At 51.7% G+C, this 56,570-nt stretch carries 56 protein-coding genes, 2 tRNA genes and 2 pseudogenes (1 of these 60 running past the window's edge); 33 read left to right on the forward strand and 27 right to left on the reverse strand.

The window, feature by feature from the left end:
• Positions 1-99: 99 nt before the first annotated feature.
• Complete coding sequence (gene fbp / locus UC14_RS08250; RefSeq protein ID WP_112197540.1) at positions 100-1,104, reverse strand: class 1 fructose-bisphosphatase; 1,005 nt, start codon at positions 1,102-1,104, stop codon at positions 100-102.
• Positions 1,105-1,271: 167 nt separating this feature from the next.
• Here fbp and mpl point away from each other — a divergent pair, with 167 nt between their 5' ends.
• Positions 1,272-2,657 carry a UDP-N-acetylmuramate:L-alanyl-gamma-D-glutamyl-meso-diaminopimelate ligase gene (gene mpl, locus UC14_RS08255; RefSeq protein ID WP_112152041.1) on the forward strand — a complete coding sequence of 462 codons (1,386 nt, stop codon included), beginning with the start codon at positions 1,272-1,274 and terminating at the stop codon, positions 2,655-2,657.
• Between the two features lie 298 nt (positions 2,658-2,955).
• Here mpl and yhcN (UC14_RS08260) read toward each other — a convergent pair whose 3' ends face one another.
• The 3 genes from yhcN (UC14_RS08260) to argR form a co-directional block, all read right to left on the reverse strand.
• Complete coding sequence (yhcN, locus tag UC14_RS08260) at positions 2,956-3,219, reverse strand: peroxide/acid stress response protein YhcN (protein WP_014411566.1); 264 nt, start codon at positions 3,217-3,219, stop codon at positions 2,956-2,958.
• A gap of 201 nt (positions 3,220-3,420) precedes the next feature.
• Positions 3,421-3,684: a peroxide/acid stress response protein YhcN gene (gene yhcN / locus UC14_RS08265; RefSeq protein WP_013573798.1), complete on the reverse strand. Its 264-nt coding sequence runs from the start codon at positions 3,682-3,684 to the stop codon at positions 3,421-3,423.
• A 450-nt stretch (positions 3,685-4,134) separates the two neighbouring features.
• The gene (gene argR / locus UC14_RS08270) at positions 4,135-4,605 is read right to left on the reverse strand and encodes a transcriptional regulator ArgR (RefSeq protein ID WP_013573799.1); all 471 of its coding nucleotides are present in this window, start codon (positions 4,603-4,605) and stop codon (positions 4,135-4,137) included.
• A 464-nt stretch (positions 4,606-5,069) separates the two neighbouring features.
• On the opposite strand from argR, the gene mdh reads away from it, so the two are divergent.
• Positions 5,070-6,008 carry a malate dehydrogenase gene (mdh, locus tag UC14_RS08275; RefSeq protein ID WP_037034246.1) on the forward strand — a complete coding sequence of 313 codons (939 nt, stop codon included), beginning with the start codon at positions 5,070-5,072 and terminating at the stop codon, positions 6,006-6,008.
• 43 nt (positions 6,009-6,051) lie between these two features.
• Here mdh and UC14_RS08280 read toward each other — a convergent pair.
• Positions 6,052-6,323 (reverse strand): annotated as a pseudogene (locus UC14_RS08280) (helix-turn-helix domain-containing protein).
• Between the two features lie 660 nt (positions 6,324-6,983).
• Here UC14_RS08280 and UC14_RS08285 point away from each other — a divergent pair.
• Positions 6,984-7,343 carry a DNA-binding protein gene (locus UC14_RS08285; protein WP_013573802.1) on the forward strand — a complete coding sequence of 120 codons (360 nt, stop codon included), beginning with the start codon at positions 6,984-6,986 and terminating at the stop codon, positions 7,341-7,343.
• A gap of 53 nt (positions 7,344-7,396) precedes the next feature.
• On the opposite strand, the gene ispB is transcribed toward UC14_RS08285, so the two are convergent.
• On the reverse strand, positions 7,397-8,368 hold the full coding sequence (gene ispB, locus UC14_RS08290) for an octaprenyl diphosphate synthase (RefSeq protein ID WP_112197541.1): 972 nt from the start codon (positions 8,366-8,368) through the stop codon (positions 7,397-7,399).
• A 259-nt stretch (positions 8,369-8,627) separates the two neighbouring features.
• Between ispB and rplU the strand changes: the two genes are divergently transcribed.
• The 4 genes from rplU to cgtA all read left to right on the forward strand — a co-directional run bounded on the left by rplU (position 8,628) and on the right by cgtA (position 11,463).
• Positions 8,628-8,939 (forward strand): 50S ribosomal protein L21, encoded by a 312-nt coding sequence (gene rplU / locus UC14_RS08295; protein WP_013573804.1) that lies wholly within the window; start codon positions 8,628-8,630, stop codon positions 8,937-8,939.
• Between the two features lie 18 nt (positions 8,940-8,957).
• The gene (rpmA, locus tag UC14_RS08300) at positions 8,958-9,215 is read left to right on the forward strand and encodes a 50S ribosomal protein L27 (RefSeq protein WP_013573805.1); all 258 of its coding nucleotides are present in this window, start codon (positions 8,958-8,960) and stop codon (positions 9,213-9,215) included.
• Between the two features lie 85 nt (positions 9,216-9,300).
• Complete coding sequence (locus tag UC14_RS08305; protein WP_037034243.1) at positions 9,301-10,257, forward strand: DMT family transporter; 957 nt, start codon at positions 9,301-9,303, stop codon at positions 10,255-10,257.
• Positions 10,258-10,290: 33 nt separating this feature from the next.
• Positions 10,291-11,463, forward strand: a complete 1,173-nt coding sequence (cgtA, locus tag UC14_RS08310) for an Obg family GTPase CgtA (RefSeq protein WP_112197542.1) — start codon at positions 10,291-10,293, stop codon at positions 11,461-11,463.
• 86 nt (positions 11,464-11,549) lie between these two features.
• Here the strand turns inward: cgtA and pmrB are convergent, their stop codons facing one another.
• Genes pmrB through dacB form a run of 3 tightly spaced genes read right to left on the reverse strand, consistent with a single transcriptional unit; the run spans position 11,550 to position 14,754 of the window.
• The gene (gene pmrB, locus UC14_RS08315) at positions 11,550-12,641 is read right to left on the reverse strand and encodes a two-component system sensor histidine kinase PmrB (RefSeq protein WP_112197543.1); all 1,092 of its coding nucleotides are present in this window, start codon (positions 12,639-12,641) and stop codon (positions 11,550-11,552) included.
• Positions 12,638-13,300 (reverse strand): two-component system response regulator PmrA, encoded by a 663-nt coding sequence (gene pmrA / locus UC14_RS08320; protein ID WP_013573810.1) that lies wholly within the window; start codon positions 13,298-13,300, stop codon positions 12,638-12,640. The genes pmrB and pmrA overlap by 4 nt, the downstream gene beginning before the upstream one ends.
• A 20-nt stretch (positions 13,301-13,320) precedes the next feature.
• Positions 13,321-14,754 (reverse strand): serine-type D-Ala-D-Ala carboxypeptidase, encoded by a 1,434-nt coding sequence (gene dacB, locus UC14_RS08325; RefSeq protein ID WP_112197544.1) that lies wholly within the window; start codon positions 14,752-14,754, stop codon positions 13,321-13,323.
• A gap of 281 nt (positions 14,755-15,035) precedes the next feature.
• Here dacB and greA point away from each other — a divergent pair, with 281 nt between their 5' ends.
• Positions 15,036-15,512, forward strand: a complete 477-nt coding sequence (gene greA / locus UC14_RS08330) for a transcription elongation factor GreA (RefSeq protein WP_013573812.1) — start codon at positions 15,036-15,038, stop codon at positions 15,510-15,512.
• 180 nt (positions 15,513-15,692) lie between these two features.
• Here the strand turns inward: greA and yhbY are convergent, their stop codons facing one another.
• A complete protein-coding gene (gene yhbY, locus UC14_RS08335; protein WP_013573813.1) occupies positions 15,693-15,989 on the reverse strand; it encodes a ribosome assembly RNA-binding protein YhbY in 297 nt (98 codons plus the stop codon).
• Positions 15,990-16,171: 182 nt separating this feature from the next.
• Here yhbY and rlmE point away from each other — a divergent pair, with 182 nt between their 5' ends.
• The 17 genes and pseudogenes from rlmE to UC14_RS08420 all read left to right on the forward strand — a co-directional run bounded on the left by rlmE (position 16,172) and on the right by UC14_RS08420 (position 34,251).
• Entirely contained in the window at positions 16,172-16,801 is a 630-nt protein-coding gene (rlmE, locus tag UC14_RS08340) for a 23S rRNA (uridine(2552)-2'-O)-methyltransferase RlmE (protein WP_013573814.1), read from the forward strand.
• Between the two features lie 56 nt (positions 16,802-16,857).
• Positions 16,858-18,801 carry an ATP-dependent zinc metalloprotease FtsH gene (gene ftsH / locus UC14_RS08345; RefSeq protein ID WP_014411568.1) on the forward strand — a complete coding sequence of 648 codons (1,944 nt, stop codon included), beginning with the start codon at positions 16,858-16,860 and terminating at the stop codon, positions 18,799-18,801.
• Positions 18,802-18,925: 124 nt separating this feature from the next.
• Entirely contained in the window at positions 18,926-19,765 is an 840-nt protein-coding gene (folP, locus tag UC14_RS08350; RefSeq protein ID WP_112197545.1) for a dihydropteroate synthase, read from the forward strand.
• Positions 19,766-19,767: 2 nt separating this feature from the next.
• Positions 19,768-21,108, forward strand: coding sequence for a phosphoglucosamine mutase (gene glmM, locus UC14_RS08355; RefSeq protein WP_013573817.1), 1,341 nt, complete (start codon positions 19,768-19,770; stop codon positions 21,106-21,108).
• A 235-nt stretch (positions 21,109-21,343) separates the two neighbouring features.
• Positions 21,344-21,679, forward strand: a complete 336-nt coding sequence (secG, locus tag UC14_RS08360) for a preprotein translocase subunit SecG (RefSeq protein ID WP_013573818.1) — start codon at positions 21,344-21,346, stop codon at positions 21,677-21,679.
• An 84-nt stretch (positions 21,680-21,763) separates the two neighbouring features.
• Positions 21,764-21,850 (forward strand) — tRNA-Leu (locus UC14_RS08365).
• A 59-nt stretch (positions 21,851-21,909) separates the two neighbouring features.
• Positions 21,910-21,986 (forward strand) — tRNA-Met (locus UC14_RS08370).
• 216 nt (positions 21,987-22,202) lie between these two features.
• On the forward strand, positions 22,203-22,655 hold the full coding sequence (gene rimP, locus UC14_RS08375; protein ID WP_014411570.1) for a ribosome maturation factor RimP: 453 nt from the start codon (positions 22,203-22,205) through the stop codon (positions 22,653-22,655).
• 23 nt (positions 22,656-22,678) lie between these two features.
• On the forward strand, positions 22,679-24,187 hold the full coding sequence (gene nusA, locus UC14_RS08380) for a transcription termination factor NusA (protein ID WP_013573819.1): 1,509 nt from the start codon (positions 22,679-22,681) through the stop codon (positions 24,185-24,187).
• A gap of 24 nt (positions 24,188-24,211) precedes the next feature.
• Positions 24,212-26,905 carry a translation initiation factor IF-2 gene (gene infB / locus UC14_RS08385; RefSeq protein WP_013573820.1) on the forward strand — a complete coding sequence of 898 codons (2,694 nt, stop codon included), beginning with the start codon at positions 24,212-24,214 and terminating at the stop codon, positions 26,903-26,905.
• A gap of 79 nt (positions 26,906-26,984) precedes the next feature.
• Complete coding sequence (rbfA, locus tag UC14_RS08390; RefSeq protein ID WP_014333704.1) at positions 26,985-27,398, forward strand: 30S ribosome-binding factor RbfA; 414 nt, start codon at positions 26,985-26,987, stop codon at positions 27,396-27,398.
• Positions 27,398-28,341, forward strand: a pseudogene (gene truB / locus UC14_RS08395) (tRNA pseudouridine(55) synthase TruB). The gene rbfA and the pseudogene truB overlap by 1 nt, the downstream one beginning before the upstream one ends.
• A 122-nt stretch (positions 28,342-28,463) precedes the next feature.
• Positions 28,464-28,733: a 30S ribosomal protein S15 gene (gene rpsO, locus UC14_RS08400; protein ID WP_013573823.1), complete on the forward strand. Its 270-nt coding sequence runs from the start codon at positions 28,464-28,466 to the stop codon at positions 28,731-28,733.
• Between the two features lie 273 nt (positions 28,734-29,006).
• The gene (gene pnp, locus UC14_RS08405) at positions 29,007-31,130 is read left to right on the forward strand and encodes a polyribonucleotide nucleotidyltransferase (RefSeq protein WP_013573824.1); all 2,124 of its coding nucleotides are present in this window, start codon (positions 29,007-29,009) and stop codon (positions 31,128-31,130) included.
• A gap of 129 nt (positions 31,131-31,259) precedes the next feature.
• Positions 31,260-32,144, forward strand: coding sequence for a lipoprotein NlpI (nlpI, locus tag UC14_RS08410; RefSeq protein ID WP_014333708.1), 885 nt, complete (start codon positions 31,260-31,262; stop codon positions 32,142-32,144).
• 120 nt (positions 32,145-32,264) lie between these two features.
• On the forward strand, positions 32,265-32,339 hold the full coding sequence (yrbN, locus tag UC14_RS27350) for a protein YrbN (protein WP_223499600.1): 75 nt from the start codon (positions 32,265-32,267) through the stop codon (positions 32,337-32,339).
• Positions 32,329-34,251 carry a DEAD/DEAH family ATP-dependent RNA helicase gene (locus UC14_RS08420; protein WP_013573826.1) on the forward strand — a complete coding sequence of 641 codons (1,923 nt, stop codon included), beginning with the start codon at positions 32,329-32,331 and terminating at the stop codon, positions 34,249-34,251. Before yrbN ends, UC14_RS08420 begins: the two co-directional genes overlap by 11 nt.
• A gap of 86 nt (positions 34,252-34,337) precedes the next feature.
• Here the strand turns inward: UC14_RS08420 and UC14_RS08425 are convergent, their stop codons facing one another.
• Positions 34,338-35,363 (reverse strand): luciferase-like monooxygenase, encoded by a 1,026-nt coding sequence (locus tag UC14_RS08425; RefSeq protein WP_013573827.1) that lies wholly within the window; start codon positions 35,361-35,363, stop codon positions 34,338-34,340.
• A gap of 217 nt (positions 35,364-35,580) precedes the next feature.
• Here UC14_RS08425 and UC14_RS08430 point away from each other — a divergent pair, with 217 nt between their 5' ends.
• Genes UC14_RS08430 through UC14_RS08440 form a run of 3 tightly spaced genes read left to right on the forward strand, consistent with a single transcriptional unit; the run spans position 35,581 to position 38,884 of the window.
• Positions 35,581-36,555, forward strand: a complete 975-nt coding sequence (locus UC14_RS08430; RefSeq protein WP_013573828.1) for an HlyD family secretion protein — start codon at positions 35,581-35,583, stop codon at positions 36,553-36,555.
• Complete coding sequence (locus UC14_RS08435; RefSeq protein WP_112152048.1) at positions 36,552-37,724, forward strand: ABC transporter permease; 1,173 nt, start codon at positions 36,552-36,554, stop codon at positions 37,722-37,724. The genes UC14_RS08430 and UC14_RS08435 overlap by 4 nt, the downstream gene beginning before the upstream one ends.
• Entirely contained in the window at positions 37,721-38,884 is a 1,164-nt protein-coding gene (locus UC14_RS08440; protein WP_013573830.1) for an ABC transporter permease, read from the forward strand. Before UC14_RS08435 ends, UC14_RS08440 begins: the two co-directional genes overlap by 4 nt.
• A gap of 52 nt (positions 38,885-38,936) precedes the next feature.
• Here UC14_RS08440 and UC14_RS08445 read toward each other — a convergent pair whose 3' ends face one another.
• Positions 38,937-39,815, reverse strand: coding sequence for a U32 family peptidase (locus UC14_RS08445; protein WP_013573831.1), 879 nt, complete (start codon positions 39,813-39,815; stop codon positions 38,937-38,939).
• 14 nt (positions 39,816-39,829) lie between these two features.
• On the reverse strand, positions 39,830-40,825 hold the full coding sequence (locus UC14_RS08450; protein ID WP_013573832.1) for a peptidase U32 family protein: 996 nt from the start codon (positions 40,823-40,825) through the stop codon (positions 39,830-39,832).
• Positions 40,826-41,140: 315 nt separating this feature from the next.
• Between UC14_RS08450 and UC14_RS08455 the strand changes: the two genes are divergently transcribed.
• Together UC14_RS08455 and UC14_RS08460 are read left to right on the forward strand one after the other, a co-directional pair.
• On the forward strand, positions 41,141-41,662 hold the full coding sequence (locus tag UC14_RS08455; protein ID WP_013573833.1) for an SCP2 domain-containing protein: 522 nt from the start codon (positions 41,141-41,143) through the stop codon (positions 41,660-41,662).
• Complete coding sequence (locus tag UC14_RS08460; RefSeq protein WP_013573834.1) at positions 41,656-42,159, forward strand: GNAT family N-acetyltransferase; 504 nt, start codon at positions 41,656-41,658, stop codon at positions 42,157-42,159. The genes UC14_RS08455 and UC14_RS08460 overlap by 7 nt, the downstream gene beginning before the upstream one ends.
• 40 nt (positions 42,160-42,199) lie before the next feature.
• Here UC14_RS08460 and UC14_RS08465 read toward each other — a convergent pair whose 3' ends face one another.
• Positions 42,200-42,502 (reverse strand): GIY-YIG nuclease family protein, encoded by a 303-nt coding sequence (locus tag UC14_RS08465; RefSeq protein ID WP_013573835.1) that lies wholly within the window; start codon positions 42,500-42,502, stop codon positions 42,200-42,202.
• 115 nt (positions 42,503-42,617) lie between these two features.
• Between UC14_RS08465 and UC14_RS08470 the strand changes: the two genes are divergently transcribed.
• Both UC14_RS08470 and UC14_RS08475 read left to right on the forward strand, forming a co-directional pair.
• Positions 42,618-43,052, forward strand: a complete 435-nt coding sequence (locus tag UC14_RS08470) for a YhbP family protein (RefSeq protein ID WP_013573836.1) — start codon at positions 42,618-42,620, stop codon at positions 43,050-43,052.
• A 105-nt stretch (positions 43,053-43,157) separates the two neighbouring features.
• Positions 43,158-43,799, forward strand: a complete 642-nt coding sequence (locus UC14_RS08475) for a hypothetical protein (protein WP_013573837.1) — start codon at positions 43,158-43,160, stop codon at positions 43,797-43,799.
• Positions 43,800-43,897: 98 nt separating this feature from the next.
• Here UC14_RS08475 and UC14_RS08480 read toward each other — a convergent pair whose 3' ends face one another.
• The 10 genes from UC14_RS08480 to phnF form a co-directional block, all read right to left on the reverse strand.
• Positions 43,898-44,536, reverse strand: a complete 639-nt coding sequence (locus UC14_RS08480) for an acetyltransferase (protein WP_014411573.1) — start codon at positions 44,534-44,536, stop codon at positions 43,898-43,900.
• A gap of 8 nt (positions 44,537-44,544) precedes the next feature.
• Positions 44,545-45,120, reverse strand: coding sequence for a ribose 1,5-bisphosphokinase (gene phnN, locus UC14_RS08485; RefSeq protein ID WP_112152049.1), 576 nt, complete (start codon positions 45,118-45,120; stop codon positions 44,545-44,547).
• A 75-nt stretch (positions 45,121-45,195) separates the two neighbouring features.
• Entirely contained in the window at positions 45,196-46,332 is a 1,137-nt protein-coding gene (gene phnM / locus UC14_RS08490) for an alpha-D-ribose 1-methylphosphonate 5-triphosphate diphosphatase (RefSeq protein WP_112197546.1), read from the reverse strand.
• Positions 46,329-47,036 carry a phosphonate C-P lyase system protein PhnL gene (gene phnL, locus UC14_RS08495; protein ID WP_112197547.1) on the reverse strand — a complete coding sequence of 236 codons (708 nt, stop codon included), beginning with the start codon at positions 47,034-47,036 and terminating at the stop codon, positions 46,329-46,331. The genes phnM and phnL overlap by 4 nt, the downstream gene beginning before the upstream one ends.
• Positions 47,037-47,064: 28 nt before the next feature.
• Complete coding sequence (phnK, locus tag UC14_RS08500; RefSeq protein WP_013573842.1) at positions 47,065-47,856, reverse strand: phosphonate C-P lyase system protein PhnK; 792 nt, start codon at positions 47,854-47,856, stop codon at positions 47,065-47,067.
• A complete protein-coding gene (locus tag UC14_RS08505; RefSeq protein ID WP_013573843.1) occupies positions 47,856-48,731 on the reverse strand; it encodes an alpha-D-ribose 1-methylphosphonate 5-phosphate C-P-lyase PhnJ in 876 nt (291 codons plus the stop codon). The genes phnK and UC14_RS08505 overlap by 1 nt, the downstream gene beginning before the upstream one ends.
• Positions 48,721-49,803, reverse strand: coding sequence for a carbon-phosphorus lyase complex subunit PhnI (locus UC14_RS08510; RefSeq protein WP_013573844.1), 1,083 nt, complete (start codon positions 49,801-49,803; stop codon positions 48,721-48,723). The genes UC14_RS08505 and UC14_RS08510 overlap by 11 nt, the downstream gene beginning before the upstream one ends.
• A complete protein-coding gene (gene phnH / locus UC14_RS08515; protein ID WP_013573845.1) occupies positions 49,803-50,384 on the reverse strand; it encodes a phosphonate C-P lyase system protein PhnH in 582 nt (193 codons plus the stop codon). Before phnH ends, UC14_RS08510 begins: the two co-directional genes overlap by 1 nt.
• A 3-nt stretch (positions 50,385-50,387) precedes the next feature.
• A complete protein-coding gene (gene phnG / locus UC14_RS08520; protein WP_013573846.1) occupies positions 50,388-50,831 on the reverse strand; it encodes a phosphonate C-P lyase system protein PhnG in 444 nt (147 codons plus the stop codon).
• The gene (phnF, locus tag UC14_RS08525; RefSeq protein WP_013573847.1) at positions 50,832-51,557 is read right to left on the reverse strand and encodes a phosphonate metabolism transcriptional regulator PhnF; all 726 of its coding nucleotides are present in this window, start codon (positions 51,555-51,557) and stop codon (positions 50,832-50,834) included. It abuts the gene before it with no gap.
• 267 nt (positions 51,558-51,824) lie between these two features.
• Between phnF and UC14_RS08530 the strand changes: the two genes are divergently transcribed.
• A complete protein-coding gene (locus UC14_RS08530) occupies positions 51,825-51,986 on the forward strand; it encodes a type II toxin-antitoxin system CcdA family antitoxin (RefSeq protein WP_112152055.1) in 162 nt (53 codons plus the stop codon).
• 34 nt (positions 51,987-52,020) lie between these two features.
• Here the strand turns inward: UC14_RS08530 and nrdG are convergent, their stop codons facing one another.
• From nrdG to treC, 3 genes are all read right to left on the reverse strand, one after another.
• Positions 52,021-52,485, reverse strand: a complete 465-nt coding sequence (gene nrdG, locus UC14_RS08535) for an anaerobic ribonucleoside-triphosphate reductase-activating protein (protein WP_037034213.1) — start codon at positions 52,483-52,485, stop codon at positions 52,021-52,023.
• Between the two features lie 4 nt (positions 52,486-52,489).
• Entirely contained in the window at positions 52,490-54,628 is a 2,139-nt protein-coding gene (nrdD, locus tag UC14_RS08540; RefSeq protein ID WP_112197554.1) for an anaerobic ribonucleoside-triphosphate reductase, read from the reverse strand.
• A 343-nt stretch (positions 54,629-54,971) separates the two neighbouring features.
• On the reverse strand, positions 54,972-56,570 hold the 3' portion of the coding sequence (gene treC, locus UC14_RS08545) for an alpha,alpha-phosphotrehalase (protein ID WP_112197548.1). 45 nt of this gene lie beyond the right edge of the window; the window shows 1,599 of its 1,644 coding nt (coding positions 46-1,644); the start codon falls outside the window, past its right edge; the stop codon is at positions 54,972-54,974.

A 56,570-nucleotide genomic window follows, 5' to 3' on the forward strand; every position in this document is an offset into this window, starting at 1 on the left:
CGGCATTAGGCTTTTAAGCCACCTTTTTATGTTTGGGTCAATGCAAAGCTACACAGGTATCACATTCATTCTTTGATGATTTTTTGATGCGTATTTCAGTTATTCATCAGGGAACTGGGCAATGAAGCGCTCCGCGTCTTCCACCATTGAACTGTTGCCCACAAAGAATGGTGCACGTTCATGCAGTTTCTGCGGGATGATATCCAGGATACGGTTTTTACCGTCACTGGCTTTACCGCCAGCCTGCTCGGCCAGGAAAGCCATCGGGTTGCATTCATACAGCAGACGCAGTTTTCCGTTCGGATGGCTGGCGGTGCTTGGATAAATATAAATGCCACCTTTCAGCAGGTTGCGGTGGAAATCTGCCACCAGCGAGCCGATGTAGCGTGAGGTGTAAGGGCGTTGCGTCGCTTCATCCTGTTCCTGGCAATACTTGATGTATTTTTTAACGCCAAGCGGGAATTTAATGTAGTTGCCTTCGTTGATCGAGTACATGTTGCCCTTTTTAGGGAAACAGACTTTTTCGTGAGAGAGGCAGAAAACACCAAGTGAAGGATCGTAGGTAAAGGCATGAACGCCTGCGCCGGTGGTGTAAACCAACATGGTGGAAGAACCATATACCACATAACCTGCGGCGACCTGGCGGTTTCCCGGTTGCAGGAAGTCAGCTTCCGTCACCGGCTGACCCAGCGGAGTCGTACGGCGGTAAATCGAGAAAATTGTCCCGACAGAAACGTTAACGTCGATGTTTGAAGAACCATCCAGCGGATCCATCAAAATGACGTATTTTGCATTTTCAGCGCGTTCACCTTCGAAAATGACAATCTCATCTTCTTCTTCTGACGCGATACCGGCAATCTCACCACGCGCCTTCATCGCGGCTTTTATTTTTTCATTTGCGTACAGATCAAGTTTCATCTGCACTTCACCCTGCACATTCTCTGCACCACTGGTACCCAGAATGTCGACCAGACCCGCTTTGTTGATATCACGGTGAATGATTTTAGCGCCGAGTTTAATTGCTGAAAGTAACGCTGTCAGTTCACCAGTTGCATGTGGAAAATCTTGCTGCTTCTCAACAATAAATTCGCCTAACGTTTTCATGACACTTTCCCTGAATCGAGGATAGATAACGGTACGTTAATAAAAATTTCACAAGAGCGTGAGCAGTTTAGCCCAAATATATGGACGAATCATAGGCAAATCCATTTCTTCTGGAGGATTCTGAGCGGTAGAATAGCGGCTGACTTAAAGGCATTAATGGAAAATATATGCGCATTCATATTCTTGGGATTTGCGGCACGTTTATGGGCGGGCTGGCGATGCTGGCTCGTGCACAGGGGCATCAGGTAACCGGTTCGGACGACAACGTTTATCCACCGATGAGTACGCTGCTGGAAAATCAGGGGATCGACCTGATCCAGGGGTACGATCCTGCCCAGTTAGATCCTCAGCCGGATCTGGTGATCATCGGCAACGCGATGACGCGCGGCAATCCTTGTGTCGAAGCGGTGCTGGAGCTTGGGATCCCTTATGTCTCAGGCCCGCAATGGTTACATGATCATGTTCTGCCAGAGCGCTGGGTTATTGCCGTTGCGGGGACGCACGGTAAAACCACCACTGCCGGCATGGTAACGTGGATCCTCGAAGCCTGCGGTTATGAACCGGGCTACGTCATTGGTGGCGTGCCGGGCAATTTCGAGGTATCTGCGCGTCTGGGCAACAGCCCGTTTATCGTGCTGGAAGCTGATGAATACGACTGTGCGTTCTTCGATAAGCGTTCCAAGTTTGTTCATTACAGCCCGCGTACGCTGATCCTCAACAATCTCGAATTCGATCACGCTGACATCTTTGATGATCTGAAAGCGATTCAGAAACAATTCCACCATCTGGTGCGTCTGGTGCCGGGTAAGGGAAAAATCATTCTGCCGGAGCACGACACACCGCTGAAACAAGTGATGGCGATGGGGTGCTGGAGTGAGCAGGAATTTGTCGGTGATGCCGAAAATTGTGTGTGGGATGCTAAGAAACTGACGCCAGATTCCAGTACTTTCGAGGTTTATTTGCACGGCGAAGCGGTCGGGCAGGTGAAGTGGAATCTGGTTGGCGAGCACAACATGCATAACGGCCTGATGGCGATTGCTGCGGCACGCCATGTGGGCGTGAAGCCGGAAGATGCCTGTAAGGCATTAGGCGATTTCATTAATGCCCGTCGCCGTCTCGAATTGCGCGGCGTAGAAAATGATGTCAGCGTGTACGACGATTTTGCTCACCATCCGACGGCTATTCTGGCAACGCTTTCTGCATTGCGCAGCAAAGTCGGCGGAACTGCACGTATTCTGGCCGTGCTGGAACCCCGTTCAAACACCATGAAAATGGGCATGAGTAAAAATGAACTGGCACCTTCCCTGGGACGTGCTGATGAAGTTTTCCTTTTACAGCCGCAGCATATTCCCTGGCAGGTGGCCGAAGTGGCTGAACACTGTATTCAGCCTGCTCACTGGAGCGCAGACGTCGATTCGCTGGTCGATATGGTCGTTAAGGCCTCGCAGCCTGGCGATCATATTCTGGTGATGAGCAATGGCGGTTTTGGTGGTATACATGGAAAACTGCTTACGGCCCTGGCTGCAAAAGCGAAAGCGTCACAAGATCAGTAAAATCATATTTTTATAGTGAATAAGCACAGCAGTTGCTGTGCTTTTTTTATGCCTGTGATCCGCCGTGTTAAGGTTTTCTCAGGCAAAAAAAAGCCCCCGAAATTTTGAGGGCTAAAGGGTGTCGTCGGACAGGACGACGAGGGTATCGTTAGCAAGAGAGTCGGGCAGTGGCAGTGTCAACGCTCTTCCCAGCCTCAACAGCGCTTATTTTCGCTGGTCTGTGGCTGTTGAAACCCGGTAACGCTAATTTATGAAATAATCAAACAGCGGTTTTATATCAGTGACTTACTCAGGAATGTTATTGATAGATTTCTGCTGTCGCGTGATAAGCACCGTCGTTATGGGCTTCGATCACACGGAAAGATTTTGCGCCCTTGCTCTCAGCTTTATCAGACAGCTGCTGGCGGATATCCATTGGCACGCCGTTGACGCCGCTAACGCTGACCATGCCCATCGGTTGCAGATTTTCTGCCTGCTGGTTTGTCACAAGCTGTGCGGCAGAGGCACCAAAAGAAACAACAGACAACAGGCTAAGTGCGGCAATAGTGGTAATAATTTTCATGATGGTTTCCTGAATTCACAGACGTTGGTGCTTTTCATCAGAGAGCAACGTCGATTGAGATTTGGATTTATCAGGACTGTAATATCGTGTTCTGGAGCGCATAAAGCGTGCGGGAACGTAGATGGTGCAGTGACAAATCCTTCTTAATGCGCATAGCGCGGGCCTGAGTCATTCAGGCCCCTTCGCTTCGTTTACCCGAAATTATTGGTAAATTTCTGCGGTCGCGTGGTAGTTACCTTCTTCACGAACTTCGATAACACGGAATGCTTTAGCACCTTTGGCATCGGCTTTATCTGACAGTGCCTGACGGATATCTGATGGTGCACCGGCTACGCCGCTGACGCTGATCATCCCTGTAGGCTGCATTGTTGCGGCTTGTTCTTGTGTAACAGGTTGTGCTGCAAAAACGCCAAATGACAATGCAGAGAGAATGCTTAATGTTGCGATGGTAGTTTTAACTTTCATGATTTTGACCTCGTCGATTTTATTATGTTTCCAACAACTGGTGCTTCACACCACGGAAATGAGTATACATCTAGTCACGCTATAAATTAATAGCTCGCTAATAGTTATTTGGGTGGTTACATGTCAACTATCTTTGTTTTTAATAACAAAAAGGCATAAAAAGTGGATGAAAAACGTTCGTTTCGTGTTAATTTTTAGTAAAATCAATGGAGTGAGTGAATTTGACTATTTGTGCTTATTCTTGCGGTGAATCACACCCTGGAAATATTTGTGTGACGGAATTTCGTAGGTTGTAGCGAGATTTAACAGAAAGGCGGTGCGTTTGCGGTTTTTTTGAGAAACGGAAGGCAGCAATAAAGGAAGGGAATAGCATTGAATGAGGTCAGAGAAGGTAATCTTCTGACCTCAGGCACAGAATGAAAGCGACAGGAGGTGCAAAATGTTGCAGCCCTAGAGCTCCTGCTCGAACAAACTGAGGATCGCATCGTGCAACTGTTTGACGCTAAATCCGCGGGCCGGTGTCGTGAAGATCGTATCATCACCGGCAATTGTTCCGAGGATCCCTTCGGATTTACCCAGGGAATCGAGTAAACGCGCGATCAGTTGTGCGGCTCCCGGGCTGGTTCGGATCACCACAACGGCATCGTTATGGTCGATATCCAGCACAAGATTCTTCAGAGGACTGGTGGTTGTCGGCACGCCAATTTCAGCGGGCAGGCAGTACACCATTTCCATCTTCGCATTACGAGTTCTGACAGCACCAAATTTTGTCAGCATCCGTGAGACTTTTGACTGATTGATATTTTCGAAACCATCATCCTGAAGTGCGACAACGATTTCGCCCTGAGAGCTGAATTTCTCTTCCTTCAACAGTGCCTTGAAGGCTTTGATCAAATCTTCCTGTTTAGCAGGATTACGCATTTTGCACCCTGGTCTCTGAATCATAGTGGGGCTGATTATGCAGATAATTGAATTTTTATGCAACAGAGGTTAATTGCAAAAATCATGAATTAAGCTTGGAACAAGGAATGTAAGTGCCGCTGTTTTAAGCTCAATTTAATGAATATGCCAAAATTGTGCATTGCGGGTGAACTGTGTTGCACAAGGGATTTAATGTGATGATCTCGATTCAGCTCTCACATTGGACCGAATTTAACCATTTATTAACCTGGCCTATTTTGTGGTGCTATTTTTAATGATGAAGCTTTCCGATAAAAAGTCACTAAAAGCGGAAAAAGGTCATCTTAGAGATGTTTTTTTACTTTCTAAACGACCAACCTCAGATTCTCTGCAGGTGAGCGATTGTTTTTAACAGCGTAAGTGATTAAGGTCACACCAATTAATTACACGACACTTATAAGTTAATGATAAAAAAGGAGTATAGGATGAAAGTTGCAGTTCTAGGTGCTGCGGGTGGTATCGGTCAGGCCCTCGCGCTTCTGCTCAAGACCCAGCTACCTTCCGGTTCCGAACTCTCATTATATGATATCGCACCGGTCACTCCGGGTGTCGCCGTCGATCTCAGCCATATCCCTACCGCGGTCAAAATTAAAGGTTTCTGTGGTGAAGATGCTAAACCGGCTCTGGAAGGGGCTGACATCGTCCTGATTTCTGCGGGGGTGGCACGTAAACCCGGCATGGATCGTTCAGACCTGTTTAATGTGAATGCCGGGATCGTGCGGAATCTGATCCAGCAAGTTGCCAGTACCTGCCCGAAAGCCTGCATTGGTATTATCACTAACCCGGTAAATACCACGGTCGCGATTGCGGCTGAAGTATTGAAAAATGCGGGCGTCTACGACAAAAATAAACTGTTTGGCGTAACGACTCTGGACGCAATCCGCTCCAATACTTTTGTCGCTGAGCTGAAGGGTAAGCAACCTGAAGATATCGAAGTGCCAGTTATCGGCGGGCACTCTGGTGTGACGATTCTGCCTTTATTGTCTCAGATCCCAGGTGTCTCTTTCACTGAAAGCGAAATTGTTGCACTGACTCAGCGCATTCAGAATGCCGGAACGGAAGTGGTAGAGGCCAAAGCCGGTGGCGGTTCTGCCACGCTTTCAATGGGGCAGGCTGCAGCACGCTTCGGGCTTTCATTGATGCGGGCGATGCAGGGTGAAGAGAATGTTGTGGAATGTGCCTATGTTGAAGGTAAAGGCGATTATGCGCGATTTTTCGCACAACCGGTTCTGCTAGGTAAACATGGCATTGCAGAGCTTATCGATATCGGTCAGCTCAGTGCTTTTGAGCAGCAATCGCTGGATTCGATGCTGGATATTCTTCGCAAAGATATCGAGCTTGGTGAGCAGTTTATTAATAAGTGAACATTGAACAAAGCCGCCGGTTAACGGGCGGCTTTTGTTTTTCTTAACGCGGTGTTTCATTGGTCGGGCGGCAACGGCGTTCAATGATTTGCAACGTTTTGGGATCAAAATACCGGCTAGGCCAGATCAGTGAGGGATGGATACCCAAAGCGCCTGCGATAAGCAATTCTCCTTTTGGCCATGGCGTGATAATGCATTTGAAAGTGTCGAAGAGCTCAGGCCTGCTGATCGTGATACTGCTGCGAGTGTGGTGCCCTTCTTTCTCAGTGCTGCAATAATATCAGCCTGGTGCCAGTCTTCATTCCTTGTCATCATGATCTCTTCCTTCTGAAAAATGATTTTCAATAAATACGCTATTAAACATACTTTTAAAAATTGCTCATACTACTCATATAAACCATATCAATGTTTCCTAAAATCCATTATTTTACTTATTTAGAAAATACATTCTTATTTTGATTTAGACAAACAAGTAAATTCCTTTTGCTTTTTGTGATTTGTGTCAGTTTATAATTTTATTATTGTATTTTTTTAAAGTGAAAACGTAACTGGCATGTGTTTTTTTTGAACAAATACATTGATAGGGTTAATTAACCAATTGAATTTTAGTTATTTAAATTATGATTTAAGGCGGTTTTTCTTGCTTTTTTAGATGGCTATCTACTTGTTGTAATTTGCTTTTTTTAATTTTCCTCTTATTTTAGTTTAAGATTTTATTTAAACTGCTTTCCGAAAAAAAATTTAATCAGTTCACCCGGCTGTTGATAAACATAATTCATGGAAGCATTTACATACATCTATAGACTCACTCCAAAAAATTGAATATCTTCTTTCTGTCAAATAGGTGTTTTTCTAAATGACTTATGTTAATACCACCTTTTATATAAACGCTCATTACCAGAAAATATCAGCATTACCCTCATGGATGTATAACAACGATCTTTCTTACTTACTTAATAAGAAACAAGGAATGTTATGAAAAAAGAGTGGTTTGCAGCAAAGGAACTGACCGGAAAAGAAGGACTGCCGACGTCAACCCAAGGTGTGCATGGGATGGCTCGCAGATTGTGCTGGATTAAACGCCGCAGGCTGGGCGTTCAGGGACGTGCAGTGGAATATCACATCGACAGCTTGCCCGGTAATGCCGCCGCCAGTTTATCGATGAATGAGCGTTCTGCTGAATATGTGTATACGTCACATCAGGACCCACTGGCGATCTGGATCGAAAGTTATAAGCAACTGAGAGAACCTGAACGTGAAACGATGATCTCATTCATTGTGAGGGAAGGGATATCTGAGTTGCTCAACAGATTACGTGAGCCTGAAAAAAACTAGCGCAATAATGCCTGTCGCGCCTGCTTTATTCTGGCAGGTACGACAGGCAAATATCAGAAATCGCGTTTTACAGACATATGCGCGAGGCCTTCAAGCGCAGAGCGATATTCGGACTCCGGGAGCACCTGAAGCGCCTGGATGGCTTTATCAGCTTCTTCTTCAGCACGCTGGCGGGTGTAAGCCAGAGAGCCCCACTGATGCATTGCTGCCAGCACGGGTTCCAATAAATGGCGCCCGTTACCCTCTTCGATAGCTTTGCGGATCATAGCGGATTGTTCGGCATCACCGTGCTGCATCGCATGCAGAAGGGGCAACGTCGGTTTTCCTTCATCAAGGTCATCGCCAGTGTTTTTGCCCAGCGTTTCGCCATCAGCATCGTAATCGAGCAAATCATCAATCAGCTGGAAAGCGGTGCCCAGATAACGACCATAATCTTGCAAAGCTGTAATCTGCTCACTGTTTCCGCCCGCCAGCATGGCAGAGGCTTGCGACGCGGCTTCAAAAAGACGCGCAGTTTTGCTGTAAATCACCTGCATGTAACTGGCTTCTGTGATGTCAGGATCATTGCAATTAATCAGTTGCTGCACTTCGCCTTCTGCAATCACATTCACCGCTTTTGCCATCAGAGCCAGAACAGGAAGCGATTCAAGATCTGTCATCATTTGAAATGCGCGGGTGTAGATAAAATCGCCGACCAATACGCTGGCGGCGTTGCCAAATGCGGCGTTCGCAGTGGCCTTTCCCCGACGCATATCTGATTCGTCGACCACATCGTCATGTAACAGTGTGGCGGTATGAATAAACTCAATCAGAGCAGCGACTTTGATGTGTTTATCGCCCTGGTAGGATAGTGCTTTGGCTGCCAGTACTGCTATCATCGGGCGGATACGTTTGCCGCCGCCACTGATGATGTAATATCCCAGTTGATTGATGAGAGAAACCTCTGAATTCAACTGTTCAAGGATGGATGCATTGACTGCAGCCATGTCGTCCTGGGTAAGATCAATAATCTGTTCTAGGTTCATTGTGTTTTTTCAGCTGTTGTTCTCTTCACCGCAATGAGGTCTGGCTCACATTGGCACATGGCGCTAACTGTAAAGGGGATTGTACTTGAAAAACAGTGTAGATAAATGATATCGGAAGAACTGCGCTTTTTTTCTTCTTTTGTCGTCATTGTACTCTTGTCTTATGCTGATTTTTTGCGTAGAATTCGCGCCCTATTGTGAATATTTATAGCGCCCTCTGGACTATACAAAGTTGAGTGCGCGGAAAGCGGAGTTTTATATGTACGCGGTTTTCCAAAGTGGTGGTAAACAACACCGTGTCAGCGAAGGACAGACTATCCGTCTGGAGAAGCTGGACGTTGCAACTGGCGAAGCTATCGAGTTCGATCAGGTTCTGATGATTGCAAACGGTGAAGAAATCAACATCGGTCTGCCTTTAGTGGCTGGCGGTGTAATCAAAGCTGAAGTCGTTGCTCACGGTCGTGGCGAAAAGGTCAAAATCGTTAAGTTTCGTCGTCGTAAACACTATCGTAAGCAGCAGGGCCACCGTCAGTGGTTCACTGACGTTAAAATCACCGGCATCAGCGCTTAAGATTAGGAGAGCGGAACAATGGCACACAAAAAGGCTGGCGGCTCCACACGTAACGGTCGCGATTCAGAAGCTAAACGTCTGGGCGTAAAACGCTTTGGCGGCGAAGCAGTACTGGCAGGCAGCATCATCGTTCGTCAGCGCGGCACCAAATTCCACGCTGGTATCAACGTGGGTTGCGGCAAGGACCACACTCTGTTTGCTTTGGCTGACGGTAAAGTCAAGTTCGAAGTTAAAGGCCCGAAAAACCGTAAGTACATCAGCATCGAAGCTGAATAAGTTTTTCGCGTCTTAGTAAATAGATGTAAGCCCCGCAATTCGTTGCGGGGCTTTTTACATTCTGGTTAGCCCATTCTGGCGGGATATGGATACGAAATCACAGGCACCTGTCGGGATTCTGTTGGCGCTGATTACTGCCATGAGCTGGGGCTCTTTGCCTATCGCCATGAAGCAGGTTCTGGTGGTGATGGATCCCTTTACTGTGGTTTGGTATCGGTTTTCGATGGCGGCCGTTGTGCTGGGTTGCATTTTGGCCATGAGGCGAAGGCTGCCTCCAAGAGCGATTTTCAGGCGACCGCGCTGGCTGGTTTTAGTGCTGATTGCAACTTGTGGATTACTGGGAAACTTTGTTCTTTTTAGTTCTTCTTTGCAATTTCTTAGCCCGACGGCTTCTCAGGTTATCGGACAGCTTTCTCCGGTCGGTATGATGGTGGCCAGCGTAATCATCCTAAAAGAAAGGATGCGCGTTACGCAGGTTATTGGCGCCAGTATGTTAATTTTTGGGCTGATATTGTTTTTCAATACCAGTCTGATTGAGATTTTCACCCGTCTGACGGATTACACTTTGGGTGTGATTTTTGGCGTCGGGGCAGCAACAGTTTGGGTGATATACGGTGTGGCGCAAAAGGTTTTACTGCGTCAACTGGCTTCACCGCAAATCCTTTTTTTGCTGTACACTTTATGTTCTATTGCATTGCTCCCGCTGGCCAGCCCTGCGGTGCTTTCACAGCTCAGCGGCTGGCAGTTTGCCTGCCTGTTGTTTTGCGGCGCGAATACCTTGGTAGGATATGGCGCCTTAGCGGAAGCGATGGCGAGATGGCAGGCAGCTCAGGTGAGTGCATTAGTGACACTCACGCCGCTGTTTACCCTGCTATTTTCAGATTTATTGGCACTTGCCTGGCCTGACTTTTTTGCTGTACCAGTACTTAATTTTATTGGTTATCTGGGAGCATTTGTGGTGGTGGCGGGTGCAATGTTTTCCGCAATTGGCCATCGATGGTGGCCACGTCGGACAGAGCAAAACCTGGTAGCTAAACTTTAGCTGCCAGGCGAATGATTTACGGAGACAGAACAAATGAAGTTTGTTGATGAAGCCACGATTCTGGTTGTGGCCGGTGATGGCGGTAACGGGTGCGTCAGCTTCCGCCGCGAAAAATACATTCCACGTGGCGGCCCTGCCGGTGGCGACGGTGGTGATGGCGGTGATGTGTACCTCGTTGCTGATGAGAACCTCAATACGCTGATCGATTTCCGCTTTGTGAAATCTTATCGTGCTGAGCGCGGTACTAACGGTCAGAGCAGCGACTGTACCGGTAAACGCGGTAAGGACATCACCATTAAAGTGCCTGTGGGAACGCGAGTTCTTGACCAAAGCACTGGCGAAGTCCTGGCGGATATGACCAAAAATGGTCAGGTTAATATGGTCGCTAAAGGCGGCTTCCACGGACTCGGTAACACCCGTTTTAAATCTTCCGTGAACCGTTCACCGCGTCAGAAAACCATGGGCACCAAAGGTGAAGAGCGTGATATCGCACTCGAACTGATGCTGCTTGCCGATGTAGGCATGCTGGGTCTGCCAAACGCAGGTAAATCGACGTTTATCCGCTCCGTCTCTGCAGCGAAGCCGAAAGTGGCTGATTATCCGTTTACCACCCTGGTGCCAAGCCTCGGTGTTGTACGTATGGATCACGAACAAAGCTTCGTGGTTGCAGATATCCCCGGTCTGATCGAAGGGGCTTCTGAAGGCGCTGGTCTGGGTATCCGCTTCCTGAAGCACCTTGAGCGTTGCCGCGTTCTGTTGCACCTGATCGACATTGCGCCGATCGATGAATCTGATCCGATCGAAAATGCCAAAGTCATCATCAATGAACTGAAGCAATACAACGCCAAGCTGGCTGAAAAGCCGCGCTGGTTAGTGTTCAATAAAGTTGATCTGATCGAGAAAGAAGAAGCTGAAGCGCGTGCTAAGGCGATTGCTGATGCATTAGGTTGGGAAGGTAACTATTACCTTATTTCCGCTGCAAACCGCGAAGGTGTGAATGCATTGTGTTGGGACGTGATGAAGTTCATCAACGAAAATCCTAAGCACATGGCGATTGAAGAAGCGGCACCCGAGAAAGTTGAGTTCATGTGGGATGATTATCACCGTGAACAACTGGCTGAAGTGGAATCTGAAGCCGACGACGACTGGGATGATGACTGGGATGAAGATGACGACGAAGGCGTAGAAATCATTTACGAACGTTAATCCCGTGTATTAGCGTTTCATCGCTGAAAGAAAGGCTGCCATTGGCAGCCTTTTTCTTTTTGATCGCGTGTTAATCGGAGGGCGTATTAACGGGTGTCTGGTGAAAGTGTCAGCGAGCTTTGTAATGCAACATCCGGTAGCCAGCATTGTGCGCTGAGGCCAGTGTTGCCGGGGCGATTTCGCAATATCAGCGTACCGCCATGCAGGTGCGCAATCCGCACCACAATATTTAAGCCCAGGCCGCTGCCTCCATAACGTTGGTCGACGCGCTTAAAAGCCTGTGTCAGTTCACTGGCCTTCGTTTCATCAATACCCGGACCGGCATCGTCTATCTTTATCAGGAATCCGTTGTCTTGCGGTGCAATTGTGATGCCGATGTCGCTATTTTCAGGCCCGTAGCGGTAAGCATTTTCGACCAGATTGCGTACCATTAAACGTAGCAGCACAGCATCCCCCTGAATTTCAGCACGAGGCGGCAGGTGTATTTTCAAGTTTTGACCGCGTTCACTGAGCATTTCACACAGCTCTTCTCTGAGCGGCTCAACGACGTTACTGATCAGGTCAACCTGCTGATATTCGCCTTTGGCAAAATTCTGTCCGGCGCGGGCAAGCATAAGTAACTGCTCTATGGTATGCATTAACTGGTCGATGCGGCTTATCAGAGTATCGCTGCCTTCTACGCCTTTTTTATGCATTATTTCCAGATGCAACCGGACGCCTGCCAGTGGAGTGCGCAACTCATGAGCCGCATCCGCAGTGAACAATCGTTCCTGCTGAATGGTGCTGGAGAGACGAGAGAAAAGCTGATTCAATGCATTCGTCACGGCCACAATCTCCCTGGTTTCGCTGTTGAGTGGCAGGGGAGAGAGGTTATCGGCTGAACGGGTCTCCAGTCGTTTTTGTAACTGGTTAAGAGGCCGGATAATCCAGCTGATGGCCCAAAAGGACAGTACCAGAGTAATACTCATCATGAGTAAGGAAGGGGCAATCAGTGAAGCAATGGCTTCTGCAATTTCTTTCTCAACGTGTGCGTTACGGACTTTGGCTGACAGGGTGTCATTGACCAGCAGGTTAATTTGTTCCTGGCTCTCGTGCCAGAGCCAGAAAATACTGATGAGCTGAGTCACGAACAGGATCAGAGCCAGCATAACCAGAAGGCGGCGGCGCATACTGGTCATACGATTATTTCCAGCCTGTAGCCGATACCACGTACAGTTCTGATGACTTCTTTACCCAATTTGCGGCGCAGATTATGAACATGTACCTCAAGCGTATTGGAGCCTAAATCATCCTGCCAGGTATAGAGATCTTGCTGGAGCAACTCGCGGTTTACAGTCTGCCCGGCACGCATCATCAGTCGTGACAAAATCGCGAACTCTTTGGGCGTGACTTCTACCGGCGCATCATTGAGATAAGCCTGCTGAGAGGAGAGATTGATTTTCAGGTTGCCGACGGAAATCTGGTTGTCACTCTGCCCCTGATAACGGCGGATCAGGGCGCGGACACGGGCCTGTAATTCGACTAAGGCAAAGGGTTTAATCAGATAGTCATCGGCACCGGCGTCAAGGCCATCGACGCGGTCTTCAAGTGCATCGCGGGCGGTAAGAATCAACACGGGCAGGGAAATACTTTGACGTCGCCACTGGCGCAGCAGCGTTGCGCCATCTTTGTCTGGCAATCCTAAGTCCAGGATCACCAGACTGTACTGACTGGTTTGGATCAGACTCTGCGCCTCGGCCGCGGTTGACGCGCAGTCGCAGGCATAATTTTCACTGGTAAGTGCCAGCGTTAATCCCTGCCGTAAAAGTTCATCATCTTCAACTATCAGCAGTTTCATCGTCTGGCACTTCTCCGTGGTTAATTATTTTGGTAGATATCCCTGTAGAGACGGCTTTCAAAGCGCACCAGCGGCGCACGCCGTGTACGTTGATCTTCAGGGGGAACAGCATAGCCTGAAAGGAACTGCACAAAGGCCATACGCTGTCCGCTGGCTGTGGTGATGAAACCTGCCAGATTATATACGCCAGACAGTGAACCGGTTTTTGCCGATACTTTGCCGTCGACACCCGCTTCATGCAGACCACCGCGGTACTGTAAGGTTCCGTCATGGCCAGCTAAAGGCAACATCGAAATAAAATCTAATTCTTTATCGTGCTGGGCGATATATTGCAGCACCTGCATCATTGTGGCCGGTGACAATAAATCATGGCGTGAAAGGCCGGAGCCATCAACCTGAATCGAGTTACCCAAATCCACGCCTGCTTTCTGACGCAAAATCTGACGAACCGCGTCTGAGCCCGCCCGCCATGTTCCCGGTACGCCAAAACGCTGATGACCAATCGTACGGAAGACCGTATCAGCGATCATGTTGTCTGATTTCTTAAGCATCTGATGCAGCAAATCATGCAGGGGCGCTGATTGCGTTTGTGCCAGAACCGTACCTGTTGGTGTCGGCTGGGTTTGACGTTTCAGGGTGCCGTCAATCTGGATATCTGCCTGCAACAGCTCATCTTTAAGAATCGCACCGGCATAACTGGCACCATCCTGAATAGCAAAAGCCAGTGGCAGAGGCTCGCTGCGTTGAGTCAGACAACCAGTGAGTGTATATCGGTTGAATTCACCCGGGACGACATCCAGTTCGCAATACTGCGCATCCGGAGAGCCTTTTGCCAGCGTGCGGACTTCACTGAACATATGCACTGGATAATAAGAGGCTACGCGAATAAACGCGTTCTCGTCAGGTTTAGGCGCGCTATAGAGAGATACCGAGAAACAGTTTCTGTCGACAATTGCGGCTGCTGGGGGAGCGCTGAAGCATTGGGTGATATCATTCCATGGCCATCCGGGAGCTTTGTCATGGCTTGCAAACACGGAAGTGTTAATGACCACATCGCCAGTGATTTCTTTGACGCCCTGTTTTTTCAAAACAGCGACCATATTCCGAATATTCTGGCGTTTCAGGGTCGGGTCACCAGAAAACCGAGCGACCAGATCTCCCTTGAGAACTCCGTCAGAAACAGAACCCGATGTTTCGAGTGTAGTGGTGAAACGGAAATCAGGCCCCAACTGCAACAGCGCAGCCAGTGCCGTCAGAATCTTCATAGTACTGGCAGGCAGCGCCATCTGGGTACCGTGATAATCGATCACAGGCGCAGGGGCGCCAATTTTCTGTACCAGCACCGCCAGATTCGTGCCATCAGGCAGATATTCTGTGTAATTTTCGATCTGAGCCGCATTTGTATTCAGAACAAACGCGCATGCTAATCCACTGACAATTCGTAAAAAACGCATTATTTTGAGTAAAGGCTCTGAGTAACGGCAGGATAATGTGGTGCCATACTACGATGCTACGAACCAAGGCGCAACGTGGCTGAAAGTAAACGATGATCCTCAAGGAACTCTACGTTAAAATACGAATCAAAATGCGAAATGATTCCTGGCCTGGTGGCAACGCCGGGTGAGGTTTTTTTTGTTTTTCGCCAGAGAGTCGGTCAGAAGAACTGGCTTAATTTCTTACCTGATTCAATCAGGACGGTGTTTACCGAAAGGACCAAGTTAGAGGTAATAAATATATGAAACCGATTCCGATGACGTTACGTGGCGCAGAAAGATTACGTGAAGAACTGGACCATCTGAAGAGCGTCCGTCGCCCGAAAATCATTTCTGATATCGCGACCGCACGTGAGCATGGTGATTTGAAAGAGAATGCTGAATACCATGCTGCGCGTGAACAGCAGGGTTTTTGTGAAGGCCGTATCCAGGAAATCGAAGCTAAGCTTTCGAATGCTCAGGTTATTGATGTGACCAAAATGCCCGCAACCGGCCGTGTCATTTTTGGTGCGACAGTGACTGTGATGAACCTGGACACTGAAGAAGAACAAAAATACCGCATCGTGGGTGATGACGAAGCAGATTTTAAGCAAAATCTGATTTCTGTGAATTCCCCGATTGCCCGCGGTTTGATTGGCAAAGAGCAGGATGATGTTGTTGTCATCAAAACGCCTGGCGGCGATGTTGAGTTTGAAGTATTGAAGGTCGAATACCTCTAAAATCTGCATTAAAAAGGGCGAAACGTGATGTTTCGCCCGATAATTCTCACATTCATGCAGTGAATTGCTTCACAGTAAATTGAAAACTAAAGTAAAAAGGCCTGCTCAGACCTTCCCCTGAACGTGATTTCGTGGCACCTTTCCGAAAATCTACAGCGCTTTTCGTTAAACCTTAATGGATTAACGCGGTAAGATAATTTTGCGGTCTTCGGTGGAAGGGCGATAAAGTACCAGCATATTGCCGATGACTTGCACATTACACGCCTTGGTTTCACGCACAATCGCGTCTACGATCAAAGACTTCGTTTCGCGTTCTTCTGCCGCGACTTTAACCTTGATCAGTTCGTGATGTTGCAGCGCCTGTTCGATTTCGGCGAGCACACCCTCAGTCAGCCCGTTGTTGCCCAGCATAACAACCGGTTTCAGGGGATGCGCGAGGCCTTTCAGGTACTGTTTTTGTTTATTGTTAAGATTCATCGTCTTTTTTGCTTAAGTTGGGATTGAAAACGGGTCATTCTACCGCCATCTCATGTATATCACCAACCCGGACTGCTTCGGGGAGGGAATAATACTGACTTAGCCATAGACGTCATGATGCTAACAGCTTGTTCCAAAAGCTCTAACTCAGGGTGGTTGGAAAACTATATGGTTACTAAATAATGTCTAATAAAAAGCGTTCTGCAAGTTCCAGTCGCTGGTTGCAGGAACACTTTAGCGATAAATATGTGCTACAGGCACAGAAAAAAGGGCTGCGTTCCCGTGCCTGGTTTAAACTTGATGAAATACAGCAAGGCGATAAGCTGTTTAAACCGGGTATGACGGTGGTTGATTTAGGAGCAGCTCCTGGTGGTTGGTCACAGTATGTGGCGACGCAGATCGGTAACAAAGGGCGAATTATTGCTCTTGACCTTTTACCTATGGATCCTATTGTTGGAGTCGACTTCCTTCAAGGGGATTTTCGTGATGAATTAGTTCTCAAAGCGCTGCTTGAACGCGTGGGAGAAAGCAAGGTTCAGGTGGTCATGTCCGATATGGCCCCTAATATGAGCGGTACTCCGGCAGTCGATATTCCAAAATCGATGTATCTGGTTGAATTAGCATTGGATATGTGTCGGGATGTATTAGCACCAGGCGGAAGTTTCCTGGTGAAGGTGTTTCAGGGAGATGGCTTTGATGAATACCTGCGGGAAATTCGCTCCCTGTTTACGAAGGTGAAGATTCGTAAGCCAGACGCTTCCCGAGCACGTTCGCGAGAAGTGTACATCGTAGCGACAGGGCGGAAACTGTAGTTCCCTAACGCTGTTTGTTAACACAGTTGTAATATGAGGTTAATCCCTTGAGTGACATGGCGAAGAACCTGATCCTCTGGTTAGTCATCGCGGTTGTATTGATGTCTGTATTTCAGAGTTTTGGTCCCAGCGAATCTAATGGTAACAAGGTAGATTACACTACCTTTACAACCGAAGTGGCCCAAGACCAGGTCCGTGAAGTACGTATCAATGGACGTGCGATTGACGTTATCAAAAAAGACAGCAGCAAATACACAACCTATATTCCGGTTAATGATCCTAAATTGCTGGATACGCTGCTGAGCAAAAACGTGAAAGTTGTTGGTGAACCGCCTGAACAGCAGAGTTTCCTGGCGACTATCTTCATTTCATGGTTCCCGATGCTGCTTCTGATTGGCGTCTGGATATTCTTTATGCGACAGATGCAGGGTGGCGGTGGCAAAGGCGCAATGTCCTTTGGTAAAAGCAAAGCCCGCATGCTGACGGAAGACCAAATCAAAACTACGTTTGCTGACGTTGCAGGTTGTGACGAAGCGAAGGAAGAGGTGAGCGAGCTGGTTGATTACCTGCGTGAACCAAGCCGTTTCCAGAAACTGGGCGGTAAAATTCCTAAAGGCGTTCTGATGGTGGGTCCTCCGGGTACGGGTAAGACCTTGCTGGCTAAAGCCATTGCCGGTGAAGCCAAAGTCCCGTTCTTTACGATTTCGGGTTCTGACTTCGTTGAAATGTTCGTCGGTGTGGGTGCATCACGTGTCCGTGACATGTTCGAACAGGCGAAGAAAGCGGCTCCATGTATCATCTTCATCGATGAAATTGACGCCGTTGGCCGTCAGCGTGGTGCAGGTTTAGGCGGTGGTCATGATGAACGTGAGCAAACCCTGAACCAGATGCTGGTTGAGATGGATGGTTTCGAAGGTAACGAAGGTATTATCGTTATTGCCGCGACCAACCGTCCGGATGTTCTGGACCCTGCGTTGCTGCGTCCGGGCCGTTTTGACCGTCAGGTTGTTGTCGGCTTGCCAGATGTCCGTGGCCGTGAACAGATCCTGAAAGTTCACATGCGTCGTGTTCCGCTGGCGACAGATGTTGATGCTTCTGTGATTGCCCGTGGTACACCAGGATTCTCTGGTGCTGACCTGGCTAACCTGGTCAACGAAGCTGCACTGTTCTCTGCTCGTGGTAACAAACGTGTGGTGTCGATGGTCGAGTTCGAAAAAGCCAAAGACAAAATCATGATGGGTGCTGAGCGCCGTTCCATGGTAATGACCGAATCGCAGAAAGAGTCCACTGCATATCACGAAGCGGGACACGCCATCATTGGCCGTCTGGTTCCTGAACATGACCCAGTGCACAAGGTGACCATTATCCCTCGTGGCCGTGCATTAGGTGTGACTTTCTTCCTGCCCGAAGGTGATGCGATCAGCGCCAGCCGTCAGAAACTCGAAAGTCAGATTTCTACCTTATATGGTGGCCGTCTTGCTGAAGAGATTATTTACGGTGTGGAAAAAGTGTCTACCGGTGCGTCTAACGATATCAAAGTAGCCACGTCGATTGCCCGTAACATGGTTACGCAGTGGGGCTTCTCAGATAAATTAGGTCCGTTGCTGTATGCGGAAGAAGAAGGTGAAGTCTTCCTCGGTCGTTCAGTCGCGAAAGCTAAGCATATGTCTGATGAAACCGCCCGTATCATCGATCAGGAAGTTAAGTCTCTGGTTGAACGTAACTACGTTCGTGCGCGTACTTTGCTGATGGAAAACATGGATATCCTTCATTCAATGAAAGATGCCCTGATGAAGTATGAAACCATCGATGCACCGCAAATTGATGACCTGATGAACCGTACTGAAGTTCGCCCGCCAGCTGGCTGGGACGATGCTAACGGCAAAAACGGTAACAGCAGCTCCAATGACGGCGGTACGCCAAAAGCGCCAACGCCTGTCGACGAACCTCGTACGCCGAATCCTGGCAACACGATGTTTGAGCAATTCAGCGGCAAGTAAGAGGCTGATTGGAAAATAATGCTGATGACACTCAACCCCGGGCTTGCCCGGGGTTTTTTATGCGTGCATTCTTTGCCTCGGAATTTGAAAAGCCTTTATTGATTGATCAGAAGGGACGTGATTTATGCACCTCACTGCCAGAGAGTCCAGATTGGATCTCACTTACCCCCAGGTTATGGGGATCCTGAACGTTACCCCCGACTCATTTTCCGATGGCGGGCGACATAACACGCTTGATCTTGCTCTCAGACATGCTCAGGCAATGGTTGATGCAGGCGCGACAATTCTCGACATCGGTGGTGAATCGACCCGCCCTGGTGCAGCAGAAGTCAGCGAAGATGAGGAACTGGCCCGTGTGGTGCCGGTAGTCGAAGCCATTGCGCAGCGTTTTGATGTCTGGGTCTCCGTCGATACCTCAAAAGCCGCCGTGATCCGTGAAGCGGCAAATGCGGGCATGCATCTGATCAACGATATCCGTTCACTTCAGGAGCCCGGTGCGCTACAGGCTGCGGCCGAAACGGGTTTACCTGTTTGTCTGATGCACATGCAGGGTGACCCCAAAACGATGCAGCATGCCCCGCATTACGACAATGTCGTTGCGCAGGTGGATCAGTATTTTTTTGAGCAAATTGCCCGTTGTGTTAACGCCGGCATTGCGAAAGAAAAATTGTTGCTCGATCCGGGCTTCGGTTTCGGTAAAAATTTGGAGCATAACTATCAGTTGCTCGCACGGTTGGCTGAGTTTCATCACTTTGGCATGCCATTGTTAGTGGGGATGTCGAGGAAATCCATGGTGGGGCAACTTCTGCATGTTTCTCCTGAGAAACGGGTTACCGGAAGTGTTGCTTGTGCTGTGATCGCTGCCATGCAAGGTGCTAAGATCGTGCGTGTACATGATGTAAAAGAAACCGTTGAAGCGATGCGTATCGTGGAAGCGACACTTTCTGCAAGGGATAAAAACTAATTATGAGCAACCGTAAATACTTTGGGACAGATGGCATCCGCGGAAAAGTGGGCGATACCCCGATTACCCCTGATTTTGTTCTGAAACTAGGCTGGGCGGCTGGCAAAGTATTAGCACGCCACGGTTCGCGTAAAGTGATCATCGGTAAAGATACCCGCATTTCGGGTTATATGCTGGAATCAGCGTTAGAGGCAGGGCTTGCTGCTGCAGGTTTATCGGCTTCTTTCACCGGCCCGATGCCAACGCCTGCCGTGGCTTACCTGACACGTACTTTCCGTGCAGAAGCGGGCATCGTTATTTCAGCCTCGCATAATCCTTACTACGATAACGGCATTAAGTTTTTCACAATCGACGGGACTAAATTACCTGACGAAGTGGAAGAGGCGATTGAAGCTGAGCTTGAAAAACCACTGACATGTGTTGAATCTGCCGAACTGGGTAAAGCCAGCCGCATCGTGGATGCCGCCGGTCGTTACATCGAATTCTGTAAAGGCACATTCCCGACAGAACTGAGTCTGAACAGTCTGAAAATTGTGGTCGACTGTGCCAACGGCGCTACTTATCACATTGCACCTAGCGTTTTGCGCGAATTGGGGGCAAAAGTCATCGCTATCGGCTGTGAGCCGGATGGGATGAACATCAACGAAGAATGCGGGGCAACGGATGTCCGTCAGTTGCAGCAGCGTGTTCTGGCTGAAAAAGCAGATGTCGGGCTGGCTTTTGACGGCGATGGTGACCGCCTGATCATGGTTGATCATGAAGGTAATAAAGTTGATGGCGACCAAATCCTCTACATCATTGCGCGTGAAGGGCTTCGTCAGGGCCAGTTGAAAGGCGGTGCCGTCGGCACGTTGATGAGCAATATGGGCCTCGAGCTTGCCTTAAAGCAACTGGGCATTCCCTTTACCCGTGCGAAAGTAGGTGATCGCTACGTACTGGAAAAAATGCAGGAAAAAGGTTGGCGGATCGGGGCTGAGAACTCAGGCCATATCATTTTGCTGGATAAAACTACTACAGGTGATGGCATTGTGGCAGGTTTGCAAGTGCTTACCGCGATGGTGCGCAATCATATGAGCTTGCATGACCTGTGCAGCGGCATGAAATTGCTTCCGCAGGTCCTGATCAACGTCCGTTTTGCTGGTGAACATGATCCGCTGGAATCCGATGAGGTTAAGCAGGTCACGGCTGAAGTTGAAAAGCAGTTAGCGGGCCGCGGTCGGGTGCTGTTGCGTAAATCAGGTACCGAACCTCTGCTGCGCGTAATGGTCGAAGGGGAAGATGCCGAACTGGTGGAAAAACTGGCCAACCGTATTGCGGATGCCGTCAAAGCGGTCAAAGCGTAAGCCGATAAAAAACGGTAAATTTTCGGTGAGTTTCTCGCTGCCGGACCTCCTGGCAGCATGTTTTATCCCGATTTGCCGTTTTTTTCCGCAAACGAACAGTTTGATGAAAATTGCCCTTGCACGGTAATACGGCTTTGGTTAGTATTCACACCCGCTTCAGTGGGTCCTTTGATGACCTGCTAAATGGTGAGAAGCAATTGGCATGCGGTGAACCCGCGAGGATACAGGTACTACTATGTACGACGCTCTTCTGGTGATTTTCCTTATCGTAGCAATTGGGCTTATCGCTCTGGTTATGCTGCAACAAGGTAAAGGCGCTGATATGGGAGCCTCTTTCGGGGCAGGTGCTTCTGGCACATTGTTCGGTTCGAGTGGTTCCGGTAACTTCATGACCCGCATGACCGGCGTTTTGGCAGCATTGTTCTTTATCATTAGTTTGATTCTCGGGAACATGAGCACCAATAAAGGCCAAAAAGGCAGTGAGTGGGAAAACCTGAGTCAGCCAGCTAAAACTGAGCAGACGACTGCACCGGCAGCTCCAGCAGCGCCTAACAGTGACGTTCCTCACTAAGCAGTAAACTTCTTATCAAAGAAGCTAAGTTTTCAAACAGTGGCTTATGCTTGGACAGTATAAGCGATTGTGAAAAAAAAGAGTGCCGAGGTGGTGGAATTGGTAGACACGCTACCTTGAGGTGGTAGTGCCCGAATGGGCTTACGGGTTCAAGTCCCGTCCTCGGTACCAATCTTTATGATAATTTGCTTTTTAGCGGTTATCGGCGTAGTATTTGCCACGTTTTCGGACGCGGGGTGGAGCAGCCTGGTAGCTCGTCGGGCTCATAACCCGAAGGTCGTCGGTTCAAATCCGGCCCCCGCAACCACTTTCCCTAAGTGTTTATTTCAAATAGACTTTCAGTATCTTCCTGTGATGTTCTGCAGCTTCAATTTGAAAACAACACTTCGCGAAAGTTGTACCGAAGCCGCTATGCGGCGAATAGGGTCCAGTTGCATAAAGCCCCGATTTATCGGGGTTTTTTGTTATTTGGCAACAGAATCACTGGGCTATTTAGCCCTTTTTTTATGTCTTGGGGGTGGGCTTGTCCACATTAGAACAAAAATTAACAGAGCTGATTACAGCACCAGTCGAGGCACTTGGCTTTGAGCTGGTGGGCATCGAGTTCGTTCGGGCTCGCCAATCGACGTTGCGCATCTATATTGATAGTGACGCCGGGATCAATGTTGATGATTGTGCTGATGTCAGCCACCAGGTGAGCGCTGTGCTGGACGTTGAAGATCCAGTCACTGTCGCCTACAACCTGGAAGTTTCCTCTCCAGGCCTTGATCGTCCTATGTTCACCGCTGAACATTATCAACGTTTTCTTGGCGATGAAGTCAGTGTTGTTTTGCGCATGGCAGTGCAAAACCGCCGCAAATGGCAAGGCATCATTAAAGCTGTCGAAGGCGAGATGATCACGGTGACAGTGGAAGGGAAAGATGAAGTGTTCGCACTGAGCAACATCCAGAAAGCGAACCTGGTACCCCACTTTTAAAGAGTTTGGAAGAGGCAACTAGGATGAACAAAGAGATTCTGGCTGTTGTAGAAGCAGTTTCTAATGAAAAATCCCTCCCGCGCGAGAAGATTTTTGAAGCGCTGGAAATTGCATTATCAACGGCGACCAAGAAAAAATACGAGCAGGAAATCGAAGTCCGCGTCAGCATTGACCGCAAAACAGGCGACTTCGATACTTTCCGTCGCTGGGTAGCAGTCAACGAAGTGACTCAGCCGACCCGTGAAATCACCCTCGAAGCTGCACAATACGAAGATCCGTCAATCGACCTCGGCGGATATATTGAAGATCAAATTGAGTCGGTCACTTTCGACCGCATCACTACGCAGACTGCTAAACAAGTTATCGTACAGAAGGTACGTGAAGCAGAACGCGCGATGGTGGTTGATCAGTTCCGTGAGCAGCAAGGTGAAATTGTTACTGGCGTCGTTAAGAAAGTTAACCGTGACAGTATTGCGCTGGATTTAGGCAGCAACGCTGAAGCTGTTATCCTGCGAGAAGACATGCTTCCTCGTGAAAACTTCCGCTCCGGCGACCGTATTCGTGGGGTGCTGTATGATGTTCGCCCTGAAGCACGTGGTGCTCAGCTGTTCGTCAGCCGTTCACGAAACGAGATGCTAATTGAACTGTTCCGCATCGAAGTGCCGGAAATTGGCGAAGAACTGATCGAAATTAAAGCGGCAGCTCGTGATCCGGGTTCCCGTGCAAAAATCGCTGTAAAAACTAACGACAAACGTATCGACCCGGTCGGTGCTTGTGTCGGCATGCGTGGTGCACGCGTTCAGGCCGTTTCCAGTGAACTGGGCGGTGAACGCATTGATATCATCCTTTGGGATGACAATCCTGCGCAATTTGTTATCAACGCAATGGCACCGGCAGACGTCGCTTCCATCGTAGTTGATGAAGATAAATGCACCATGGATATCGCCGTTGAAGCCAGCAATCTGGCACAGGCGATTGGCCGCAATGGCCAGAACGTGCGTTTGGCCTCCCAATTGTTGAAACAGCATCGTGGTGATGACAAGTGGGAACTGAACGTGATGACAGCAGACGACCTGCAAGCCAAACATCAGGCTGAGGCACACGCTGCGATTGATACCTTTACCAAATATCTGGCCATCGATGAAGATTTTGCCACGGTTCTGGTTGAAGAAGGTTTCTCTACGCTTGAAGAACTGGCTTACGTGCCAGTTAACGAACTACTTGAAATCGACGGCCTGGATGAAGACACCGTGGATGCGCTGCGCGAACGTGCGAAAGAAGCGCTGACCACACTGGCTTTAGCTCAGGAAGAAAGTCTCGGTGACAAAAAGCCTGCTGACGATCTGCTTAATCTGGCGGGTCTGGAACGTAGCATGGCATTTAAACTGGCTGCACAAGGGGTTTGTACGCTGGAAGATCTTGCCGAGCAGGGTGTCGACGATCTGGCTGATATTGAAGGTCTTACTGACGAGCAGGCTGGTGAACTTATCATGGCCGCGCGCAATATCTGCTGGTTTGGCGACAACGCGTAATAAACTGTAGCAGGAAGGAACAGCATGACAGATGTAACTGTAAAATCGCTGGCGGCAGAGATTCAGACTCCGGTAGATCGCCTGGTACAGCAATTTGCTGATGCAGGGATCTCGAAGTCCGAAGCTGACTCTGTGACCCAGCAAGAAAAAGAAACTTTATTGTCGCATCTGAATGGTGGAAATTCAGGTGCGTCAAACAAACTGACGTTACAACGCAAAACGCGTAGTACACTGAATATTCCGAGCACCGGCGGGAAGAGTAAATCGGTGCAAATCGAGGTCCGCAAGAAACGCACTTATGTTAAACGTGATATGACCGAGGCAGAACTTGCCCAGGCCGAAGCGGAAGAGCAGGCGAAGCGTGACGCGGAAGAACAGGCACAGCGTGCAGCAGCGGAGCAAGCCCAGCGCGAAGCTCAGGAAAAAGCCAAACGCGCCGCCGAAGAGCAAGCTAAACGTGAGGCCGCTGATAAAGCTAAGCGTGATGCAGCGGAAAAAGATAAAGTGACCAACCAAAATACCGATGAAGTAACTAAACCAGCTCAGGCAGAGAAAGCACGCCGTGAAGCTGAAGCCGCAGAGCTGAAACGCAAAACGGAAGAAGAAGCCCAGCGTAAGATTGAAGAAAACGCCAAGCGCATCGCAGAAGAGGCCCGTAAAATGGCTGACTCTGGTGTCTGGACTGAAGCTACTGCACCAAGCGAATCAGAATCTGCTGACTATCATGTCACCACTTCTACCCATGCTCGTGCTGCTGAAGACGAAAATGACGCCAAAGTTGAAGGCGAACGTCGTAGCCGTACTCGCGGTGGCAAAGCGACCAAACAGAAAAAAGGCAACAAGCTGTCCGAATCTAAAGCGGATCGCGAAGAAGCCCGTGCTGTTGGCCGTAACGGTAAAGGTAAGCGTAAGCCAAGTACCTTACAGCAGAGCTTTAACAAGCCTGTTGTTGCCGTGAACCGTGATGTTGTTGTGGGTGAAACCATTACTGTTGCTGAGCTGGCAAACAAAATGGCAGTTAAAGGTTCTCAGGTCATCAAAACCATGATGAAACTGGGCGCCATGGCCACCATCAACCAGGTCATTGATCAGGAAACTGCTCAACTGGTTGCAGAAGAAATGGGTCATAAAGTTATCCTGCGTCGTGAGAACGAGCTGGAAGAAGCGCTGATGAGCGATCGTGACACGGGCGCTTCTGCAGCCGCTGAGCCACGCGCTCCGGTTGTGACCATCATGGGCCACGTTGACCACGGTAAAACCTCATTGCTTGACTACATTCGTTCAACGAAAGTGGCAGCAGGCGAGGCCGGTGGTATTACCCAGCATATCGGTGCTTACCACGTAGAAACCGAAAACGGCATGATCACCTTCCTGGATACTCCGGGACACGCCGCGTTTACCTCAATGCGTGCTCGTGGTGCTCAGGCAACGGATATCGTTGTACTGGTTGTTTCTGCAGATGATGGCGTGATGCCACAAACCATCGAGGCCGTACAGCATGCGAAAGCTGCTGGCGTGCCAATCGTGGTTGCAGTGAACAAAATTGATAAGCCAGATGCTGATCCGGACCGTGTTCGTACCGAACTGTCTCAATACGGCGTTATGCCGGAAGAGTGGGGCGGCGAATCTCAGTTCATCCACGTTTCTGCAAAAGTCGGTACCGGTATTGACGATTTGCTGCAAGCTATCTTGCTGCAAGCCGAAGTTCTGGAACTGAAAGCAGTTCGCACCGGTATGGCAAGCGGCGTTGTGATCGAGTCCTTCCTGGACAAAGGTCGTGGCCCGGTTGCTACCGTACTGGTTCAGGAAGGTACGCTGAACAAAGGCGACATCATTCTGTGTGGCTTTGAATACGGCCGTGTCCGTGCGATGCGTGACGAAATGGGGCGTGATATTACGTCTGCGGGTCCTTCTATCCCTGTCGAAGTACTGGGTCTGTCCAGTGTACCGGCTGCGGGGGATGAAGTTACCGTTGTACGTGATGAGAAAAAAGCCCGTGAAGTTGCTCTGTATCGTCAGGGTAAATTCCGCGAAGTTAAACTGGCTCGCCAGCAGAAATCTAAACTGGAAAACATGTTTGCGAACATGACTGAAGGTGAAGTTTCTGAACTGAACATCGTTCTGAAGTCAGACGTTCAGGGTTCTTGTGAAGCGATTTCCGATGCATTGCAAAGCCTTTCTACTGACGAAGTTAAAGTTAAGATCGTCGGTATGGGTGTCGGTGGTATCACTGAAACTGATGCGACACTGGCCGCTGCTTCTAACGCGATCATTCTGGGCTTCAACGTCCGTGCAGATGCTTCCGCCCGCCGCGTCGTAGAAAGCGAAAGCCTGGATCTGCGTTACTACTCTGTCATCTATAACCTGATTGACGAAGTCAAACAGGCGATGAGCGGTATGTTGGCGCCAGAATACAAACAGCAAATCATCGGCCTGGCTGAAGTTCGTGACGTGTTCAAGTCACCTAAATTCGGTGCTATCGCAGGTTGTATGGTGACTGAAGGTATGATCAAGCGTAACAACCCAATCCGTGTACTGCGTGAAAACGTGGTGATCTACGAAGGCGAACTGGAATCCCTGCGTCGCTTCAAAGATGACGTTGCTGAAGTGCGTAACGGCATGGAATGTGGTATTGGCGTTAAGAACTACAACGATGTGCGTACTGGTGATGTGATCGAAGTCTTCGAAATCATCGAGATCAAACGTACTATCGCTTAACGTTTGCGAAGTAGCTGATATCCAGATGGGGGGCCTTGCGCCCCCTTATTTATCTGGAGCAAGTGAGGAGAAAAGCATCATGGCAAAAGAATTTAGCCGTACTCAACGTGTCTCCCAGGAGATGCAAAAAGAAATCGCCATCATCTTACAGCGTGAAGTCAAAGACCCGCGCGTAGGCATGGCGACAGTTTCAGGCGTAGAAGTATCACGCGACCTGGCGTATGCCAAAGTGTTCGTCACCTTCCTGGACGTGCTGACGACTGACAATCACGATCCTGATCGTGTCAAAAATGGCATCAAAGCTTTGCAGGACGCGTCAGGTTTCATCCGTACCCTGATCGGTAAAGCGATGCGTTTACGTGTCGTACCAGAACTGACTTTCGCTTACGACAACTCTTTGGTTGAAGGTATGCGTATGTCCAATCTGGTGACCAATGTCGTGAAGAACGATGCTGAACGCCGTTCAGCTGCAGGCGATGACGAGGAAGCATAATGAGTCGCCCACGTCGCCGCGGCCGTGACATACACGGCGTTCTGCTACTGGACAAATCTTTAGGCTTGTCTTCTAACGATGCACTGCAAAAGGTTAAACGCCTTTATAACGCTAACCGCGCAGGCCATACCGGTGCGCTCGATCCTTTAGCCACCGGTATGCTGCCGCTGTGCCTGGGTGAAGCGACCAAGTTTTCCCGGTTCCTGCTTGATTCTGACAAACGCTATCGCGTGATTGCCCGCATGGGACAACGTACGGATACGTCAGACGCCGAAGGTGCCATCATTCCGAACGTGAAATGACTTTCACTCAGCAGCAACTGGACGACGCACTCGACAGTTTCCGCGGAGAAACTCAGCAAATTCCTTCCATGTATTCAGCATTGAAATATGAAGGGAAAAAACTGTACGAATATGCACGTCAGGGCATCGAAGTCCCGCGAGAATCACGCAGCATTACCGTGTATGAATTGCAGTTTATACGCTGGGAAGGCTTTGATGTTGAGCTGGAGATTCATTGCTCAAAAGGCACTTACATCCGCACGATTGTCGATGATCTTGGTGAGAAACTGGGCTGTGGTGCGCACGTGACTTATCTGCGTCGTTTGCAGGTGGCAACTTATCCTTCAGAGCGAATGGTCACTATGGAAAAACTCCATGAGCTGATCGCTCAGGCAGAAGAGCAGGGCATTGAGCCGCGCTTGCTGCTGGATCCTTTGTTGTTGCCGATGGATAGCGCATGTGAAGATTTCCCGGAAGTGAATCTGTTGCCTGTGGTGGCCGGATATGTCAAACAGGGTCAACCTGTTCAGGCATCTGGTGCGCCCGTCAGCGGTATGGTTCGCATCACTGAAGGCGAAGAACGTAAGTTTATCGGTGTAGGAGAAATTGATGATGATGGCCGCATTGCGCCACGTCGTCTGGTCGTTGAATACACCGACTAAGCGCTTTCTGCCCACCTTGCGATCATATATAGCAAAGGGTAGAATAGCGCAGCTTATGCATTGGGTTGCTGAATTAGAGATCGGCACCCGTTTAATTATCTATAATATTTTGGAGTAAGATTATGTCTCTAAGCGTTGAAGCTAAGGCTCAGATCGTTTCCGACTTCGGTCGCGGCACTAACGACAGTGGTTCTACCGAAGTTCAGGTTGCTCTGCTGACTGCTCAAATTAACCATCTGCAAGGTCACTTTGCAGAACACAAAAAAGATCACCACAGCCGTCGTGGTCTGCTGCGTATGGTTTCTCAGCGTCGTAAACTGCTGGACTACCTGAAGCGTAAAGATGTAGCGCGTTACACCGGCCTGATCGAACGTCTGGGTCTGCGTCGCTAATCAAGCGAGTTTCAGTGTAAAGGGGCCAATAGGCCCCTTTATTCTAGGAAGCTCAGCCAAATCAGGGTACTGTATGGCTGCGGTTTCTACTGTTATTCTAAGAACATGAACTTCCGTTACAGATGTTTTCGCGCGGCTAATGAGAGACTTTATTACCACATTGCCAGGTATATAAGGATTGTCATTAGTCGCGAGAATGTAGTGAGAAGCTCGGATATTTATCGGCGTGAACTGCTGTCATAACAGCTGCGCGTCATACAAAAGGACATTACATTGCTTAATCCGACTATTCGTAAATTCCAATACGGCCAGCACACCGTTACGCTGGAAACTGGCATGATGGCTCGTCAGGCAACTGCCGCTGTTATGGTTAGCATGGACGACACCGCGGTATTCGTTACCGTTGTTGGCCAGAAAAAAGCTAAACCAGGTCAGAGCTTCTTCCCGCTGACTGTTAACTATCAGGAGCGTACTTACGCTGCTGGTCGTATCCCGGGTAGCTTCTTCCGTCGCGAAGGCCGTCCAAGTGAAGGCGAAACACTGACTTCACGTCTGATTGACCGCCCGATTCGCCCGCTATTCCCGGACTCTTTCCTGAATGAAGTTCAGGTTATCGCGACGGTAGTTTCTCTGAACCCACAAGTTAACCCTGACATCGTTGCGATGATCGGTGCGTCTGCTGCCCTGAGCCTGTCTGGTATTCCATTCAATGGCCCGATCGGTGCTGCACGCGTTGGTTACATCAACGATCAGTATGTTCTGAACCCAACCGCAGATGAGCTGAAAACAAGCCGTCTGGACCTGGTTGTTGCCGGTACTCAGGGCGCGGTTCTGATGGTTGAGTCTGAAGCTGAAGTGCTGAGCGAAGATCAGATGCTGGGCGCAGTGGTATTCGGCCACGAACAACAACAAATCGTTATCGACAACATCAACTCACTGGTTGCTGAAGTTGGTAAGCCGAAATGGGACTGGCAGCCAGAAGCGGTTAACGCAGAGCTGCACGCTCGCGTCGCTGCCTTGTCTGAATCCCGTCTGGGTGATGCGTACCTGATCACCGAGAAACAAGAACGTTACAACCAGATTAATGTGATCAAAGCTGACGTTGTTCAGGCTCTGCAGGCTGAAGACGAATCCCTGGACGCTGGTGAAATCTCTGACATTCTGGGCAGCATCGAGAAGAATGTGGTTCGTAGCCGTGTGCTGCGTGGCGAGCCGCGTATTGATGGTCGCGAAAAAGACATGATCCGTGGTCTGGACGTGCGCACTGGCGTTCTGCCACGTACTCACGGTTCTGCTTTGTTCACCCGTGGCGAAACTCAGGCGCTGGTCACTGCCACTCTGGGTACTGCGCGTGATGCACAGAACCTGGATGAGCTGATGGGCGAAAAAACTGACAGCTTCCTGTTCCATTACAACTTCCCTCCGTACTCAGTAGGTGAAACTGGGATGGTGGGTTCGCCAAAACGTCGTGAGATTGGCCATGGCCGTCTTGCTAAGCGTGGCGTGCTGGCGATGATGCCAAAACCAGAAGACTTCCCGTACACCGTACGTGTGGTTTCTGAAATCACTGAATCCAACGGTTCATCTTCAATGGCTTCTGTTTGTGGCGCATCTCTGGCCCTGATGGACGCAGGTGTTCCGATTAAAGCCGCTGTTGCGGGTATCGCAATGGGTCTGGTTAAAGAAGGCGAAAGCTTTATCGTTCTGTCCGACATTCTGGGTGACGAAGATCATCTGGGCGACATGGACTTTAAAGTGGCCGGTAGCCGCGACGGTATCACCGCGCTGCAAATGGACATTAAAATCGAAGGTATCACCCGCGAAATCATGCAGGTGGCTCTGAATCAGGCTAAGGGTGCACGTCTGCACATTCTGGGCGTGATGGAACAAGCTATCAGCATTCCACGTGGCGATATCTCTCAGTTTGCTCCGCGTATCCACACCATCAAGATCAGCCCGGACAAAATCAAGGACGTGATCGGTAAAGGTGGTTCTGTGATTCGTGCGCTGACCGAAGAAACCGGCACCACGATCGAAATCGAAGATGACGGTACTGTGAAAATCGCAGCCACCGACGGCGAGAAAGCGAAATACGCTATTCGTCGTATCGAAGAGATCACTGCTGAAATCGAAGTTGGCCGTATCTATCAGGGTAAAGTGACCCGTATCGTAGACTTTGGCGCATTTGTTGCCATCGGCGGCGGTAAAGAAGGTCTGGTGCATATTTCTCAAATCGCTGACAAGCGTGTAGAGAAAGTGACTGATTACCTGCAGATGGGCCAGGAAGTTCCGGTTAAAGTTCTCGAAGTTGACCGTCAGGGTCGTGTGCGTCTGAGCATCAAAGAAGCTACCGCACCTTCTCAGGACGAAACAACTGAGCAACCTGCAGCAGAATAATCTGTAACAGAAGTTTTACAGCTCCTTTCCATTTGGGAAGGAGCTGTTCGTCTCACGGACGCAGGACGCGTTTGTGTTAAGCAAGCGGATGACAGGATGTTCATCCAATGTTTGTCTCCGGGAGTAGAAATGAAGCCTTTCTTGCGCTGGTGTTATGTTGCGACAGCACTTATGTTGGCAGGATGCAGCAACCATGATTGGCGTAAAAATGAAGTTCTGGCGATTCCGTTGCAGCCAACGTTGCAGCAGGAAGTCATCCTGGCACGCATGGAACAAATACTTGCCAGTCGGTCATTAACCGATGATGAGAGAGCACAGCTATTATATGAGCGCGGTGTGCTGTATGATAGTCTCGGGCTAAGAGCACTGGCGCGAAATGATTTTTCACAAGCGCTGTCTATTCGTCCTGATATGCCAGAAGTTTTTAACTACCTGGGGATTTACCTAACGCAGGCAGGCAATTTCGATGCTGCCTATGAAGCGTTTGATTCTGTACTAGAGCTTGATCCAACTTACAACTACGCGCGTTTGAACCGAGGTATCGCCCTGTATTACGGTGGCCGATTCTCGTTAGCGCAGGATGATCTGCAGGCGTTTTATCGAGACGATCCAAATGATCCCTTCCGTTCGTTATGGCTTTATCTTGCGGAGCGAGAAATCAATCCAAAGAATGCCGACGTAGCGCTTCAACAGCGTTATGACAAAGCGGACAGAGGGCAATGGGGATGGAATATCGTCGAATTCTACCTGGGCAAAATCAGCGAATCTACGCTGATGGAACGCCTCAAGGCAGAAGCAACGGATAACACTTCGCTCGCTGAGCATCTCAGTGAAACTGACTTCTATTTAGGTAAACATTACCTAAGTCTGGGGGACAAGAACAGCGCCGCGGCACTGTTCAAACTGACGGTAGCTAACAATGTCCATAACTTTGTTGAGCACCGCTATGCATTGTTGGAATTGGCGCTTTTGGGCCATGAGCAAGACGACCTATCAGAATCGGACCAGCAATAGCTGACGACACCAATCAGCCTTTTAATCATGGTATTTACCATTTTTAAGCGCCTTAACGGGCGAGGGTTGCTTTGTTCGTTTTATAATCTAATTTGAGCCGGTTCACACTTTTCAATGAAAATGACTGAAAATTTTCTCGACGAGTTATGTAGACTGGCTGCCATTATTAATGAGGCACGTGTACATGACTACTGAGCTTGAAACCTCTTTTGCTGACCTGGGGCTGTCTGCTCCGATCATTTCTGCCCTTACTGATTTGGGCTACGAAAAACCTTCACCAATCCAGGCTGAGTGTATTCCTCACCTGTTAAGTGGCCGCGACGTTCTGGGTATGGCTCAGACAGGTTCCGGTAAAACAGCCGCATTCTCTTTACCGCTGCTGCACAATATTGATGCTTCACTGAAAGCACCACAAATTCTTGTTCTGGCACCTACCCGCGAACTGGCGGTTCAGGTTGCTGAAGCAATGACTGATTTCTCTAAACACATGCATGGCGTGAATGTGGTTGCCCTTTATGGCGGCCAGCGCTATGACGTCCAGTTGCGCGCACTGCGTCAGGGACCACAAGTTGTTGTGGGTACACCGGGCCGCCTGCTGGACCACCTGAAACGCGGCACCCTGAACCTCTCTAACCTGAGTGGCCTGGTGCTGGACGAAGCTGATGAAATGCTGCGTATGGGCTTCATCGAAGACGTCGAAACTATCATGGCGCAGATCCCGGCTGAACATCAGACCGCGTTGTTCTCTGCAACTATGCCAGAAGCTATCCGTCGCATTACCCGTCGCTTCATGAAAGATCCTCAGGAAGTGCGTATCCAGTCAAGCGTAACCACGCGTCCTGACATCAGCCAGAGCTACTGGTCTGTCTACGGTCTGCGCAAAAACGAAGCGCTGGTGCGTTTCCTGGAAGCAGAAGATTTTGATGCGGCGATCATCTTCGTTCGTACCAAAAACGCAACGCTGGAAGTGGCTGAAGCGCTGGAACGCAGTGGCTACAGCAGTGCTGCACTGAACGGTGACATGAATCAGGCACTGCGCGAGCAGACTCTGGAACGTCTGAAAGATGGCCGTCTGGACATTTTGATCGCAACCGACGTGGCAGCACGTGGTCTCGATGTAGAACGTATCAGCCTGGTTGTTAACTACGACATCCCGATGGACTCAGAATCTTACGTTCACCGTATCGGTCGTACCGGTCGTGCTGGCCGTGCGGGTCGCGCACTGCTGTTCGTTGAGAACCGTGAACGTCGTTTGCTGCGTAACATTGAACGCACCATGAAGCTGACCATTCCAGAAGTTGAAATCCCAACTGCAGAAGTTCTGGGCGAACGTCGTCTGGCTAAGTTTGCAGCGAAAGTTCAGCAACAACTGGAAAGCAGCGATCTGGATCAATACCGTGCGCTGCTGGCGAAACTGCAACCTGCAGAAGAGCTGGACGTTGAAACACTGGCGGCGGCACTGTTGAAAATGGCACAGGGCGAACGTCCTTTGATCGTTGCAGCGGATCCGGTCTTCAAAAGCCGTCCACCACGTCGTGAATTCGAAGAACGTGGTGACCGCGGTGATCGTGGCGATCGTCGTGACCGTCCGGTACGTAGCAATGATCGTCCTGCACGTGATGGCGACAGCCCACGTCGTGAGCGTCGTGACGCTGGCGAAATGGAACTGTATCGCATCGAAGTGGGTCGTGACGATGGCGTTGAAGTTCGTCACATCGTTGGCGCTATCGCTAACGAAGGCGACATCAGCAGCCGTTACATCGGTAACATCAAGCTGTTCGGTACGCACTCTACTATCGAATTGCCGAAAGGTATGCCGGGCGAGATCCTGTCTCACTTCACCCGTACACGTATCCTGAATAAACCGATGAACATGCAGTTGATCGGTGATGCGGTGCCACAGGCTCCACGTCGTGATCGTCCGGCCGGTGCTGGCGGTGAGCGTCGTGGTAACGGTGCTCCGCGTCCGTTCAACGGTGAACGTCGTGAAGGTGCCCGTGGTACTGGTGCTCCACGTACTTTCAGTGGTGACCGCCGTGAAGGCGCTTCAGCCGCAGGTGACCGTCGTCCGCCAAGCCGCGCACCACGTCGTACTTCTGACGCATAATCTGATTTCAGTTCGCTGATCCTCAGATAATAAAAAACCAGCCTTCATCAGGCTGGTTTTTTTTCGTCTGCAATTTACGGGGCCGGTTAGCCAATACGCTGCGCTTTAACCAGTTCACCTTGAAGCTGTGAAACAATCTCGAATGAATGCAGGCGTGCCTGATGATCAAAAATCTGGCCGTTGATCATCAGTTCATCGGCTTCGGTTTCACGCAGAATATTTTGCAGACCCTGACGCACCGTTTCTTTATTGCCGACCACCGACATACGTAGCGCATTATCCACGCCAAAACGTTCCTGAGCGGACCATAAGCTTTCGATGTTATCGACCGGCGCAGGCAGTTTGCCCGGCATGCCGCGACGCAAATTGATGAACTGCTGCTGATTAGAGGTGAACATCCGGCGCGCTTCTTCATCCGTATCGGCAGCAATGGCATTGATACAGACCATTGCGTGCGGTTTCTCAAGCTGCGCGGAAGGCTGGAACTTGCTGCGGTAAATCGCTAACGCCTGATACAGCATGTCTGGTGCGAAATGTGAGGCGAAGGCAAATGGCAGGCCGAGGGCCGCCGCCAGTTGAGCGCTGTACAGGCTGGAGCCGAGTAACCAGATTGGCACATGCAAACCCTGGCCGGGCACGGCCTGAACCGGTTGCTGAGGCTGAACATCACCGAAGTACATCTGCAATTCCTGCACATCCTGCGGGAAGTTATCGATTTCACCGGAAAGATGGCGGCGCAGGGCAATCATGGTGCGCTGATCGGTACCCGGCGCACGGCCCAGCCCCAGATCCACACGGTTCGGATAGAGCGTGGCGAGCGTACCGAACTGTTCTGCAATCACCAGCGGTGAGTGGTTTGGTAGCATCACGCCGCCGGAACCCACACGAATCGTTTTCGTCCCACCCGCGATATACCCCAGCAGCACAGAGGTTGCCGCACTGGCGATGCCGGTCATATTGTGGTGCTCTGCCATCCAGTAACGCTGGTAGCCCCATTTCTCGGCATGCTGTGCCAGATCCAGTGAACACTGGAATGCGCGGGCAGGATCCGCGCCTTGCGGAACCGGTGCCAGATCGAGAACGGAAAGGGGAACGGTGTTTTTATCAGACATAATCGCAGCTCACTCTTAATGGAGGTGAGGGGAGAAAGTATTCACTCCGCTCATAATTAGAACGAGTATTACCCAATGCTGACGTATTGAATACGGCATTTGTGCTCTTAAATGCCGTTTAAACATCCTAAAATCAGATTGAAATAACTTAAACTATCATTTCAGCCAATATGTTGTTTTGTGTTAAAAACGGGCAAACAAAAAGGGTGTCGCACCGATGAGTAAACGAATTTTATTGACCCTCCTGCTGGTCGCCGTTGCGGTTTCTCTGGCGGTGCTGTTTCGGGCGCACAATCAGGATCTCTTGTTACAGGGCGAAGTTGACGCGCCGGAAGTGATTGTGGCGTCGAAAGCTAAGGGCCGCGTCATAGAGCGCCATGTGGAACGCGGCGACGATGTCAAAGCCGGGCAGCTATTGATCACCCTCGACAGCCCCGAGCTGATGGCGCAGTTGCGCGCGGCCGAAGCGGCGCGCGATCAGGCAAAAGCCCAGCTTGATCTTTCCGTTAACGGCACCCGTGAAGAAAGTATCCGTAACCTGAAAGCCTCGCTGGCGCAGTCGCAGGCGGAATACATTAATGCACGTGATCTTTATAACCGTAATGCCCAAGTGGCGACCAAAGGCTTTATTTCTGCTTCTGATTTAGAAGATTCCCGCCGTGCCCGCGACAGTGCTTATCAGCAGGTATTAGTCGCCAAAGCTAATCTGGATGAAGGCGTCAACGGCGACCGCGTTGAGCAACGCGAAAGCTATGCCGCCCAGTTGCGTCAGGCGGAAGAAGATCTGCTGGAAGTGAAAGCGCAAACCGATGATTTGCAGGTTAAAGCACCGGTTGATGGTGAAGTCGGGCCAGTTCCCGTGGAAGTCGGCGAGCTGCAAAATGCCTCGAGTCCGTTACTGACGTTAGTTCGTCTGCCTGATGCGTATTTCGTGTTTAACCTGCGGGAAGATATTCTGGCGGGCGTGCGTAAAGGCGATAAAGTCCAGATGCGCGTTCCGGCGCTGAATAACCAGATGATCGAAGCTGAAGTGCGCTACATTGCACCGCTCGGCGATTATGCGACCAAACGTGCCACGCGTGCGACCGGCGACTTTGATTTAAAAACCTTTGAAGTGCGTCTGTACCCTGCGAAACCGGTGCCCGGATTACGACAGGGCATGAGCGCGTTGTGGCAATGGAAAGCTAAGTGAGACCGGTTAAAGCGCCGCGCAGTGAAAGGGTAAAAGCCGCATGGCGCTGTTTCAGTCGGGCTTTTACCCGCGAGACCCGGCACGCTTTCCGCAAGCCGGTGATTCACTGGTTGTGCTGGATTTTCCCTTTGCTGCTTTTCGGGCTCATCAGCAGCAACTTTTCGGAAGGCACTTTGCTGGATTTACCGGTTTCTGTGGTCGACAACGATCACAGCCCGCTGTCCAAAACGCTGGTCCGCAAACTGGACGCCGGTTCCCATGCGCACGTGCAGGCTTTCGGGGGGGGCTTACCGGAAGCGGAATACCGTCTGCGTACCGCGCAGGATTACGCGCTTTTGTATATTCCCAACGACTTCGAAGCCGACGTGCTGGCTGGAAAACAGCCCAGTGCGGTGCTCTATTACAACGCTTTATTCTATGGTGCCGGACTGTACTCCACTCAGGATTTCAGCGGACTGATCACCGAACTTAACACCCGTTACCGTTCAATCATTGCGACAGAAATGGGCAAAACGCTGCCGTCGCTGGCAAGCGTCGATGTCTCTTATGGCAGCTTATTTAACGCCAGCGGCAGCTACATCTATTACCAGCAATTTGCCGCGACCATTCACCTGCTGCAATTGTTTACAGTAACCTGCATGATCTACGTGATGGCGCGCAGTCAGGCCTTACTCAGCGCGCCTTCTTTCACTCTGGCATTGCTCGGTAAACTCGCACCGTATACGTTGTGTTTCACCACTTTGCTGATGGTGGAAATCGCTATGCTGGTCGGATTCTTTGACGCACGTGTCAGCGGTAACCCCTTATATATGCTGCTGATCGGTTTTTTCTATGTGATCGCCGCACAAAGTCTTGGATTGCTGCTTTTCACCTTCACCAAAACCACGATCACGGCTTACACCATGATGGGGATTTTCGTCAGTATCGCGCTGACATTCTCGGGAATGGCGGTACCGGTACTGTCGATGCCACTGCCCGCCCGTATTATCTCCGGCATCGAACCCCTGAGTTACGCACTGGCCGCCATGTTTGACGTTTTCCTGCGCGAAGTGTCGGTGCGCGGCATCCTGATGGTGTGCTGCATCCTGCTGATCTATCCGCTGCTGACCAGTTTGCTGGTACGTAAACGCCTGTATATGCGGATGAAACAACAGGAGCCAGGACAATGACCGGTCGCGAATGGGTTAAAACCTGGTGGAAAACCTTCGGTAAAGTGCTCACCGGTTTGCTCGATAAACCGATGTGGATGATGTTGCTGCTTTCACTGTGCGTGATGAGTCTGGTGTATGCCAACCGTACGGTGTGGGATTTGCCCGTCGCGGTGATCGACCAGGATCACAGCACCGCCAGTCGCATGCTGGCCCGTCAGCTTGATGCGGGATCGAAAATTGCCACTGTCGCTTATGACAATCTGGCGGAAGCGGAACACGATCTGGCGCTGCGAAAACTGTTCGCGGTGATCATCATGCCGGTCGATCTGGAGAAGAAGATCCTCGCCGGACAAAACATCGTGATCCCGGTGTATGGCGATGCGACTAACCGGCTGGCAAACGGGCAAATCCAGCAGGATGTGCTCGCGGCGTATCAGTCGATCCTCACGCAGTACAATACGGATTTGCTGCTCAGTAACGGTTTCAGTGAGCGTCAGGCCAGCGTGGTGCTTTCGCCGATCCTCGGCCAGTCGCTTGACGTGTTTAACCCCGGCATCAGTTTTGCCGCGATTATTTTCCCCGGCTTGCTGGTGATGTTATTGCAGCACTCGCTGCTGATCGCCAGCGTGCGTGTCAGTATTGTGCTCAATAGCGGGCCTGCCGGGAAACCTTCGATCCCGGCTTTTCTGGGGGGGATTTCGGCGCTGATCCCGGTCTGGCTGTTTCTGTCGATCGTATTGTTTGTGCTGTGGCCGTGGGTATTGGGTTACCGGCAAACGGCCACCATTCCTGAAATTTTGCTGCTGACCTTCCCGTTCCTGCTGGCGGTTCTGGGCTTAGGAAAACTGGTGACGGAATGCCTGCGCAGCGTGGAGCTGATTTACCTGACGCTGGCCTTCCTGACCACGCCGGTGTTCTATATTTCCGGTACCATCTGGCCGTTGCAGGCGATGCCAGCGTGGGTTCGGGCCATTTCTTCGATGCTCCCTTCAACGTGGGCGACTAAAGCGATTGCCGGTGTGAATCAGATGGGATTGCCGTTTAAAGACGTCGGCGGCGATATTATGATGCTGCTGATCCTCTGCGTGTTTTACACATTCATCGGCATTGCCGTGGGCATGCTGCGCGATGGCGTACGGCTGCGCGCGATGTTCCGGCCGAAGCATCCCCGCGCATAAAAAAGGATATGACCGTAACGTCATATCCCCTTTTAATTTTGTCTGCATGCGGTTACTGACGCAGTTCCAGCCCGGCGACGCGCTGCCAGTAGCCGTTACAGTCGGCTTTATCGGTGAGCGTCAGCGGATGCAGACCACGTTCGTTAGTACGAAACGCTTCGAGTGTGGCGAGCGTGCCGATGGTTTCCGGCGACAGACGCACAATATCCACCAGTCCCTGCATCGACGTCAGTTCATTGCCGAGGTTATAGCAATACCCGCTCTGCGTCTGAATGCCGTTGAGCACGAACACCTGCTGATTTTCCTGAGACAGCATTTTGCGGCCCTGCGGATAATTGATGCAGCAGGTTTCACACTCATCCTTCGCCCGGTTTTCTGAGCGTGCGGTAAAACAGCGCGCCGAATACGCCAGCGGCAGATGTCCGTAGGACAACACTTCCACTTCAAACTTATCGCGGATGCCCAGATCCTGACACTGGTTCAGCAGGTTCACCAGCCAGTCGCGGGAAAGCTCGACCGGCATACACCAGCGTACCATGCCCTGTTTTTGCAGGATTTTCAGCGTGACCGCGTTATAGCAGTTCAGCGCATGGCCGACGACAAACGGCAGGTTACGCTCAGCCGCCATATTCACCGCGCCGAAATCATTGGCTTCCAGCAAAAACTCGCCATTCTCCACATAACGTTTCAGTTCGTTAAGCTCGGACGGTGCCTGTAACAACGCCAGCGTGGAAATCACCACCTGTTTGCCGGTTGCTGCCAGCTGACGGGCGATCTCCAGCCAGTCGTTCACTTTCATTTCACGGCGTTTGGTACATACATTTTCGCCGAGGTAAATCACATCCGCGCTGCTGGCCGCCGCGGCCTGATAAAAATCTTCAACCTGTGCTTTCGGCCAGTAATAAAGGATGGTGCCTAAAGAATATTTCATCATCGTCTCTTCAGTTACTGCCACTTGCGGTGATAGGCACCGAGCGTCGTTTGTGTGCCCTCAGACATGGAACCCAGCGTGTTCATCCAGGCTTCATCGGTTTTGAAGTTTTGCGGATCGGCCATACAGCGGTCGATGGCCGCACGCCATACGCGCGCGACCTGGCTGACGTACGCCGGGCTGCGCTGGCGTCCTTCAATTTTCACCGAGGCAATATTCGCGGCGAACAGTTCCGGTAATAATTCCAGCGTATTCAGGCTGGTTGGTTCTTCCAGCGCATGGTATTTCGCGCCATCCACCAGATAACGACCTTTGCACAGCGTCGGATAACCGGCGTTTTCACCTTCTTCATAACGGTCGATCAGGACATCATTCAGCCGTGATTCCATGCCCTGTGCGGTCTGTTGCCAGCGCACGAACCGCGCCGGAGAACAGGCACCGACGGTATTTGGCGATTCACCGGTCAGATAAGACGAAAGATAGCAGCGGCCTTCGGCCATAATGCACAAACTGCCGAACGCGAACACTTCCAGCGGCACAACAGTAGTACGGGAAAGCTGACGCACCTGATGCATGGAAAGCACACGCGGCAATACCACTCGGGCGACATCAAAGTTGCGTTTATAAAAACGAATGGCTTCGTCATTGGTGGCCGAAGCCTGCACCGACACATGGCGCTCAACGTGGGGATATTTATTCGCCGCGTAATCCAGCATCGCCAGATCTGCCAGAATCAGCGCATCAGCGCCGAGTTGTGCCGCCATATCCACCGCGCGTTCCCAGCGCTGATAGCCGTCAGGATGTGCAAACGTATTGATGGCGATATGCAGTTTACGGCGGTGGCGGTGAACATAACTGGCGGCTTCCTGCAGCTTTTTTTCCGTAAAATTCAGGCCGGCGAAATGGCGCGCATTGGTGTCATCTTTCAGGCCGATATAAACCGCATCAGCGCCATTGTCGATTGCCGCTTTCAGCGCAGGTAAATTTCCTGCCGGGCAAAGTAGCTCCATTCTCGTTCCTTACTGCAACCGGTCAGCCAAAGCTGAAAAGTTGGGGGTGATGAAAAGCCAGTTGCCGACGTCATTCATTCATCAGTCAGGGCTTTGATTGGTGAACTATTTTAGAGAAGGCAGGGATGCAATATTTTGATTTGAGGCAGTTTCTGCGGCGTTGAAGGGCTTACCGCCGTCGGGGAGGTTGTACGTGGCGTTTTTCTGTTGCAGTATTTATTGATGTAGACCGCTGAACGTTCCCGGCAATGTGTCAAAATAGGCCGTATAACTGCCTTAAAACTTGCCGAAAAGTTACCGAAAGGAGTAGTGCCAGTGTTGCAAAAACTACGTGCACGTTTGGTCCGCCAGGGCCCATCCCTGTTGAGTGTGCCTTTGAAATTTACGCCGTTTGCGTTGCAGCGTCAGGTTGTGCAACAGGTGCTGAGCTGGCAGCTTCGTCAGGCGCTGGCTGATGGCGAACTGGATTTCCTCGAAGGTCGATGGCTGAAAATTGATGTCAGCGATCTGAATCTGAGCTGGCTGATGTCGGTGGACGAAGGCAAGCTGGTGATCGCTGAACACGGCGAGGCGGATGTCAGCTTTAGCGGAAGCGCCAACGACCTGATCCTGATCGCCGCACGCAAAGAAGACCCGGATACGCTTTTCTTCCAGCGACGTCTGCGCATTGAAGGTGACACCGAGCTCGGTCTGTATGTGAAAAATCTGATGGATTCTATCGATCTCGATACCATGCCGCTGTTGCTGAAAAACGGTCTGCTGCGTCTGGCCGATTTCGTCGAAGCGGGACTGCAGGAGGACCGCGGGTCAAAAACTCCGGTAGCTGAGCCATGTTAATCCGTACTGAAATTCCGGTCGATGCTGCGGGCATAGACCGTCTGCTGCGCGCCTCATTCCCGACCGGCGCAGAAGCTGATCTGGTGCAGGAATTGCGCGAAGATGGTCTCCTGACGCTTGGCGTGGTCGCGACCGACGATGAAGGTGGCGTGGTCGGTTATGTGGCGTTCTGTCCGGTGGATATCCAGGGCGAAGATCGCAACTGGGTCGCGCTGGCACCGCTGGTGGTAGAGCAATCTCTGCGGGGGCAGGGGCTGGGTGAAAAACTGGTATACGAAGGGTTAGATTCCCTGAATGAATTTGGTTACGCCGCCGTCGTGGTATTGGGTGATCCTGCCTATTACAACCGTTTCGGTTTTAAACCTGCCGCCGTTCACGGGCTGCATTGCCGCTGGATTGGTACCGAAGCGGCGTTCCAGTTGTTCACCTTATCAGACGATGCGCTGTCTGACGCCAGCGGGGAAGTGGTTTTCCCTTCAGCATTTAACCGTTTCTGATTTTACTCAGAGGCAGTAAAGGCCGGTTTTCCGGCCTTTTTTATTTCCCGCTTTCCGCTAATCCCAGATAATTTTCCAGGCATTCCGGCGCGTTTCTCACCAGCAGCTCTTTCTGCGCCTTACTCAGTTTTTTGACTTTTATTTCCAGCTTTGATGCCAGCGAACGGTCACCCGCAGGGCACTGGAATGCCAGCTGTAATTCCCCTTTTCCACGCAACGATTTCGCCCCTTTACCCGACTGATGCTGGCCGAGACGCCGCTGGACGTCTGTCGTGATGCCGGTATACAACATCCCGGTGGGGGTTCTCAGCATATATAAAAACCAGTTGGCGGCGGTGGGCATAAGCTCGGGTATGGGAAAGAAAAGGTTGTGTAAGTTTACCCGAAAGGCACAACAGAGTGAGGCAAAACATCGGCATACCGCGTTAAACTGCGAGAAATGAAAATAAGGATCGGCGATGAATAACCCTGATGACCTGAAACATATCCTGAAATTTCTGAAAAAGAACCATGTGCTGGCGCTGTGTGCCTCTGCTGACGGTGAAATGTGGAGCGCTAATTGTTTTTATGTCACCGACGGGGACAGCATGACGCTGTATTTCATGACGGAACTTAAAACCCTTCATGGTTCGCTGATGTCCCGATCGCCCCACATTGTGGGGACGATTGCGCCACATCCGAAAACCATCGCGCTGATTAAAGGCATTCAGTATCGCGGCAAAGCGACCGTTCTTGAGGGTGAGGAGGAAAGCCGTGCACGCAGTCTGTATTGCAAACATTTCCCCGTCGCCATCGCGATGAAAGCGCCGGTCTGGGCGCTGAAACTCAGTCATATCAAAATGACGGATAACGCGCTGGGATTTGGTAAGAAACTGCTGTGGGATCGGCAGTGAGTCTGACTGTCAGCAGTAACAGGAACTGTCTTATAGCGTGATATTCACATTCAGGTAACACTTCAATTCTCTGTGTTTGTATGCCGTTATTTAAAAGGAAGTGATATGGCAAAAGCTCTTCTGCTGGGTGGAAGCGGGCTGATCGGGCGGGAGCTTTTACGCCTGCTGCAACTGGATCCACGTGTCAGCCGTATTGTCGCGCCGAGCCGCCGTCCGCTACCACCGGGCAATAAACTGATTAATCCGCTGGGCGCGAATCTGACCTCGCTGGTTGTCGCACTCGATGAACCAATTGATTTGCTGTTCTGCTGCCTGGGGACCACGCGTAAACAAGCGGGCAGTGCACAGGCATTTCGGGCAGTCGATTACGATCTGGTGGTCGATTGCGCCAAAGCAGCACGGGAGCTGGGCGCACGTCATTGTCTGGCCGTCAGCGCCCACGGTGCGGATGCGCATTCGCGTTTCCTCTATAACCGTACCAAAGGGGAAATGGAACTGACGCTGATGCAGCAGGGCTGGCCGTTGCTCACGCTGGTCAGGCCGTCTCTGCTGGTTGGCCAACGTCATCCGCCGCGCCTGCTCGAACAACTGAGTGCGCCGTTATTCAAAATGTTGCCAGGAAAATGGAAAGCCGTTGAGTCTGATGTCGTGGCAAAAGCCTTGCAGGAACAGGCATTTAACGCCGGTCTGGGCGGGATCACCGTGCTGGAATCCGATCAGATTGCCGCCAGCATTGAAGAACTTTAATTGGTGTGATCCGCTGAAGCGGATCCTTGTGATAAGGTATCAGGCAAAAAACGCAAATTTTCTGCCTGCCCGACCTTAAGCCTGATCCCTGTCAATCTTTACAGATATTTTTCCGCAAACACCGCCAGATCTCTGAAGTCTGGCATCCTTTCTTTCAGCGTTTCATGATCCCAATTCCACCACTGACTTTTCTCGATCCTGGCGATCATATTGTCGTCAAAACGCATGCCAATCTTTTTCGCTGCCACACCCGCGACGATGGAGTATGGCCCGACGTCTTTGGTCACCACCGCCGACGTGCCGATTACTGCACCATTGCCGACGGTCACACCAGGCATCAGCACCGCGTTATGGCCAATCCACACATCGTTACCGACCGTGACGTGATGCTCACGCCGCCAGTCAAAGAAATCCTGATCGTCTTCACCGAGTCCGTACGCCGAACTGCGGTAAGTAAAATGGTGCTGCGCCACACGCTGATAAGTCGGATGATTGCCGGGATTGATCCGCACATAGGTGGCGATTGACACAAATTTGCCGATCGTCGCGTAGAAGATCTGATTGTTTCCGGCGGTGTAGGAGTAATCACCGATCTGCGTTTCTTCGATGATCGCGTTATCTGCAATATGCACATACTGTCCGAGCTGCGATCCGTTCAGCTCGACCTGCTGACCGATTTTAGGCTGGGCGTAATTTTGTTCATCAGCCAGTGAAAAGGGAGAAATAATGTCTGTCATAGGATCCTTCATCGCGAAGTTACGGGATAAACGGGCACACTGACCGGTAATGAAAGGACAGCCAGAAGATGCTGTAAAGTTTCCTGCAATGCGCCATCGTTGTTTAGCAGATGGCAGCCGGCGGGCAGCGCGCTGGCATATTCTCTGGCGCGCTGAAGACGACAGGCAATTTGCGCCGCGTCTTCGCGCCCGCGCTGCGAAAGGCGCGAGGCCAGCACATCGTCTGAGACCTGTAAACACACCGGCAGCAGGCGCTGACCATAACGCTGACGGGCTTTTTCCAGATGCGCGCGCGAGCCGTTCATGACCACATGACAGCCCAGTTGCATCCAGTGGTCTATCTCAATGCCCACGCCATACCGGCACTGATGCGCGTGCCATTCCAGCGCGAACAACCCCTGCTGGCGACGCTGAAGAAATTCGGCTTCACTCAGCGCAATATGGTTTTCCGAACCGGCGTCTGCGGGGCGCGTAATATAACGATGTGCCACGGTGACGCTGGCCGGTAAATGCTGGCGCAGGGCGTCGAGCAGACTGTCCTTTCCCGCACCCGAAGCGCCCATCAGATAGAGTAAACGACTCATTTTTTCTCCCTTGCTGAGTAAGAATCCGGCCTGCTGCCTCCCCTGCGAAGGGGGAGGAGCAGAACTCTCCTCCCCTCAGAACACCTGAATGCCCTGACGCCAGACGTTTTGCACGTAGTGATGATCGCCATGTGCCCGTGCCAGCACCAGATCAGCGCGCTTGCCTTCTGCGATTTCACCACGATCCTGCAATCCGAGCGCTTTGGCCGGATTACGCGTCACCAGCTTCACCGCCTGCGGCAGGCTGAAAGCGTTATTGTCGTCAGTTGCAATGCGGAAGACCGCATCGAGCAGGCTGGCGGGATAGTAATCGGAAGAGAGAATATCCAGCAGGCCGAGCGAGGCCAGATGGTGCGCCGCGACGTTGCCGGAATGCGACCCGCCGCGCACGATATTCGGTGCGCCCATCAGCACCTGCAAACCGTTGGCGTGCGATGCACGCGCGGCTTCTTCAGTGGTCGGGAATTCGGCGATCACGCTGCCGAGTGCCAGTGATTCTTCAACATGCGCGGCAGTCGCATCGTCATGGCTGGCCAGCGAAATATTGCGCTCGCGGCAGTGTGCGGCAATCGCTTCACGGTTTGGCTGCGCCCAGCGGCGCGAGAGGGCTATTTGCTCTTCCTGATAGTCGTCCATCTGCTCGTCGTTAAGGTTGTACTTGCCCTGATAATACTCACGATACTTCTGCGGTGTGGCGAACTGGCGCTGGCCGGGCGAATGGTCCATCAGCGAAACCAGTGACAGTATTGACGTATCCATCAGCTTCTCGAACAACGGCAATGTGGTTTCATGTGGCAGTTCGCAACGCAGATGCAGCCGGTGTTCGGCGCGGTTCAGTCCGGCATTCTGGCTGTTGATGATGGCGTCGATCATCTTTTGCAGATTATCCAGACGATGCCCGCCGTCGCGCACATCGCCGACAGCGACGGCGTCCAGTACCGTGGTAATGCCGCTGGCAACCATCAGCGCATCGTGGCTGCTCATGGCAGAATGGGCCGGCCAGTCCACTTTCGGTCGCGGCGTAAAAAATTTATCCAGATTGTCGGTGTGCAGTTCGATTAAACCCGGCAGCAACCAGCCTCCCTGCACATCCAGCGCTTGCGGCAACTGACTGCTGCTGTCTGCGAAGGCGCTGATCACGCCATTTTTCATCTCAAGCGATCCTTCAACAACCTGATCGTCGAGTACCAGTCTGACGTTATTGATGATCATACGGACATCTCCGGCGCCGTTTCCGGGCTCATTTCATACAAACGATCGGCAACACGTTGGCGCACATCTTCATCGTGGAAAATCCCGACTACTGCTGCTCCGCGCGCTTTGGCCTGTTCAATCAGCGTGACCACGGCGGCGCGGTTGGTCGCATCCAGCGAGGCGGTCGGTTCATCGAGCAACAGCACCGGATAATCCACCACAAAGCCGCGGGCGATATTCACGCGCTGCTGTTCGCCGCCGGAAAACGTTGAGGGCGCAAGATGCCACAGGCGTTCCGGCACATTCAGATGGCGCAGCAATGCGCTGGCGCGGGCTTCGCTTTGCGCTTTATCCACACCCAGTTCCAGCAGCGGCTGCATCACCAGATTCAGTGCGCTGATACGTGGGATCACCCGCAGAAACTGGCTGACCCAGCCGACCGTATGGCGGCGAACGGCCAGGATCTCGCGCGCTTCGGCGCTGACCATATCAATCTGCTGACCCTGATGTTCGACCCAAATTTTGCCGCTGTCCGGCAAATAGTTGCCGTATAACGAGCGCAAAAGGGTGGATTTTCCGCTACCGGAATGGCCGTGCAGCACCACGCATTCCCCGGCATCGACCGTCAGGCAAGCGTGGCTGAACACCGGTAATCTGGCGCTATTCTGGTTATGCAGAACGAAAGTTTTACTGAGATTTTCGACCCTGAGCTTCGTCGTCATTTTGGTCACTCTTTCTCTGGAATTAGATTCAGGACAGCACGGAAGAAACCAGCAGCTGCGTATATGGATGATGCGGATCGTCGAGCACGCGGTCGGTTAAACCACTTTCCACCACCTGACCTTGCTTCATCACCAGCAAACGGTGTGCAAGCAGGCGGGCAACGCCGAGGTCATGGGTGACAATCACCACCGCCAGTTGCATTTCCACCACCAGTGTGCGCAGCAGATCCAGCAGACGCGCCTGAACGGACACGTCCAGGCCACCGGTCGGTTCATCCATAAACACCAGACGCGGATGCGTCACCAGATTGCGGGCGATTTGCAGACGTTGCTGCATCCCACCGGAAAACGTGGTCGGCAGGTCATCAATACGTGAAACGGGGATTTCGACATCTTCCAGCCACTGACCGGCTTTCTTGCGGATATCGCCGTAATGACGTTCACCGACCGCCATCAGACGCTCGCCGATATTGCCACCGGCAGAAACCTGGCGGCGCAAGCCGTCCATCGGATGCTGATGCACCACGCCCCAGTCAGTGCGCAGCAGACGGCGGCGGTCACTTTCTGGCATGTCGTACAATGACTGCGCAGTGGTCTGGCCGTTGTTGTAGATGACCTGTCCTTCCTGCGGCGCAAGACGGGCGGAAATCGACTGCAACAGCGTGGTTTTGCCGGAACCGGATTCGCCGACAATACCCAGCACTTCACCGGGATACAGATTGAATGACACATCGCAAAAGCCTTTACCCGGCGCATAAAGATGGGTCAGGTTATTCACCGACAGCAGCGGTTCGGCGGCGAGATTTAACGGAGTGTTCATCAGCGGTTACCCTCGTTTGAAGCCTGTTGCTCAACCTGCTGAGCACAAAAATCAGTGTCGGAGCACACGAACATGCGGTTGCCCTGATCGTCGAGCACCACTTCATCGAGATAGCTGTGGTGCGAGCCGCAAATCGCACAAGGTTCATCCCATTGCTGAACGGTGAACGGATGATCATCGAAATCCAGACTTTCGACTTTGGTGAACGGCGGCAGGGCGTAAATGCGTTTTTCACGTCCGGCACCAAACAGCTGCAATGCGGGCATCATGTTCATTTTCGGGTTATCAAATTTCGGGATCGGCGACGGATCCATCACGTAGCGGTCATTCACTTTCACCGGATAGGCGTAAGTGGTGGCGATATGGCCGAAGCGGGCGATGTCTTCATACAGTTTCACCTGCATCACGCCGTATTCTTCCAGCGCGTGCATTTTGCGGGTTTCGGTTTCACGCGGTTCGATAAAGCGCAGAGGTTCAGGGATCGGCACCTGGAAAATCAGGATCTGATCTTCCTGCAACGGCGTTTCCGGAATGCGGTGACGGGTCTGGATCAGGCTGGCTTCCACGGTTTTCCCGGTCGTTTTCACTCCCGCGACGCTCTGGAAAAATTTGCGGATCGACACGGCATTGGTGGTGTCATCCGCGCCCTGGTCGATCACCTTCAGCACATCTTTTTCGCCGATCACGCTGGCAGTGAGCTGGATCCCGCCGGTGCCCCAGCCGTAAGGCATCGGCATCTCGCGACCGGCGAACGGCACCTGATAACCGGGGATCGCCACGGCTTTGAGGATCCCACGTCGGATCATGCGTTTGGTCTGTTCGTCGAGATAACCGTGGTTGTAGCCGGTGATCGTTTGGGCTGCATTATTGTTCATTGGCGGAGTCCTGTTCTTTCGTGGCGCGCAGGCGTTTTAACAACTCCAGTTCGGCCTGGAAATCGACGTAGTGCGGCAATTTAAGATGCGAGACAAAACCGGCAGCTTCGACGTTATCGGCGTGGGACAAAACGAATTCTTCATCCTGCGCCGGACTGCTGATCTGCTCGTTGTATTCACGGGTTTGCAGTGCGCGATCCACCAGAGACATCGACATCGCTTTGCGTTCGGCGCGACCAAACACCAGCCCGTAGCCACGGGTAAAGTGCGGCGGTTTGTCTTCCGGCGCGACAAAACCGTTCACCATCTCGCATTCGGTCAGCAGGATTTCGCCGATATCAACCGCAAAACCCAGCTCTTCCGGCACGATTTCGACGGTGAGCCAGCCGGTACGGATTTCACCGGCGAACGGGTGATTGCGTCCGTAACCGCGCTGGGTGGAATAACTCAGCGACAGCAGGAAACCTTCGTCACCGCGCACCAGTTGTTGCAGGCGCGCTGCTCGGGAGGCCGGAAACACCGGCGGCGTACGGGTGATATCTTCCGGCTCCGTGCCGTCATCTTCTTCACGAACTGCCAGCTGCTGATTCGTCAGCAAATCAAACACATGGCCGCACTCTTCCGGCTGGGGTTCATCGGCTATGGGTGTGAACGGTGCTTCACCTTCGGCCAGCAGCGCGAAATCCAGCAGGCGGTGGGTGTAATCGTAAGTCGGGCCGAGCACCTGTCCGCCGGGCAAGTCTTTATAAATGGCGGAAATCCGGCGTTCGAGGCGCATCGATTTTGTGTTCAGCGGCTCGCTGGTGGCCAGACGCGGCAAGGTGGTGCGGTAAGCGCGCAGCAGGAAAATGGCTTCAACCAGATCCCCGCCGGACTGCTTAATCGCCAGCGCGGCCAGTTCACGGTCATAAATCCCGCCTTCGCTCATCACACGGTCAACGGCTAAGCCCAGTTGTTGTTCGATCTGGTCACAACCGAGTTCATTTACCCCGGTGTTGCCACGGCGCTCGTGCGCCAGCAACTGGTGAGCGGCGGCAATCGCCTTCTCACCCCCTTTAACGGCGACGTACATCAGCACACCTCCACGCGCGTGGTGCGCGGTATGGCAATCAGTTCTTCGCCGCAGGTGAACATAAAGTCCAGTCCCAGCGGGAAACGGTGAGGGCGGTTGAGCAGATAGTCGCGAACGCAATCAGGCAACAGCGGAGAAAGGGTCCGGCTGTTTTCAATACCCGGCCCGCGCAGACGCAGCGGGGTGCCGCCGGTCAGGCTGTCCAGCTGAACAATCACGCTGGTGGCCAGCTCCGGCGACATTTCATCACCGCAGGGGAAAGCCAGCAGGGTGGCGCTGTCGAGCGCCGGATCGGCCAGCGCAAAACTGACGGCGGACGGGTCATCGGTGAGCACTGCGCCGGTATGAAAGCGCAGGTTTTTACGCAGGATTTCATCGTTGAGCGAGGCGCTCAGCCACAGCGGCGTGTCGTTATCGATAAGTGTCAGCAGCACGCAGGCGCTGGCGGAACCTAAAGCACCGAAACCAGGCATGGCGGGGAGTTGCACGCTGACGCCAGGCTCGCTTAACGCTTTGAGGATACGGCGAAAACTGTACTGCGCATCGGCAACCGGATGTTGAAAACTGGCAACAAGTGACATGAGTTATTCTCCGCGAACCAGAGTAAAGAAATCGACGCGGCTGGAAGCCACCTCGCGGGCGCGTTGCTGGCGGCGTTCCTGTTGCAGCGCAGCCAGAGGCGCTATCACGCGTTTATGCAGCAGTTCATCCATGCCCTGCATTTGCAGCAGGCCGTCAATAACCGCGCACAGTTCGGCGTGCGGTTTATTGCGACCACTGACGTAGCTGTAGCCGTAGACGCCACCGTCTAACTGAATGACGGCGCGGGTGACGGTCATATCGCCCATCACAAAACGTTTGCCGGTTCCGCCCATGCGCCCCTGAAGCTGGGTCAGACCGGTTTCAGCGGCGCGGATGCGCTCAAATTGCGGGGACAAATTCAGCGGCTGCCAGTGGGCGAGCAGCTCATCGGGACGGCTGTGAGCCAGCACCGACATCCAGCGCTGGCGGGTTTGCAGGTGATCCATTCAGTGCTCCATGGTCAGTTCGATCATGTCGGCGCGCGTCAGGCTGACGGAGTATTCCGCCACCGTATCGCTGCCTTCACAAATGTTCAGGGTGCGGACACACAGCAGCGGTGCCTGCGGGACGATTTCGAGTAATTTGCTCTCTTTTGCCAGCGCGCGGCGGGCATTGATGCGGGTGGTGCGGCGGCTGAGCTTTTGCTTAATTTCTTCACGGATAAAATCGTGCAGCGAGCCGTTATGGAAATTTTGCAATGCAGGCCACCAGTCGAGATCGGGCAAATAGTGGTCAATCACACAGACCGGCACGCCGTTAACGCGGCGCAGCGTACGCAGGTGAATAATTGTGTCGCCTTCCTGACGTGACAGCGCCGCCGCGACGTGATCGGTCGCCGGACGCAGCACCGCCAGCAGACGTTCGCTGGTCGGATGGCTGCCCTGATCCAGCAGGTTCTGGCTGAACCGCGCCTGCGAATGCAGCGGATAATCGTAAGGACGCATCAGCACCAGCGTGCCAATGCCCTGCCTGCGTTGCAGCCAGCCGCGATCCACCAGTTCATCCACCGCACGGCGCAGCGTATGGCGATTTACCTGAAAACGTTCGGCAAGTTGTTGTTCCGGCGGCAGATAATCGCCGCAGCGGTAACCGTTACGCAGTTCCTGTTCCAGCTCGGCAGCGATTTGCTGATACACCCTGGCGTGACTGGTCGGATGTCTAGATAAGTTCATCACAATAAATACCTCGCGCAGTAGAAACGGGCAGTAGCAGGGGAAATTTGAAAGCGGTATGAAAGGGTCATGATGCAAACCTCAGTGTGGCGTTGGCATCATCTTGGGCGCGCTAAATGACAATTGGGTGAAGCTCTGGTTGCAGGAAAATGAAGAGTTGGAAGACGTCCCGCAGGAATGAAAGCGGGTGATTTACGGGATGAACAGTACAAATTACACTCTGGTTGTCGGATGTATTTTTAAACATTAATTACAAAAGGACTTTGTATGTCAGAAGCACTCAATCGTGAATTCAATGATTTACCTGTTACGTTAATACCCGAAACACCTGCGCAGAAATGGAGGCGTGAAAATCAAAAAGGAATTGAGGCGATAAATAAATACGTCGAAGAACATGGTTCGTTTTCTGATTATCAGCGTGCATTTTAGAAAAGTGAGGGGAGTGATTTCCCCTCTGAAAGCATTAACGCAAATAATGAATCACCTGATTGCCGCTGCCACGCCAGATAAGCGACGGGTCTTTCAGTTCCTGCACGAACTTCCCGTCGACCAGCACGTTGATTAACGCGGTGACTTCCTGCTGTTCAGCGCTCAGTTCCCCGAGCGTATAACCTGTCCACATCCACACATCTTTGCCAGGGCATTCCGCCTGTACGCGCACTAACAACTGGCGCACCGCCGACAGATTTTGCGGATGCAGCGGATCGCCGCCGGAGAGCGTCAAACCCTGACGCGGGATCACCGTGTTTTGCAGATCGGCGATGATGCGGTCTTCATCTTCCTGCGTAAACGGTTTGCCGGAATCCAGCCGCCAGGTGCTTTTGTTATAGCACCCGCGGCATTCGTGGACGCAGCCGGAAACGAACAGCACGCAGCGTGTTCCCGGCCCGTTCACTACGTCGATTGGATAATATTGATGGAATCTCAAAATATTAACCCAACTGACCGTTACCCAGATGTTTTATCCGGCGCTTCACTTCTTCCTGCTTACCGGCGTTAAATGGACGCGCATCCGGGCTGCCGAGATAACCGCACACGCGGCGGGTGACCGACACGCGGGAAGGCTCGTGATTGCCGCATTTCGGGCAGGTGAAGCCTTTGCTGGTGCATTCGAATTCACCGGTATAGCCGCAGTCGTAGCATTCATCAATTGGCGTGTTGGTACCGTAATACGGCACGCGGGTGTAACTGTAATCCCACACATCTTCCAGCGCTTTCAGGTTGTGCTGCAGGTTTGGGTATTCGCCGTAACAGATGAACCCGCCGTTGCTCAGTGGCGGATACGGTGCTTCGAAATCGAGTTTTTCATACGGATTGACTTTCTTCTCGACGTCAAGATGGAAGCTGTTGGTGTAATAACCTTTATCGGTGACACCGGCCACCAGGCCGAATTCGGCTTTATCCAGACGACAGAAACGGTCGCACAGGTTTTCGCTCGGCGTGCTGTACAGGCTGAAGCCGTAACCCGTTTCGTCTTTCCAGCTGTCGGTGGCGGCTTTCAGGCGGGCGACAATCGCCACGGCTTTTTCGCGTAACTGACTGGCATCGAACACGTGGGTCTGATCGCCGAACAGCGCGTTAATGGTTTCATGCACGCCGATGTAGCCGAGTGAAATCGACGCACGACCATTTTTGAAGATGCCGGAAATGTCGTCGTCGGCTTTCAGACGCACACCGCAGGCGCCTTCCATGTACAGGATCGGCGCAACGCGGGCCTTGATGCCTTCGAGACGCGCAATGCGGGTCATCAGCGCTTTTTTCGCCAGCAATAAACGCTCGTCGAGCAGTGTCCAGAACGCCGCTTCATCGCGTTTGGCCTCCAGCGCGATACGCGGCAGGTTCAGGCTGATCACGCCGATATTGTTGCGGCCTTCGTGGATCATTTCGCCGTTCTCTTCGTAAACGCCCAGGAAACTGCGGCAGCCCATCGGGGTTTTGAAGGAACCGGTGACTTTCACCACCTGATCGTAATTAAGAATGTCCGGATACATGCGCTTGCTGGCGCATTCGAGAGCCAGTTGCTTGATGTCGTAATTGGCATCGCCGGCTTTATGGTTCAGGCCGTCGCGGATGGCAAACACCAGTTTCGGGAACACGGCGGTTTTGCGGTTTTTACCCAGCCCGGCAATGCGGTTACGCAAAATAGACTGCTGGATCAGGCGTGATTCCCACGACGTGCCGAGACCGAAACCGAAGGTAACAAACGGCGTCTGGCCGTTGGCGGTGTGCAGCGTATTGACTTCATATTCCAGCGACTGGAATGCGTCATAACACTCTTTCTCGGTACGGTTACGGGCGAACGCTTCGGCATCGGCAATCTGCCATTCTTCAGCGGTCTGACGATGTTTGTTGAAGCTGGCGGTAACAAACGGCGCCAGCACTTCGTCGATGCGGTTAATGGTGGTGCCGCCGTAAATGTGGCTGGCGACCTGCGCGATAATCTGTGCGGTGACGGCTGTTGCCGTTGAAATCGACTTTGGCGTGTCAATTTCGGCATTGCCCATTTTGAAACCGTGATTCAGCATGCCTTTCAGGTCGATCAACATGCAGTTAAACATCGGGAAGAACGGCGAATAATCCAGATCATGATAGTGAATTTCCCCGCGTTCATGCGCCAGCACCACGTCACGGGGTAAAATATGCTGTTTGGCGTAATGCTTGGCCACAATCCCGGCGAGTAAATCGCGCTGGGTCGGGATAACTTTGCTGTCTTTGTTGGCGTTTTCGTTGAGCAGCGCCATATTGCTTTGCTCAACCAGACCACGGATTTCCTGATTCAGGCGTCCGCGCATTTCGCGTTTCACGTCGCGGTCATGGCGGTATTCAATATAGGCACGCGCCAGTTTCTTGTGCGGCCCCGCCATCAGCTGGTTTTCAACCGCATCCTGAATTTCATGGATATCGACACGCGCCTGATCTTGCAGATTCTCTGCCACAATACGGGCAACCTGCGCGCAATAACCAATGCTGTCGATACCGGCGGCTTCGGCTGCGCGTTGCACCGCGTGTTTGATCAGAACTTCATCGAAAGGGACCTGACAACCATCCCGCTTAATCACGATGGGCTGCATTTTGGTGGATTTTGCGGGTACGGTTTCCTGTCTGTCTGCCTTCACAATGATACTCCTTTTGGGCGGATCCCGCGCCCCACAAGGCTTACAGGCCGGTTGTGTGGCATTTGCGGAAAACCGCTATATATTGGGTTGGGTGTGTACTATACACACTAGATGTAGGATCTACGCGAGCGTTAATTCTCATTTTATTGACCTGAAACAAAGAATTTTTTCGGCGGAGGAATTGATGACCAAATGTAAATTCTGGCCTGAATTTTGCCTGTTGTTTTATAAGGGGATGCATACAAAATAAACGGGTCAGCCACGACTGTGACCGACCCGACAGAAGGGGAAATTCAGACTATCCGGCGAGTTGCCAGAGACATTCGTACGGACGAAGCGTGCCGGAAATGGCAGGTGAGGCGTAATTACTCAGCAGCGTGTTGCCATCTAATTCTGCCAGCGTAAGTGTCTGCTCCTGCCCGCTCAGGTTTGCCACCACGCGCAAGGTTTTGCCTGACGCCTGACGGGTATAACACCACAACTGCGGATGTTCCGGCAGCAAATCCTGATAATCGCCATCGGTCAGAACCGGCAGCGTTTTGCGCAGGCGGATCAGTTGCTGATACAGATAAAACACCGAGTCTTTATCCGCCAGTGCCTGTTCGGTATTGATGTCCTGCGCGTTGTGGCTGACGGAAATCCACGGCGTGCCGGAAGTAAATCCGGCCTGTTCCCCGGCATTCCACTGCATCGGCGTACGCGAGTTGTCCCGTGATTTCCTCGCCATAATGCGCAACAGTTCTTCGTTGCTGCGCCCGTCAGTTTTCAGTTCGGCAAACATATTCAGGCTTTCCACATCGCGATATTGTTCGAGATGTTCAAAGCCCGGATTGGTCATGCCGATTTCCTCGCCCTGATAAATATACGGCGTACCCTGCAGGCCGTGCAGCACCATTGCCAGCATTTTGGCTGACGTCGTGCGCAGCGCGCCTTCATCGCCAAAGCGCGACACAATGCGCGGCTGATCGTGATTACACCAGAACAGCGCATTCCAGGCGTGACCGTGCATTCCCTGCTGCCACTCGCGGAAAATCTGCTTGAGCTGCACGAAATCCGGCGGTGCATCGGCCCATTTTTCACCGTTCGGATAATCGACTTTCAGGTGATGGAAGTTAAAGGTCATCGACAGTTCGCTGCCGTCATTGGCGGCGTAGCGGCGACAATGCTCCAGCTTTGTTGAAGACATTTCGCCGACGGTCATCAGCCCCAGCGGCTTAAATACGTCACGGCTGAATTCCTGTAAGAACTCATGAATACGCGGACCGTCAGTGTAAAAGCGCCGGCCATCACCGGCATCGTCGGTCGGGAAATCCTGTTGTTTCGACACCAGATTGATCACGTCCAGACGCAGCCCGTCGACGCCCTTATCCGCCCAGAACTGGCAGACTTTTTTCAGCGCCTCGCGCACCGGCGGGTATTCCCAGTTCAGATCGGCCTGCTCGGTGGCGAACAGATGCAGGTAATACTGGCCGCTGGTTTCGTGCCATTGCCAGGCACCGCCACCGAATTTGGATCGCCAGTTATTCGGCGGTCCGCCCTCCGTTGCGCCGTCACGCCAGATATAGAAAGGCCGGAACGGGCTGCCCGCATCCTGCGACTGGCGGAACCACTCGTGATGCGTCGAGGTATGATTAAACACCATATCCATCACGATGCGGATCCCACGCTGATGCGCTTCTGCAGTCAGCCGTTCAAAGTCTTCGAGCGTGCCGTAAGCCGGGTCAATCTCGCAGTAATCGGCCACGTCGTAGCCGTTATCAATCTGCGGCGACAGGTACAGCGGTGTCAGCCATATCGCATCAACGCCAAGGGTTTTCAGGTAATCCAGACGCTGTGTGATGCCGTTGATATCACCGGTGCCGCTGCCCGTGGTGTCCTGAAAACTCTTGGGATAAAT

The sequence above is a fragment of the Rahnella sp. NRRL B-41462 genome (assembly GCF_003263525.1).
GTDB lineage: Bacteria > Pseudomonadota > Gammaproteobacteria > Enterobacterales > Enterobacteriaceae > Rahnella > Rahnella aceris.

Coding starts and splice junctions, on each gene's coding strand:
- phnN (WP_112152049.1), bottom strand. CDS start 45,120: ATGAGTCGTTTACTCTATCTGATGGGCGCTTCGGGTGCGGGAAAGGAC.
- UC14_RS08460 (WP_013573834.1), top strand. CDS start 41,656: ATGTTAATCCGTACTGAAATTCCGGTCGATGCTGCGGGCATAGACCGT.
- phnH (WP_013573845.1), bottom strand. CDS start 50,384: ATGTCACTTGTTGCCAGTTTTCAACATCCGGTTGCCGATGCGCAGTAC.
- UC14_RS08480 (WP_014411573.1), bottom strand. CDS start 44,536: ATGACAGACATTATTTCTCCCTTTTCACTGGCTGATGAACAAAATTAC.
- argR (WP_013573799.1), bottom strand. CDS start 4,605: ATGCGTAATCCTGCTAAACAGGAAGATTTGATCAAAGCCTTCAAGGCA.
- yhbY (WP_013573813.1), bottom strand. CDS start 15,989: ATGAATCTTAACAATAAACAAAAACAGTACCTGAAAGGCCTCGCGCAT.
- nrdD (WP_112197554.1), bottom strand. CDS start 54,628: ATGCAGCCCATCGTGATTAAGCGGGATGGTTGTCAGGTCCCTTTCGAT.
- nusA (WP_013573819.1), top strand. CDS start 22,679: ATGAACAAAGAGATTCTGGCTGTTGTAGAAGCAGTTTCTAATGAAAAA.
- UC14_RS08510 (WP_013573844.1), bottom strand. CDS start 49,803: ATGTACGTCGCCGTTAAAGGGGGTGAGAAGGCGATTGCCGCCGCTCAC.
- greA (WP_013573812.1), top strand. CDS start 15,036: ATGAAACCGATTCCGATGACGTTACGTGGCGCAGAAAGATTACGTGAA.
- nlpI (WP_014333708.1), top strand. CDS start 31,260: ATGAAGCCTTTCTTGCGCTGGTGTTATGTTGCGACAGCACTTATGTTG.
- UC14_RS08285 (WP_013573802.1), top strand. CDS start 6,984: ATGAAAAAAGAGTGGTTTGCAGCAAAGGAACTGACCGGAAAAGAAGGA.
- phnL (WP_112197547.1), bottom strand. CDS start 47,036: ATGACGACGAAGCTCAGGGTCGAAAATCTCAGTAAAACTTTCGTTCTG.
- dacB (WP_112197544.1), bottom strand. CDS start 14,754: ATGCGTTTTTTACGAATTGTCAGTGGATTAGCATGCGCGTTTGTTCTG.
- pmrB (WP_112197543.1), bottom strand. CDS start 12,641: ATGACCAGTATGCGCCGCCGCCTTCTGGTTATGCTGGCTCTGATCCTG.
- UC14_RS08430 (WP_013573828.1), top strand. CDS start 35,581: ATGAGTAAACGAATTTTATTGACCCTCCTGCTGGTCGCCGTTGCGGTT.
- UC14_RS08420 (WP_013573826.1), top strand. CDS start 32,329: ATGACTACTGAGCTTGAAACCTCTTTTGCTGACCTGGGGCTGTCTGCT.
- mpl (WP_112152041.1), top strand. CDS start 1,272: ATGCGCATTCATATTCTTGGGATTTGCGGCACGTTTATGGGCGGGCTG.
- UC14_RS08425 (WP_013573827.1), bottom strand. CDS start 35,363: ATGTCTGATAAAAACACCGTTCCCCTTTCCGTTCTCGATCTGGCACCG.
- rlmE (WP_013573814.1), top strand. CDS start 16,172: ATGTCTAATAAAAAGCGTTCTGCAAGTTCCAGTCGCTGGTTGCAGGAA.
- UC14_RS08505 (WP_013573843.1), bottom strand. CDS start 48,731: ATGAACAATAATGCAGCCCAAACGATCACCGGCTACAACCACGGTTAT.
- phnF (WP_013573847.1), bottom strand. CDS start 51,557: ATGAACTTATCTAGACATCCGACCAGTCACGCCAGGGTGTATCAGCAA.
- UC14_RS08470 (WP_013573836.1), top strand. CDS start 42,618: ATGAATAACCCTGATGACCTGAAACATATCCTGAAATTTCTGAAAAAG.
- rplU (WP_013573804.1), top strand. CDS start 8,628: ATGTACGCGGTTTTCCAAAGTGGTGGTAAACAACACCGTGTCAGCGAA.
- secG (WP_013573818.1), top strand. CDS start 21,344: ATGTACGACGCTCTTCTGGTGATTTTCCTTATCGTAGCAATTGGGCTT.
- UC14_RS08530 (WP_112152055.1), top strand. CDS start 51,825: ATGTCAGAAGCACTCAATCGTGAATTCAATGATTTACCTGTTACGTTA.
- folP (WP_112197545.1), top strand. CDS start 18,926: ATGCACCTCACTGCCAGAGAGTCCAGATTGGATCTCACTTACCCCCAG.
- yhcN (WP_014411566.1), bottom strand. CDS start 3,219: ATGAAAATTATTACCACTATTGCCGCACTTAGCCTGTTGTCTGTTGTT.
- UC14_RS08475 (WP_013573837.1), top strand. CDS start 43,158: ATGGCAAAAGCTCTTCTGCTGGGTGGAAGCGGGCTGATCGGGCGGGAG.
- UC14_RS08440 (WP_013573830.1), top strand. CDS start 37,721: ATGACCGGTCGCGAATGGGTTAAAACCTGGTGGAAAACCTTCGGTAAA.
- ftsH (WP_014411568.1), top strand. CDS start 16,858: ATGGCGAAGAACCTGATCCTCTGGTTAGTCATCGCGGTTGTATTGATG.
- rpmA (WP_013573805.1), top strand. CDS start 8,958: ATGGCACACAAAAAGGCTGGCGGCTCCACACGTAACGGTCGCGATTCA.
- rbfA (WP_014333704.1), top strand. CDS start 26,985: ATGGCAAAAGAATTTAGCCGTACTCAACGTGTCTCCCAGGAGATGCAA.
- infB (WP_013573820.1), top strand. CDS start 24,212: ATGACAGATGTAACTGTAAAATCGCTGGCGGCAGAGATTCAGACTCCG.
- glmM (WP_013573817.1), top strand. CDS start 19,768: ATGAGCAACCGTAAATACTTTGGGACAGATGGCATCCGCGGAAAAGTG.
- phnM (WP_112197546.1), bottom strand. CDS start 46,332: ATGATCATCAATAACGTCAGACTGGTACTCGACGATCAGGTTGTTGAA.
- phnK (WP_013573842.1), bottom strand. CDS start 47,856: ATGAACACTCCGTTAAATCTCGCCGCCGAACCGCTGCTGTCGGTGAAT.
- mdh (WP_037034246.1), top strand. CDS start 5,070: ATGAAAGTTGCAGTTCTAGGTGCTGCGGGTGGTATCGGTCAGGCCCTC.
- rpsO (WP_013573823.1), top strand. CDS start 28,464: ATGTCTCTAAGCGTTGAAGCTAAGGCTCAGATCGTTTCCGACTTCGGT.
- fbp (WP_112197540.1), bottom strand. CDS start 1,104: ATGAAAACGTTAGGCGAATTTATTGTTGAGAAGCAGCAAGATTTTCCA.
- pmrA (WP_013573810.1), bottom strand. CDS start 13,300: ATGAAACTGCTGATAGTTGAAGATGATGAACTTTTACGGCAGGGATTA.
- yhcN (WP_013573798.1), bottom strand. CDS start 3,684: ATGAAAGTTAAAACTACCATCGCAACATTAAGCATTCTCTCTGCATTG.
- ispB (WP_112197541.1), bottom strand. CDS start 8,368: ATGAACCTAGAACAGATTATTGATCTTACCCAGGACGACATGGCTGCA.
- UC14_RS08450 (WP_013573832.1), bottom strand. CDS start 40,825: ATGGAGCTACTTTGCCCGGCAGGAAATTTACCTGCGCTGAAAGCGGCA.
- UC14_RS08465 (WP_013573835.1), bottom strand. CDS start 42,502: ATGCCCACCGCCGCCAACTGGTTTTTATATATGCTGAGAACCCCCACC.
- phnG (WP_013573846.1), bottom strand. CDS start 50,831: ATGGATCACCTGCAAACCCGCCAGCGCTGGATGTCGGTGCTGGCTCAC.
- cgtA (WP_112197542.1), top strand. CDS start 10,291: ATGAAGTTTGTTGATGAAGCCACGATTCTGGTTGTGGCCGGTGATGGC.
- UC14_RS08305 (WP_037034243.1), top strand. CDS start 9,301: ATGGATACGAAATCACAGGCACCTGTCGGGATTCTGTTGGCGCTGATT.
- UC14_RS08445 (WP_013573831.1), bottom strand. CDS start 39,815: ATGAAATATTCTTTAGGCACCATCCTTTATTACTGGCCGAAAGCACAG.